This window comes from Pseudomonas sp. DCB_BI, assembly GCF_026240995.1.
GTDB lineage: Bacteria > Pseudomonadota > Gammaproteobacteria > Pseudomonadales > Pseudomonadaceae > Aquipseudomonas.
This window is the reverse complement of record NZ_JAPFCG010000024.1, coordinates 1-57,671: the sequence shown is the minus strand read 5'-3', so window position 1 is coordinate 57,671 and position 57,671 is coordinate 1. Positions and strand designations below refer to the sequence as shown.

Here is a 57,671-nt window from a genome sequence, read left to right as displayed (position 1 = left end):
GTCAGCGAGGCCGGCCTGCATGTGCGCAGCCATACCCGTCAGCCGCTGCGCCTGGAGTTCACCAGCTGGGTCGAGCGCATGCGCACCCCTGAACCGATGCGCGTGGCCATCCGCCAATTGCAGCAAGCCATGGGCGAAGAAGTGCGTCAGTATTACCAGATCGAGGCCGATGGTTCGTTCAGCACCGATGTGCTGGTGCTGTGGGCCGAGCGTTAAGAACTTTTCGGTGGGGCCCGCTTGGCCGCACCGCGTGAATGGATAGAGGAAAGCATGAGCAAGCAGATTCTGATTCTCCCAGGTGACGGTATCGGCCCGGAAATCATGGCCGAGGCGGTCAAGGTGCTGGAGCTGGCCAACGACAAGTTCCAGCTCGGCTTCAGCCTGGCACACGACGTGATCGGCGGCGCTGCCATCGACAAGCACGGCGTGCCGCTGGCCGACGAGACCCTGGAGCGGGCGCGCAAGGCCGATGCCGTGCTGCTGGGCGCCGTGGGCGGGCCGAAGTGGGACAAGATCGAGCGAGACATTCGCCCGGAGCGCGGCCTGCTGAAAATCCGTTCGCAACTGGGCCTGTTCGCCAACCTGCGCCCGGCCATCCTCTACCCGCAACTGGCGGACGCCTCGTCGCTCAAGCCAGAAATCGTTTCTGGCCTGGACATCCTCATCGTCCGTGAGCTGACCGGCGGTATCTACTTCGGTGCTCCGCGTGGCCAGCGTGAGCTGGAAGGCGGCGAGCGCCAGGCCTACGACACCTTGCCGTACAGCGAAAGCGAAGTGCGCCGCATTGCCCGGGTCGGCTTCGACATGGCCCGCGTGCGCGGCAAGAAGCTGTGCTCGGTGGACAAGGCCAACGTCCTCGCTTCCAGCCAGCTGTGGCGCGAAGTGGTCGAAGACGTGGCCAAGGACTACCCCGATGTGGAACTGAGCCACATGTACGTCGACAACGCCGCCATGCAGTTGGTGCGTGCACCCAAGCAGTTCGACGTGATGGTGACCGACAACATGTTCGGTGACATTCTGTCGGATGAAGCTTCCATGCTGACCGGTTCCATCGGCATGCTGCCTTCGGCGTCGCTGGATGCCGACAACAAGGGCATGTACGAGCCGTGCCACGGGTCGGCGCCGGACATCGCAGGCCAAGGCATCGCCAACCCGCTGGCGACCATCCTTTCGGTGTCGATGATGCTGCGTTACAGCTTCAATCAGTCGGCTGCCGCCGAAGCGATCGAGAAGGCCGTTAGCCTGGTTCTGGACCAGGGTTTGCGCACCGGCGACATCTACTCGGAAGGCTGCCGCAAAGTTGGTACGCAGGAAATGGGCGACGCAGTAGTCGCAGCGCTGCGGAATCTGTAATCTCTCTGGCCCGCTACCCCAAATTCCCGGTGGCGGCCCACTTTTAGCAAAGGTGTAGTTGCGATGAAACGTGTAGGTCTGATCGGTTGGCGCGGTATGGTCGGTTCCGTGCTCATGCAGCGGATGCTGGAGGAGCAGGATTTCGACCTTATCGAGCCGGTGTTCTTCACTACCTCCAATGTTGGCGGCCAGGGCCCGAACGTGGGCAAGGATACAGCTCCGCTCAAGGATGCTTATTCGATTGAAGAACTCAAGACCCTCGACGTGATCCTGACTTGTCAGGGCGGCGACTACACCAACGAGGTCTTCCCCAAGCTGCGTGAGGCTGGCTGGCAGGGTTACTGGATCGATGCCGCGTCGTCCCTGCGTATGCAGGATGATGCAGTGATCGTCCTCGACCCGGTGAACCGCAAGGTCATCGACCAGCAGCTGGACGCCGGTACCAAGAACTACATCGGCGGCAACTGCACCGTCAGCCTGATGCTGATGGGTCTGGGCGGCCTGTTCGAAGCCGGCCTGGTGGAGTGGATGAGCGCCATGACCTACCAGGCCGCCTCGGGTGCTGGCGCGCAGAACATGCGTGAGCTGATCCGGCAGATGGGGGCTACCCACGCTGCCGTTGCCGATGACCTGGCCAACCCGGCCAGTGCCATCCTCGACATCGACCGCAAGGTTGCCGAGACCATGCGCAGCGATGCCTTCCCGACCGAGAACTTCGGCGTACCGCTGGCTGGCAGCCTGATCCCGTGGATCGACAAGGAACTGCCGAACGGCCAGAGCCGTGAAGAGTGGAAGGCCCAGGCCGAGACCAACAAGATCCTCGGCCGCTTCAAGAGCCCGATCCCGGTCGACGGCATCTGCGTGCGCATCGGCGCCATGCGTTGCCACAGCCAGGCGCTGACCATCAAGCTGAACAAAGACGTGCCGATCGCCGACATCGAAGGGATGATCAGTCAGCACAACCCTTGGGTGAAGCTGGTGCCGAACCAGCGTGAAATCAGCATGCAGGAACTGACCCCGACCAAGGTCACCGGCACTCTGAACATCCCGGTTGGCCGCCTGCGCAAGCTGAATATGGGGTCGCAGTACCTGGGCGCGTTCACCGTGGGTGACCAGCTGCTGTGGGGCGCGGCCGAACCGCTGCGCCGCATGTTGCGGATTCTGCTGGAGCGTTGATCGTTCTGCTTTGACCAAAAACCCGCGCTGGCGACAGTGCGGGTTTTTTTGTGTCCGGGGGGAGGGTTTCAGCGCCTGTGAGATCGAGCGCCGCCCGCGCGGCGCTCGATCTCACAAACACCGCAAATCCCAAGCCATCCCCCGCTAGCCCTCACGCAATCCCACAGCGACGAAGGTACGGCCAGCACAGACAAAACCCTACAATCCGAGTAAAGTGCCGCCCCCGCCGTTTACAGCAAGAGGATCCCTTCCATGACACACCCTTTGGATATCGCCGTCGTCGGCGCCACCGGCAGCGTCGGTGAAACCTTGGTGCAGATCCTCGAAGAGTTGGCCTTCCCGGTTGCTACCCTGCACCTGCTGGCCAGCATGGAATCGGCGGGCAGCAGCGTGATGTTCGCTGGCAAGAAGCTGAAAGTGCGCGAAGTCGACAGCTTCGACTTTGCCCAGGTCAAGCTGGCCTTCTTCGCCACCGGCGCCGCCGTCAGTCGCAGCTTTGCCGGCAAGGCGCTGCAGGCAGGCTGCACGGTGATCGACCTGTCCGGTGGCCTGGATGACGCCCTGGCCTTGGTGCCGGAAGCCAACGCCGACCGCCTGGCCGGCCTGTCGTTGCCAGCGCGCATCGTCAGCCCATGCTCGGCCGCAGTAGCTCTGGCCGTCGCGCTGGCGCCGCTCAAAGGCTTGCTCGACATCGAGCGGGTGCAAGTGATGGCCGCGTTGGCGGTGTCTGCGCAAGGCCGTGAAGCGGTCAGCGAACTGGCCCGGCAAACCGCCGAACTGCTCAATGCCCGACCGCTGGAGCCGCGTTTCTTCGACCGCCAGGTGGCGTTCAACCTGCTGGCCCAGGTGGGTGCTGCCGACGAGCACGGCCATACCGCGCTGGAGCGCCGCCTGGTCAGTGAATTGCGCGTGCTGCTGGGCCTGCCTGAGCTGAAGATTTCGGTAAGTTGTGTTCAAGTCCCGGTGTTTTTCGGCGATAGCTTCAGTGTGGCCGTGCAAAGCCGTCGCCCGGTAGACCTGGCAGCGGTCAACCAGGCCCTGGAGGCAGCCGACAGCGTTGAGCGGGTGGAAAACGATGACTATCCGACCCCGGTCGGTGACGCAGTAGGCCAAGACGTGGTCTATGTTGGTCGTGTACGTCACGGTGTTGATGAAGACCAGCAGCTCAACCTCTGGCTGACCACCGACAACGTGCGCAAGGGCGCTGCGCTCAACGCCGTGCAAGTGGCGCAATTGTTGATTAAACACATGCCGTAAAAGATACTGGCGAGCACTTTTGTCCTGCTCCGCATGCAGGTTTCGGGACGATTCATACAAGGGAAGAGGTCATGCTTCGAATTCGCAAACTGGTTCTGGCCATGGCTGCAGCATCAGCGCTGTCGTCTGGCATGGCGAATGCGCTGGGCCTGGGGGAGCTGACCCTGAAGTCGGCACAGAATCAGCCGCTGGACGCCGAGATCGAATTGCTCGACGTGCGCGACCTCAAGGCCGCCGAAGTGGCGCCAAGCCTGGCGCCGCCAGAAGAGTTCAGCAAGGCCGGGGTGGCGTTTCCGACCTACCTTGAAGACCTGACCTTCACGCCGGTGATCAACCCCAACGGCAAGAGCGTGCTGCGGGTTACCTCCAGCCAGCCGCTGCCGGGGCCAGTGGTCAAGTTCCTGGTCCAGGTGATGTGGCCGCAGGGCCGCTTGCTGCGTGACTACAGCGTGCTGCTCGACCAGGCCAAGGCCCAAGGCGACAAGCCGGCGGCGGGCAATGTGACCCCGGCCACCACCGGAGCCAGCAGCTACACCACCCAACGCCGCGATACCCTGTGGCAGATTGCTGCGCGCAACACCCAGGGTGGCTCGATCCAGCAGACCATGATTGCCATTCAGGCGCTCAACCCGGATGCCTTTATCGGCAACAACATCAACCAGCTGAAGGTTGGCCAGGTGCTGCGCCTGCCCGACCAGCAGCAGATCCAGAACATCCCGCAGGGCGAGGCCAACAGCGAAGTGGCCGAGCAGTATGCCGCCTGGCGTGAAGGCCGCCGTCTGGGCCCGCGTGCCCGCCAGCTCGACGCCACCCGCCGTGGTGCCGCCGACGCTGCCCCGGCACGGATCGCCCAGGGCGACAACCTGCGGCTGGTCAGCCCGGGCAGCCAAGCCGGTGCCGACCAGGCCAAGGCCCTTAACGACAAGCTGGCAGTGGCCCAGGAAAGCCTGGACACCAGCCGTCGTGACAATGAAGAACTCAAGAGCCGCATGACCGACCTGCAGAGCCAGTTGGACAAGCTGCAGCGGTTGATCGAGCTGAAAAACGACCAGTTGGCCCGTCTTGAAGCCCAAGGCGCAGCCACACCAACCCCGGCTGCCGCCACGCCCGCACCTGCACCGACTGCACCGACTGCTCCGGCGGCAGGCGCGCAGCCAGCAGCCAAGCCAGCACCTGCCGAAGCCGCCCCCGCGGCCGAGCCTGCGCCGGCCGCCCAGCCGGGCAGCGTTGTCGATCAGGTCATGGGCAACCCGCTGCTGCTGGGGCTGATTGCCGGTAGCGCGTTCCTCGTGCTGTTGCTTCTGCTGTTGCTGCTGGCGCGCAAGCGCAAGGCCCAACAGGAAGCCGAGAAGCACCTGCGCATGGCGCGGGCGCTGGAAGAGGAGCAGGGCAGCGGGTTCGACAGCGATACCGAGAGCCTTGATGGCATTGAGGTCCCGGAGCCCAGCGTGACGCTGTCGCCTGCCGTGGTCGCCGCTTCGGCGGCGGCTGCAGTCGCTGCGGAAAAAGTGGCAGAGGCCGAGCCACAGCCGCAAGCTGACCCGCACGCCGCGCTGCTCGCGGAAGTTGATCAATGCCTGGCCGAAGGCCGCCTGAACCGTGCCGCCGACTTGCTGGAGCCCGCCGTGGCCGCAGCCCCGGCGCGTGACGACCTGCGCCTTAAACTGATGGATGTGTACGCCCGCCAGGGTGATCAGAGCGCGTTTGCCGAGCAGGAGCGCCTGCTATCGGCCAGCGAGCACAACGCGTCTGAAGTCGCCGGCCTCAAAGAGCGCTACCCGGCCATGCTCGGCCTGGCCGCCGCCGGCCTGGGGGCCGCGGCGCTGGCTGCCGAAATGGATGAGCAGTACGTGCAGGAACTGCTGCACGAAGACGCCGAGGCGCCGGTAGTTGCCGATGTGGTGCCTGAAGAGGTGCCTGAGTTCGAGCCGCAAGGCGAGGCGGAGCCGGAGGTTGTCGCGCAAGCGGAGCCTGAGACTGAATTCGATGCCCTCGACGAAGTACCCATCCTCGATGTTGCGGGCCTGGAAGACCAGGGTCTGGGCGAGCAGGACCTGGACAGTGCCTTTGACCTGAGCCTGGATGGTGACCTGCCCGAAGAAGATCCACTGGCAACGCCATTGCTGGACGAGTCGATAGCGCAGGAGCCTGTCCCCGACGAACTGGTCATTGCCGAACCCGTGCTGGACGAGCCGGAGCAGCCAGAGGTTCAGGCCGAAGAGCCACCGTTCGCCGTGGATGCCGAGCTGCAGGCCGACGCCGATGCCGATTTCGAGGCCATGCTGGCCCAGGCCGAGGCGCAGCCAGCCGTGGACCTGTCTGACTTCGATCTTGATGTCGGCGAGCCGGTCGCCCCAGCCGCACCGCAAGCAGAGGCAGGGGCCCCGGTAGATACCGTGGCTGAGCTGGCCGCCTTCGACAGCATGCCGGAGTTTGACCCGGCATCCGACTTCGACATGCCGTCGGACTTCGACCTGTCGCTGTCGCTGGACGACGATTCGCCGGCCGCCAAGAGCTTTGCCTCGGAGCTGGACGACGTCAACGCCGAACTGGACAAGCTGTCGCAGAGCCTCGAAACGCCGTCGCTGGAGCCGCACTTCACCAGCGAGGATGCGGCAGCCCAACCCGAGCCCGAGCCGCTGGACGACTTGGACTTCGACTTCTTCTCCGGCAGTGATGAAGTGGCCACCAAGCTCGACCTGGCCCGTGCCTATATCGACATGGGCGACAGCCAGGGTGCCCGCGACATCCTCGACGAAGTGGTCAAAGACGGTGACGACAGCCAACGCCAGGAAGCCGAGGACATGCTTTCCCGGCTGGTCTGATGCAAACAGGGCAGGCTTCGCGGCTTGCCCGCTTTCACAGGAATCCACCCATTTTCGAGCTTGTGGGTCACCTGTGGGAGTGGGTGCGGCCGCGAAGAGGCCTGCGCATGCAGTGTTCATCCACCGGCAGCCCTACGCGGCTGCCGTTGTCGTTATAATCCCCGCCATTCCGTACATCCCACAGGTTTCATGCTCTTGGACATCATCGACCCCGTCGCCACCGAATCCGCGGCCGAAGGCTACTCTCGCATCGCCCTGGGCGTGGAATACAAAGGCGCGCGCTACCGCGGCTGGCAGCGCCAGGCCAGTGGTGTGCCAAGTGTCCAGCAGGCCCTGGAAAAAGCCCTGTCCACGGTCGCCAACGAGCCGATCTCGGTCATCTGCGCCGGTCGCACCGATGCGGGTGTGCACGGCTGCGGGCAGGTCGTGCACTTCGACACCCGCGCCGTGCGTGACGAGCGCGCCTGGACCATGGGCACCAACTTCAACCTGCCGCACGATATCAGCGTGGTCTGGTCGCGGCCGATGCCGGCCGATTTCCACGCACGCTTCAAGGCCTGCGCCCGGCGCTACCGCTACGTCATCTACAACGACCCGATCCGCCCGGCCCACCTGGCCGAGGAAGTGACCTGGAACCACCGCCCGCTGGACGTTGAACGCATGGCCGAGGCAGCGCAGTTCCTGCTCGGTACCCACGACTTCAGCGCCTTCCGCGCCAGCCAGTGCCAGGCCAAGTCGCCGATCAAGCACATCTATCACCTGCGCGTTACCCGCCATGGCCAGATGATCGTGCTGGATGTGCGCGCCACCGCCTTCCTGCACCACATGGTGCGTAACATTGCCGGCGTGCTGATGGCCATCGGCGCCGGCGAGCGCCCGGTGACCTGGGCCCGCGAAGTGCTGGAAGGGCGCAACCGAAGCGAGGGGGGCGTTACCGCGCATCCCTATGGCCTGTACCTGGTGCAGGTGGAGTACCCCGAAGCGTTCGCCCTGCCCAAGCGTTACATCGGCCCACACTTTTTGAGCGGTTACGAAGCGTTGGCAGACTGACGGGCGAAAAGCCATTTGCTAACATCCGGCCTTTGACCGTAATAACCAGGGTTCGCGTGCCATGAGCAATGTTCGCAGCAAGATCTGCGGGATTACCCGCATCGAAGACGCACTGGCCGCTGCCGAAGCGGGTGCCGATGCCATCGGCTTCGTCTTCTATGCCAAGAGCCCGCGTGCCGTGGACGTGCGCCAGGCGCGGGCAATCATTGCCGAGCTGCCGCCGTTCGTGACCACGGTCGGCTTGTTCGTCAATGCCTCGCGCTGCGAGCTGACCGAGATCCTCGAAGCGGTTCCGCTGGACCTGCTACAGTTCCACGGCGACGAAACCCCGCAGGACTGCGAAGGTTACCATCGCCCCTGGATCAAGGCCCTGCGGGTACGCCCGGGCGACGACCTGGAGGCGGCCTGCAAGCTCTACGCCGGGGCTCGTGGCATTTTGCTGGACACCTATGTGGCAGGCGTGCCCGGGGGAACCGGCGAGGCGTTCGACTGGTCTCTGGTGCCGGCGCACCTGAGCAAGCCGATCATCCTTGCCGGTGGTCTGTCGGCCGATAACGTCGCCCAGGCCATTGCCCAGGTGCGGCCTTATGCAGTGGATGTCAGCGGTGGCGTCGAGCAAGCCAAGGGCATCAAGGACGCGGCGAAGATCGAGGCCTTCATGCGTGCGGTGAAACAGGCGTGATAGCGGATGTGACGGCTGGCTGCGCGCCATCGTCCATAGCTTTCGCAGCCCTGCGGGGCAGCTGCCTGTGCCTGTGGCAGCAATACAACACATTAACGGTGGAGTGGTGCGCGGGAAGCCCCGGCAGCCGGTCCATCATCGTTTCATAAGATTTTGAGCTCAAGGGCAGGGCAGGGTCGGCGCTAACGGCCCCCGCCTGCCAATACTGGAGAAAGAAAGCATGAGCAACTGGTTAGTCGACAAACTGATCCCTTCGATCATGCGTTCCGAGGTGAAGAAGAGCTCGGTGCCTGAGGGCTTGTGGCACAAGTGCCCGTCCTGCGAGGCCGTGCTGTATCGTCCGGAGCTGGAAAAAACCCTGGATGTCTGCCCCAAGTGCAACCACCACATGCGCATCGGCGCACGTGCGCGCATCGACATCTTCCTCGACGCCGAAGGCCGTGCCGAACTGGGCGCCGACCTCGAGCCGGTCGACCGCCTGAAATTCCGTGACGGCAAGAAGTACAAGGATCGCCTGGTTGGCGCGCAGAAGCAGACCGGCGAAAAAGACGCGCTGATTTCCATGAGCGGCACCCTGATGGGCATGCCAATCGTGGTCAGCGCCTTCGAATTCTCGTTCATGGGCGGTTCCATGGGTGCCATCGTCGGCGAGCGCTTCGTGCGCGCGGCCAACTACGCCCTGGAGCACCGTTGCCCGATGGTCTGCTTCTCCGCCTCGGGCGGTGCGCGCATGCAGGAAGCGCTGATCTCGCTGATGCAGATGGCCAAGACCTCGGCCGTACTGGCGCGCCTGCGCGAAGAAGGCATCCCGTTCATCTCGGTGCTGACCGACCCGGTGTATGGCGGTGTTTCCGCCAGCTTGGCCATGCTCGGCGACGTCATCGTCGGTGAGCCGAAAGCCCTGATCGGCTTCGCCGGCCCGCGGGTGATCGAGCAGACTGTCCGCGAGAAGTTGCCAGAAGGCTTCCAGCGCAGCGAATTCCTGCTGGAGCACGGCGCCATCGACTTGATCATCTCCCGCAGCGAACTGCGCCCGCGCCTGGCTCGCCTGCTGGCGCAGATGACCGGCCAGGACACCCCGGAGCAAGCGCGTGAGGCGGCTGCCGTCGCGTGATGAAACAACGATCCCTGGGCGAATGGCTCGCCTACCTCGAGCAGTTGCACCCCTCGGCTATCGACATGGGCCTGGAGCGGTCGCAGAAGGTGCTTGCCCGCCTGGCGCTGGGCAAGCTGGCGCCGCGCGTGGTAACCGTTACCGGCACCAATGGCAAGGGTTCGACCTGCGCCTTTGTGGCCTCGTTGCTGCGTGCCCAGGGGCTCAAGGTCGGCGTTTACAGCTCGCCGCACCTGTTACGTTACAACGAGCGGGTGCTGATCGATGGCCAGGAGGCCAGTGATGAGCGCCTTTGCGAAGCCTTCGCTGCCGTCGAGGCGGCGCGGGGCGATATTTCCCTGACCTACTTCGAGATGGGCACGCTGGCCGCGTTCTGGTTGTTCTATCAGTCACAGCTGGATGCCGTAGTGCTGGAAGTAGGCCTTGGTGGCCGCCTGGACACCGTGAACGTGGTGGATGCCGACCTGGCCCTGGTGACCAGCATCGGCGTCGACCATGTCGATTACCTGGGGGATACCCGCGAGCTGGTAGCCTTCGAGAAAGCCGGGATCTTCCGCCAGGGCAAGCCGGCGCTGTGCGGCGACCTCGATCCGCCACAACCGTTGCTGGACAAGGCCGCCGAGCTGGGCGCGCCGCTGTTCCTGCGTGGGCGTGACTTTGATCTGGTCAGCACCGAGGGCGGCTGGAGCTGGCGCGGTACGGCGGCGGATGGTGCGCCGGTAGCGCTTCATGGCCTGCCACTGCTCGACTTGCCCATGGAAAACGCCACGCTGGCCCTGCAGGCCTACCTGTTGATGGGCCTGCCGTGGGATGCCGCGCAGGTGCGCCAGGCGTTGCTGGATACCCGTATTACCGGGCGCCTCGACCGCCGCCAGTTGAGCTGGCATGGCAAGCCGGTAGAACTGCTGCTGGATGTCGGGCACAACCCGCATGCCGCCGAGTATCTGGCCCGGCGCCTGGCTGCCCGGCCGCCGAAGGGGCGCCGCCTGGCGGTATTCGGCCTGCTCGCCGACAAGGACCTCGACGGCGTTGTGGCGCCGCTGCAGGGGCTGGTCGACGACTGGGCGGTGGCGCCGCTGGATACCCCGCGTAGCCGCCCGGCTGCAGAACTGGCCGCAGCCTTGACGAACCTCGGTGCAGCGGTGAAGTCTTATGCCTGTGTCGGCGCCGCCCTTGAGGGCCAATGTGCGCAGGCGACGGCGGATGACCAGATCCTGCTGTTCGGTTCGTTTTTCTGTGTCGCCCAGGCGCTGGAATGGCTGGAGCGGCACGCCCAGGAGGGTGGAGTAGATGGCAGTGCTGGATAAAGGGATGAAACAGCGCATGGTGGGTGCGCTGGTGCTGGTGGCGCTGGCGGTGATTTTCCTGCCGATGCTGTTCACCCGCGAGGACGAGATGCGCCAGGTGCGCGTCGACGCCCCGCAGGCACCGGCCATGCCCAGCCTGCCGGAAGTGAAGGTGGAGCCGGTTGCTGTGCCGGAGCCGCAGGTCATTCCGGAAGAGCCCCAGCAGGCACCGGTTGTGGTCAACGAGTCGACTACCCCGGCCAGCGCGCCCAGCCAGCCGATCACCCCGTCGCCGCAGACCCAGGCGCAGGCCCAGCCGGCCAAGCCGCAGGCGCCTGCACCAGCGCCCAAGGTCGAGGCCAAGCCCGCTGCAACGCCAGCACCGGCCGCGCCATCGAAGATCGACGTCAATGGCTTGCCGGTCAGCTGGTCGATCCAGTTGGCCAGCCTGTCCAACCGCGCCGGTGCCGAAAAACTGCAGCAGACCCTGCGGACCCAGGGTTACAACGCCTATATCCGTTCGGCAGGTGGCATGAACCGGGTGTATGTGGGGCCGTTGATCGAGCGCGCCGAGGCCGAACGCGTGCGTGACGCGATCAACCGCCAGAACAGCCTCAAGGGCTTTGTGGTGCGCTTCCAGCCTGAGCGCAGCTGATCAAGCGGGGCGGCTTTGCCGCCCATCGCCGGCAAACCGGCTCCTGCATGGGGCGCATCGGCCTCAGGCCCTCTGCAATTCCCGAAAGAACAGCTGACATTCCGCTTACCCAAGCCCCCGCCGCTCTGGTAAAATGCGCCGCCTCAAACGTCTGCAGGCAGCGCCGTGGCATTTACCTTGGTTGATTGGGCGATCATCGCGATCATTGCCGTCTCCACACTGATCAGTCTCAAGCGCGGCTTCGTCAAGGAAGCCTTGTCCTTGCTCATCTGGATCATTGCCGGTGCGGTTGCCTGGATGTTCGGCGGTTCACTCTCGGTGTATCTTGAGAGCTATATCCAGACCCCATCGATGCGCATCATCGCGGGCTGCGCCATTCTATTCGTCGCCACCTTGCTGGTGGGGGCCATGGTCAACTTCCTTGTCGGCGAGCTGATCCGTGTGACCGGGCTGTCCGGCACCGATCGTTTCCTGGGCATGGCCTTCGGTGCCGCGCGCGGGGCCTTGCTGGTAGTGGTGGCCATAGGCCTGATCAGCCTGGGGCCGGTTCAACAAGACACCTGGTGGCAGGAATCTCGCCTGATACCACAGTTTCTCCTGGTCGCCGACTGGTCGAAAAACCTGATCCTGGGTTTCACCGGCCAGTGGTCGCCCGGTGGGCTGATCAGCGCTCCGGCTGATCTTCCGTTCAAGGAACAGTTGCTCGGGCCAGCAAAGCCCTGAGCGCTATTCACTCAAGTTTTGTCAAAGTAGGGGTTGCGTCGCATGTGTGGCATCGTCGGTATCGTCGGTAAGTCGAACGTCAATCAGGCGCTGTATGACGCGCTTACGGTCCTCCAGCACCGCGGCCAGGACGCTGCCGGTATCGTGACCAGCCATGACGGCCGGTTGTTCCTGCGCAAGGATAATGGCCTGGTGCGCGATGTCTTCCAGCAGCGCCACATGCAACGCCTGGTCGGCAGCATCGGCATCGGCCACGTGCGCTACCCGACTGCGGGCAGTTCCACATCGGCCGAGGCCCAGCCGTTCTACGTCAACTCGCCGTATGGCATCACCCTGGCGCACAACGGCAACCTGACCAACGTCGAGCAGTTGGCCAAGGAGATCTACGAGTCCGACCTGCGCCACGTCAACACCAACTCCGACTCGGAAGTGCTGCTGAACGTATTCGCCCATGAGCTGGCGGTACGCGGCAAGCTGCAGCCGACCGAAGAAGACGTGTTCGCTGCCGTTTCCCATGTGCACAGCCGCTGTGTGGGTGGTTACGCCGTGGTGGCGATGATCACCGGCTATGGCATTGTCGGCTTCCGTGACCCCCACGGTATCCGCCCGGTGGTGTTCGGCCAGCGTCACACCGACGAAGGCGTTGAATACATGATCGCCTCGGAAAGCGTGGCCCTGGACGTACTCGGCTTCACCCTGATCCGCGACCTGGCGCCGGGCGAAGCGGTGTACATCACCGAAGAAGGCCAGCTGTTCACCAAACAGTGTGCCGAAGCCCCGACGCTGCAGCCGTGCATCTTCGAACACGTCTACCTGGCCCGTCCGGACTCGATCATCGATGGTGTCTCGGTGTACAAGGCCCGTCTGCGCATGGGTGAAAAACTCGCCGACAAGATCATGCGCGAGCGCCCCGAGCACGATATCGACGTGGTCATCCCGATCCCGGATACCAGCCGCACCGCCGCGCTGGAACTGGCCAACCGCCTGGGCGTGAAGTTCCGCGAAGGCTTCGTCAAGAACCGCTACATCGGCCGGACCTTCATCATGCCTGGCCAGGCCGCGCGGAAGAAATCGGTACGCCAGAAGCTCAACGCCATCGAGCTGGAATTCCGCGGCAAGAACGTGATGCTGGTGGACGACTCGATCGTGCGCGGCACCACCTGCAAGCAGATCATCCAGATGGCCCGCGAAGCCGGCGCCAAGAACGTCTACTTCTGCTCCGCAGCCCCGGCAGTACGCTACCCCAACGTCTACGGCATCGACATGCCGAGTGTTCACGAACTGATCGCCCACAACCGTACCACCGAACAGGTGGCCGAGTTGATCGGCGCCGACTGGCTGGTCTATCAGGACCTGCCAGACCTGATCGACTCGGTCGGGGGCGGCAAAATCAAGATCGAGCACTTCGATTGCGCCGTGTTCAACGGTGAGTACGTCACCGGCGATATCGACGAAGCCTACCTCGACCGTATCGAGCAGGCCCGTAATGACCTGGCCAAGGTCAAGAACCAGGCCGTCAGCGCGATCATCGACCTCTACAACAACTGATTCAGGGAGCGACGGCATGACGGATCAATGGGATGCCGGTCGACTGGACAGCGACCTCGAGGGTGTCGGTTTCGACACCCTGGCGGTGCGCGCCGGTCAAAACCGTACACCAGAGGGTGAGCACAGCGAAGCGCTGTTCCTGACCTCGAGCTATGTGTTCCGCACGGCGGCCGATGCCGCTGCGCGCTTTGCCGGTGAAACGCCGGGCAACGTCTATTCGCGCTACACCAACCCCTCTGTGCGTGCCTTCGAGGAACGCCTGGCGGCCATGGAAGGTGCCGAACAGGCCGTGGGCACGTCCACCGGCATGGCGGCAATCCTCGCCGTGGTCATGTCGCTCTGCAGCGCGGGTGACCATGTGCTGGTATCGCAGAGCGTGTTCGGTTCGACCATCAGCCTGTTCGAGAAGTACTTCAAGCGTTTTGGGCTGCAGGTGGACTATGTGCCCCTGGTCGATCTGGCTGGCTGGGAACAGGCCATCAAGGCCAATACCAAGCTGCTGATCGTCGAGTCACCGTCCAACCCGCTGGCCGAGCTGGTCGATATCACCGCCCTCAGCGAGATCGCCCATGCCCATGGTGCCATGCTGGTGGTGGATAACTGCTTCAGCACCCCGGCACTGCAGCAGCCGCTGAAACTGGGGGCCGACATCGTGTTCCACTCGGCAACCAAGTTCATCGACGGCCAGGGCCGTTGCATGGGCGGCGTGGTTGCCGGCCGTGCCGAGCAGATGAAAGAAGTGGTGGGCTTCCTGCGTACCGCAGGCCCGACCCTCAGCCCGTTCAACGCCTGGATCTTCACCAAAGGCCTCGAAACCCTGCGCCTGCGCATGCGTGCGCATTGTGAAAGCGCCCAGGCCCTGGCTGAATGGCTGGAGCAGCAGGACGGCGTGGAGAAGGTGCATTACGCCGGCCTGCCAAGCCACCCGCAGCACGAACTGGCCAAACGCCAGATGAGTGGCTTTGGTGCGGTGGTCAGCTTTGAGGTGAAGGGCGGTAAAGAGGGCGCCTGGCGCTTCATCGATGCGACCCGGGTGATTTCCATCACTACCAACCTGGGTGACAGCAAGACGACCATCGCCCACCCGGCCACCACCTCCCACGGCCGTCTGTCGCCGCAGGAGCGTGCAGCCGCGGGTATCCGCGACAGCCTGATCCGTGTTGCCGTGGGCCTGGAAGACGTGGCCGACCTGCAGGCGGACCTGGCGCGCGGTCTGGCAGCACTGTGATCGAAATCAGCGGCAGCCCCCCGGGCCACAATGGCCGGGTAGCCCTGGTAACCGGTGCCGCGCGCGGCATCGGCCTGGGTATTGCCGCATGGTTGATCTGTGAAGGCTGGCAGGTGGTGCTCAGCGACCTTGATCGCCAGCGCGGCGCCAAGGTGGCCAAGGCACTCGGTGACAACGCCTGGTTCATCACCATGGACGTTGCCGATGAGGCTCAGGTCAGCGCCGGGGTGTCCGAAGTGCTCGGGCAGTTTGGCCGGCTGGATGCACTGGTGTGCAACGCGGCAATTGCCAACCCGCACAACCAGACGCTGGAAAGCCTGAGCCTGGCGCAGTGGAACCGGGTACTGGCGGTCAACCTCAGCGGCCCGATGTTGCTGGCCAAGCACTGTGCGCCTTACCTGCGGGCGCACAACGGGGCGATCGTCAACCTGACCTCTACCCGGGCGCGCCAGTCCGAGCCGGACACCGAGGCTTACGCGGCGAGCAAAGGCGGGCTGGTGGCCTTGACCCATGCCTTGGCCATGAGCCTCGGCCCGGAGATCCGCGTCAATGCGGTGAGCCCGGGCTGGATCGACGCACGCGACCCGTCGCAGCGCCGTGCCGAGCCACTGACCGAAGCCGAGCATGCCCAGCACCCGACGGGGAGGGTAGGCACGGTGGAGGATGTGGCTGCCATGGTGGCCTGGCTGCTGTCGCGCCAAGCGGCCTTCGTCACCGGCCAGGAGTTTGTGGTCGATGGCGGCATGACCCGCAAGATGATCTACACCTGAGCACCTTGTTTGATCTGCGCCGGCCTCTTCGCGGGTAAACCCGCTCCTACCACGGTAAATGTCCAACTGTGGGAGCGGGGTTACCCGCGAAGAGGCCGGCGCAGGCAATCACATCACGTTGTCTTTTTGAAAAAAATTCAATGGGGCTATTGACTTAGCTTCGCCACCTGCGTAAATTTCGCGGCCTCAGCGAAGCAAACGCAACAAGCAACATCGCGAGGGTGATTAGCTCAGCCGGGAGAGCATCTGCCTTACAAGCAGAGGGTCGGCGGTTCGATCCCGTCATCACCCACCACTTCCTGAGATGTTCCTGCCGCTTCAGGTTTTGCAAAAAGCCTCAAGCCAGAGAGGAACGCACTGCGCAGCGGTAGTTCAGTCGGTTAGAATACCGGCCTGTCACGCCGGGGGTCGCGGGTTCGAGTCCCGTCCGCTGCGCCATTTTTCAGTAACAGATGGGTGCCTGGCACCGGTCTGAAGCCACAAGGTTAACACCTTTGGCTGATCCCAGTTTCAATCGGGCGCAAGCCTGAACGATACGCAGCGGTAGTTCAGTCGGTTAGAATACCGGCCTGTCACGCCGGGGGTCGCGGGTTCGAGTCCCGTCCGCTGCGCCATCTTCGTTTCAAGGTCCCTAGAACACCTTGAAGCAAACACAAAAGAAGCGATCACGTCATCGCTTTTTTTGTGCCTGCCCTGAGGCCATCGCGCCGGAAGGGTAGACCCAGGTTTCAATCGGGCGCAAGCCTGAATGATACGCAGCGGTAGTTCAGTCGGTTAGAATACCGGCCTGTCACGCCGGGGGTCGCGGGTTCGAGTCCCGTCCGCTGCGCCATCTTCGCCTCAAGGCCCCATGAACGCCTTGGAGCAACGTCAAAGCGACCTTCGGGTCGCTTTTTTCGTTCTGGTGCCTGGCCATTGCCTGCCTTTACCCACATTTACACCAAGTTGACAGGTTCTTCACCGACCAGTGGTTCCAGTGCCTGCCTGCTGTGTTGCACAATAGGCACCTTCTCGACATACCCGGAATTCGCAATGACCAGATCTTCCGTCTTTGGTGCGCTCGGGCTGGCCCTGGTGCTGGCGGGCGTGACCGGTTGTTCCTCAAAAAAAGCTGCCGTCTACGAGCACGAGAATTTCGATGACTCGGGCACCTTCTCGCGCAGCTTCCCGGTGAGCGATGCCGGTTCGTGCGAGGCCGCACGGCGCGCTTTGCTCAGCCAGGGTTACATCATCACCAGCAGCGGCGCCAACCAGGTGGTGGGCAACAAGAGCTTCCAGCAGAACAGCGAGAACCACCTGCAGATCAGCTTCAACGTTACCTGTGCGCCCGATGTCAGCGACGACCAGCGTTCGACCATGTTCGCCAACGCCCTTCAGGACCGCTACGCGCTGAAGAAGTCCAACACCTCCGCCAGCCTCGGTGTGGGTGTGCTCGGTTCGGTGTCGATGCCGATTGGTTCCAGTGACGATTCGATGGTCAAGGTGGCCAGTGAGACGGTGACGGCGGCGCAGTTCTATGATCGCTATTTTGCCTTGGTCGAAAGCTACCTGCCCAAGCCGAAAAAAGTGAGCAAGGCCAAGGTCGAAGAGCCAGCGCCGAAGATTGAGAAACCGGCGGCTGCCCTTGGGCTTCCGGAGCAAGCTGCGGCGAACCCGGTGGCGCCGGCCCCGGCAGCTGCACCGTTGGTCGAGGCGACGCCTGCACCTGCGGGGGTAGCCCCGACCAGCGAGGCGGCAGCGGCGCCGGTGGTGGATGACAGCCAGGGTTCCCAGCCTGTGGCCCCGCCGGCGGAAGCTGCACCCATTCAGGTGCAGCAGGATGCCCAGCCGGCCGAGGCCGCCCCCTCCCTTTGATTGATCGACTGGACCGGCCCTTTAGCGGGGTAGCTCGCGAAAGGGCCGGTTCAGGCAGTAAACATCCCCTGTTACAGACGCCCCGCGATAACTTCTTGAACACCTGCTACGTTTTCCACTCATAAGCTTGTCATCATTCCTTCATGCCACCTGCTTAGCTTGAAGGCGACACCTACGAAGACAAAATGAGTAAAGAGGACGCAGGGCTATGGATGAATACCAGGAAGAACTACTCGAAACCCAGGCTTACGAACTGGACACCCCGGAACCGGCTGACGACGCCACCGAGCTTTAACCTGCGCGTCGCTGGCTGCGGCGGAACTCCCCCGGTGTAAGGCCCGTCCAGCGCTTGAATGCGCGCTGGAAGGCCTCTGCCGAAGCGAAACCCAACAGAAAGGCAATCTCGCCGAACGCCAGCTCCGTATCGCGGATATAGGTCTCGGCCAGGTCGCGCCGTGTTTCATTGAGCAAATCCCGAAAGCGCGTACCTTCCTCGGCCAGCTTACGGCGCAAGGTCCAGGTGGGTAGTTGCAGTTGCAGGGCCACTTCCTCCAGGTCCGGTTCGCGGCCGCCATTGAGCAGGGGGCCCAGCAGGTGGGTGATGCGCTCACCCAGGCTGCGGACCCTTGTGCGTTGCAGCATTTCTGCCTCGCACAGTTGCAGCAGGTGCTGCCAGGTACTTGGGCAATGCGCTGGGTTGGCCAGTTGCAAGGTGGCGTGGCTCAAGCGTAGCTGGTTGTTTTCGGCGGCGAACTGCACGGGTGTGCTGCACAGCGGCTGGTACTTCGCGGCATAGGCTGGCGCGGCAAATTCGATGTCCATGCGCTCGGCCTGCACAGGGGTGCCGGCAAGGTCCGTCAGTTGGGCCAGCCAGCCGGCCAGCAGTGAGTCGACCACAAAGCGGTTGTAGTCGTTATACGGGCTGATGGAGTAGAAGCGCAGCCAGGCGCCCTGGGCATCTTCCACAAAGCGGGAATGGCCACGGTAGTTGGCCGCGTAAAGCGGCTCGAAGCGAAGCAGGGTGCGCGCCGCCTCACCCAAGGTGGGGGCCTGGGCCGCGGTGACCCCGGCCAGGCCAGCATGCGCCAGACGGCTCAGGCGCCCCATACGCAAGCCTAGAGCAGCCTCGCCGCTCATTTCGATTGCCGCGTGGCCCAGATGCATGTAGCGGGGGATGGACAGGCGTGCGCCGGCTTCGCCCAGGCGTGTCGCGTCCAGGCCGTAGCGGCGCAGCAATGGTTCAGGGTCGTGGCCCAGCTCGCGTAGGGCTTCGCTCAAAGGCTGGACAAAACCCACCGACAGTTCGCCCAGGCGCACGCGGGGGCGGGCCATGGGCTTACAGCCACACATTCAGCAGGCGGGCACCTGGGCTGGGAGGGGCGGCAAGCAACGCTCCCGACTGGCGGGCAAAGCCCTGGCCATCGCTGCCCTGTTCCCAGAACTGCCCGCGCATGAACACGCTCATACTGCTGATGTCGGTTCCGGCCACTTCGGTCAGGCGTTGCCAAGCCGCCTGTTCACTGACTTCGCCGCGCTGCAAGGCCAGCCCGGCGCTGGCATCCTGGTGGCGATTTCCCCGCCAGGGTGCTTGCCAGCTGCCCTTGCCACTGAGAAACGCTGGGTTGGCGATCAGTTGTACGGCTTGTTCAGTCAGTTGCTGGTGGTTTTCCGGGTACCAGCTGTCACTGCCCACCAGTATCCCCAGGCGCCCGGCCGGGGTCTGCACGACCTGCAGCGGGTGCTGGCGGCCGTCGTGGACGTAGCGGCGCATTTCACTGTCGGGATATTGCTGGCGCTGGGGCTGCCCCAGTAGCGAGCCGTCACCGGCAAACACCACACTGCTGTTGAACAGCGGCCCACGGCCGGTATGCAGTACGCCTTGTTTCACATAAGGTTCGGGCAGCACGATCGAACCGGCCACCAAGGTGACGCCAAATTCCTTGGCCAGGCCGCCGAACAGCTGCTGGTAGTCTGCGGCCATCTGCTCGGCCTTCATGCGCAAGTGCGCATCGGCGCGCCAGTCGTCGCCGTCAGCGCCAAGAACTGCGAGGCCATAGCGAAGCGGGTTGCTCAGTTCCAGCCATTGTTGGGCTTCGCGGCTCTGGGTAACTTGATACAGCTCGCTCTTCTCTCCGCGCGCCCACAGCCAGGTACCGATGTGTTCCGGCAGCACGACCACCGTGCGCGGGTTCACCAGGCCTTGGGCGCGGGCTTGCTCCAGATAGGCTGCGAGCTTGCGGTGCAGGCGTTGCAAGTTCTGATAGTCGCCCGGGTACAGCAGTGGTTCGACACCGAGCAGGTTGCCGTGCTCGCCCGGGACGCCATGGTTAAGCGCCAGTTCGATGCGCAGGTCGGACAGGTAGTGGCCTTCCGGGCGCTGTTGGGTCCAGAAGCCATAGCCGCAGAGGGCGGCGATCATCACCAGCGCCAGGGCGCTTGCCAGGAGTTTTCGCATCAAGCGTGGGTATTCGCTAAAAATGGAGTGGCCATGCAGGGAATCAAGGACATGATGCGGCCTTATTCATCAGCATCGGAATCCTTGTTGCCCTGCCTTCTTGCAGAGTCGCGTTTGATCATACCAAAGCTACCGGGCGCTTATGAGCATTCTCTGCAGACAAGAGCGGGTGTCACGGCCGGCAAGCCAGGCGCTGACGTTCATAGTTAACTGCCTTGTCCCGTTCCGGAAGGTTGTAAGGTGCCGAACACTGGCGCTCACCCCACTTGATGGTCAGGCTGCCCTGGTCCTGTTCCAGGAGTAACAATGCCTTGCCGCTCGGGTCGGAAATTGCCAGTTGCTGGCCCGCAGCGTCCTCGACCGAGGCCCCGAACGGTATCAATTGACCGCGCTCGTCGAACAGCTCGAACTGCACCCGACGCCCGCTCTTGCCGGTATAGCGGGCAAGCACCACGGCACCGCGGCGAGGCACCAACTGCTGGGTGGCGTTGTCGATTTCGATGTCGCCCCCCAGGTCACTGGTGTCCAGGCTGATCCAGTTGACGCGATAGGGCTGGGCGCTAGGGATCACCGCATAGCCATTGCGCCCGGTCTCCACACCGCTATAGCTGCTGATCTTTGCGCCCTTCACACCTGGCACTTCGGCCAGGGCGAAGGTCTCACTGAGCGACTGGCCGAGGTTGATGCCGCCCTGGTGGGCAACTAAGGCGCCGGCAATGTTCAGGTTCTGCGAGTCGTAGCCGCGTCCCTGGCTATAGCCCAGGCTGATGTCGGCGACCGAAGTGCGGGTGTTCAGGTTGGCCGATGCCGAGCTGCCGCTGGTGCGGCTGTGCCCGCCCTGGATCGAGTAGAAGGTGTCGCTGGTCTCCGACAGGTAGCCGTTGATACCGGCCTGGGTGGTGTCGTTGCCCTTCTGTGTGCTGGTGGTGACGAACGCCCGCGGTGCGCGGGCGCGGCTGCCGAGTGGGAACGATACCGACAGGTTGAGCTGGGTATCTTGCCCCGAAGGGCCTGAGTTCCCCAGCTCCTTGGTGCGGCTGACGTCCAGGTTGTAGGAGATCTCGCCCCAGTTGTTGCTGTATCCGGCGGTCAGGCTCTGCGAACCGCCGCGGTTCCAGTAGCGCTGGTCGGTGGCCGTCAGGTACAGGCTGCCGAACGCGCGGTTGCGGCCCAGGCTCTGGTTGATGGTCAGGTCGGTGCGGGTCTTGGAGTTGCCACTGCGCTTGATCGCGTTGGCGCTCAGGTCCTCGACATGCTGGGTGAGGGTACGGAAGCCCTCGGTGGAGTAGCGGTAGGCCGCGAGGGTAAAGTTGGTGTCGGTGCCGGTGAACGTCTTGGCGTAAAGCGCCCGCAAGCTGTTGCCTTGGGTGGTCTGGCCCAGGGCCTTGCTCGAGGAGTGGGTGACATCGAGCGAAAAGGCGCCCAGCAGTGTGTTCAGGCCGCTGCCCACGGCCATTGCCTTATAGTCTTGGGTGGCTTGCAGGCCAACGACGCCCGTCACGGTGTTGGTCAGGCCGTAAGCCAGCGTCGTACTGAGCATCTGCGGCGTGGCCAGGCCCTCCGTGTTGCTGTTGTAGCGTCCAGCGGACAGGCTGTACTTGACCTGACCGCCACGGACCATGAGCGGCAGGCTGGAAAAGGCCTGCACGGTGACCCGCCGACGGCCGTCGGCCTCGATGATGGTGACTTCCAGGTCGCCATTGGAGCCGCTGGGGTAGATGTCGCTGATCTCGAACGGCCCGGGCGGCACGTTGGCGGTGTAGAGCACGTAGTTGTTCTGGCGAATCTCGACCCTGGCGCTGGTCTGCGCCACGCCACGCACCACAGGTGCGTAGCCGCGCTCGCTGTCGGCGCGCATGCCTTCGTCCGAAGCCAGCTTCAGGCCTCGATAGCGCACGCTGTCGAACAGGTCGGTGTCGCTGAAAATGTCACCGGCGCTGAACTGGCCTTTGAGCGCGGTCACGTCGTGCTGCACATAGCTGCGGTTGCTCTTGAAGGTGTCCGGCTGCCCTGTGCCGCTGCTGAAGTTCGACTCGTTGCGCAAGCGCCAGCTGCCCAGGTTGATGCCGTTGCGCAGGCTCAGGTTGTTGGCGATGCGGGTCTCGGCATCGCCGGCGCTGCGGCTGGTGTTGAACTGATAGTTCACGAACGCCGCAGACACCCCTGCGTCCCACAGTTGTGGGTCGACGTAGCCGCGCAGGCCGCGTTTCATGGCAACCTGCGGGATGCTGGCGGACAGGCGCAGGTGACCCGAGTCGTAGCTCAGGCTGGCCTGGTCGATCAGTGCGGCCAGGTCGTGGCAGGCCAGGGCGGTATCCAGGCGCCCCAGTGCCTTGAGCTTGTCCATGTCGATACCCAGCTGCTCGAGCAGTTCCTGGGTCAGGCAGGGTTCCACTCGCCCAGTCTGTGGGTGGCGGTTGAATTCGATGTCACGCCGGCCTACCAGCACTTCGTTGCTGTACAGGTCTACCCGGTAGTTGCCCGGTAGCACGCTGTTGGCCGACAGCAGCGTTTGCAGGTCGACCGCCGATTGCGCGCCCTGCAGAAAGGTGGTGTTGAAGCCCTGCAGGTGGGCGGCGTCCTGCGCCGTTGCAAGGCTGGGCAGCGCGGTGCAGATGACCAATGACAGGGCGTTGAGCTTCCAGGCCGGACGAAGCGTGCCGCCACTGAACGCGTGCGCGCCTGCATCGGCTCCCTCGACGGGGTGGGGGGCGATGGACAGAGACATACCAGAAACCTATTTCATATCCCGGCACGGGCTGGGCACGGGGCGGCCGCACGCGACCAGGGCACGAGGTGGGGGCTACGATTTCACAAGGTGATGGCGGGTTCGGCAGGCTTGGCGCTACCCGGCTGGGCAGTGTTCAAACGCAAGGAATATCCATGTTGGGCGCCATAGTCGTTGATGCTCTTGAACGTCAGCGTCAACGGGCCGTCCACCTGGGAAAATACCGAGGTGAATGTCTTTTGTTCGCCAGGGGCGATCATGGTCGACTCGGCGTTGAGCACGGTTTGTTTCCCGCTTTTAAGTTCGATATCGGCCATCGACACGTGATACAGGCTGGGGTTGTTCACGGTCAGTTGTGGCTTCCCGGCGCGTTGGGTCAATTGCCAGACCAGTTGTTCGGGGGCCAGCAGGGCATTGCCGGGCAAGTTGGCCGGGCGGAAGAAAATCTTGATACGTTGGCGCACCGCCAACTGCAAGGTATTGGCCTGGGTACTGGCTTGCGGAATTTCCTGGACATTGAGCCAGACCACCGACTCGCGATCGGTCGGCAGGCCCTGGCCTTCATAGAGAATGCGTAACAGTTGTTCCTGCTTGGGCAATACTCTGGCCAACGGTGGAGTAATCGCGAACGGTGCCTGTGCGCGGTCGCCGGCATCCACCCAGGATTGCACCAGGACTTCCTGGTTGCCATTGCGCACGATGACATTGGCTTCTTTGTGCGCACCGTCGAACACGACGCGCGTAGCGCTCAGGGAGATGCTGGCAGTTGCCTGGGCGGCGACGAGCATGCCCAGCAACCCGAGAACGGGATACAGAGAACGACGCAACATGGTTGTGTACCTTGCGGGGCGAAGAAGTGGCGAGGCTGGTCAGCCTCGCGCAGGGAGCAGCGGCGAAGTGATTACTCGTACTGCAGGATGAACGGCAGGGTGGCGTCACCGCGACCGGCGGTGGCAGTGCCGGCGGCGCCCGTGGTGACATACGCCGCAGAGAAGCTCAGGGTGGCGTCGCCGCCCTCGGCGCCAGTGCCGTGCACGTCGCTCTGGATCTTGGCAGTGGCGGCCGAGCTCAGGTCGATCAGGTTGCCATTAGCGTCGAGCAGGGCAATGCCAACGTTGGCGGCAGTGCCGGTGCCTTTGGTCAGCGCCAGGACCTTCTTGCCAGTCACCAGGCCCGAACCGCCGCTGTTGGCATCGAAGATCATCGCCACCTTGGTGCCGAGGTTGCAGTTGACGTTGAGGTTGAAGTCCTTGCCGGTCACGCGGCCAGCGGTCGGGTTTTCGGCGGTGCCCATGTCCTTGATCGCGACGCTGCCCATGTCCACGGCGATCACGCGGTCGGCGTTGGCGCCATCGACCGAGCAGGCATCATTGTTGATCACGCCGGTGAAGGAGATCTTGCCGCTGCCACCGGTGATTGGCCCGGTGGCCTCGACGGCCAGTGCACCGGCCGAAGCGGTCAGGAGCGAGAGGGTCAGGGCGGCCAGGGAAACTTTATTCATATTGATGTCCACATGAGAGTGAGTAAGTGCTGCAACTTAGTGCACGCTCACCATAAGTCAGGTGGTTTCTCTGGCCCATCAGACGAATCTTAATAGCGGGGCAATGACGCTCGTTAGTTAATTAAAGATATGACTCGCCAGGCAATACGCCAACAATTCCTGATCGCTGTTCACTTCAAGTTTGCGCATCGCGGAAACTTTCTGCGCACTAATGGTCTTGGTACTTCGATGTTGGCTGCGGGCGATCTCACTGACACTTTGTCCGGCAACAAACAGGCGCAGTATTTCGAATTCCTTGGGTGACAGGTTTTTCACCCGTTGATCGATGGCGGTGTTACAGGCGACCACGGACTGCCGTGCCGGTGCCGGCGCCCGGTAAGTGCGGTTGCGGGCGACGGCATTGAGGGCCTTTTCGATTTCGCCATGCAACTGGCTCTTCTGGATCACGCCGTCCACGCCCAGTTCCTGCAGCCGTGTCAGGATCAGCGGGTTGGAGATCATCGTCAGCACGAGGATGCGGACGGCGGGATAGTGACGTTTGAGGTAGTCGATCAGTTTCAGGCCGTCACCGTAGGGTGAGTCTGCCGGCATGTTGTAGTCGGAGATGACCATGTCCACGGGTTGGCGTTCGAGCAGTTCGATCAGCCCTTGTGAACAGACGGCTTCGCCGACCACGCTAAAGCGTGGGTCGCGTTCGACCAGTTCCCGGACGCCGAGCAGCACGATGGGGTGATCGTCGGCGATGATGACCTTGAGTTTTTCCATAAAAGACGACCCGTTAGCCGGTGCGGATGGGAGGGTTGTTTCCATGCGCTATCAGCGCTGAAGTTGATTCTATGCGAGGGCATCGAGCATTGCTGACAGCCTGTTCAACACCCCTTCCAGCTTATCGGCCAGGGCCGCGTCGAGCGGCGACTCGGCCAGCGCGGACTCCAGCGCACAGCACTGCTCGGCCAGGGGCCGGGCCTGTACCGCGCCCAGGGCGCCGGCGATGCTGTGCAGGCGCTCGCCAAGACGCCGCTGGTCGCCTTGCTCAAGGGCCAGGCGCAATTGCTGCATATCCTCACGCAGGGTGGTGATGAACAGCGCGCGCATGGCGTCGGACACTTGCACGGTATCGGTGGCTGCAGGGGAGGGTGAGGCGCTGAGGCTGTCCGCTTGCGCACGGCTGGGGGCTTCGGCCAGTGCTGGCCGACACAGGCGGGCCAGATGGCTGCGCAACGCCTGCAGGCTCAACGGTTTGACCATCCAGGCATTCATGCCCGCCTCGAGACAGCGCTGGCCTTCTTCTCGCAGTGCATTGGCGGTGACGCCGATGATCGGCAACCGGGCGTCGTGCTGGCGCAGGGTCCTGGCCAGTTCGTAGCCATTCATCAACGGCATGTTTACGTCGGTCAGGACCAGGTCGAACTGGCCTGGCTGCCAGCGTTGCATGGCCTGTTCGCCGTTGGCCGCGACTACCGTGGTGCAGCCCAGCGCCTCGAGTTGCTCCTGCAGGATCGCCTGGTTGATCGGATTGTCCTCGGCCACCAGGATATGCAGACGCAGAGCGGCGCCTTGCTGTTGCGCGGTGCTCTGGTCATCGGGCGACCCGCCCTGGCGCACGACCGCGATGAGCTGGGCGATGGCCCGCACGTCATGCAGGTCTACCCGCCAGCAGCCGTCGACGAACGCGCCGGGGGTAGGGCCGTCGCTGCTGGCGCAGATCCGTTGGCCATGCCAGGTGGCAGCGTCGGGGCAGTCGAGCAGGTCTACCAGCAGGGCCTGGTGGTTGTCCTTCTCCAGGGGTGGAATCGTCAGGGTCGCGGCGATACCCAGGCGCTGCAGCCAGTCGACGCCATGCTGGGCAAGCTCCGGTATCGGCGCACGCACATACACCGGGGTCGGGTCGGGCACTGCGCTTGGGCTGTCGCTCAGCGCCCCCTGGGCCAGTGGCAGGCTGATGTTGAGGGAAAAGCTGCTGCCCAGCCCCGGCTCACTGACCACCTTGATCTGGCCACCCATCATGTCAGCCAGCCAGCCGCAGATCGGCAGGCCCAGGCCCGCACCGCCCTCGCTGGAGGCATCGGCGACCTGGTAGAACAGCTCGAAGAGCCTGGCCTGCTGCGCCTGGGAAATGCCAATGCCGCTATCGGCAACCTGCCATTGCAGCCGCACGTGGGTATCGTCGAGCGCCAGCACGCGGGTGCGCAGCACCACCCGACCGGTGTCGGTGAACTTGATGGCGTTGCTCAGCAGGTTGTTGAGGATCTGGCGGATGCGTATCGGATCGCCCACCACCTGCGCCGGCAGGCGGGCGTCATGGCAGGCATAGAGCAACAAACCCTTGCGCTCGGCGAAGGCGCGATAGGTGCGCACGGTGTCCTCGAGCATGTCCAGCGGGCAGAACGGCACGGGTTCGAGCGCCATCTGCCCGGATTCGATCTTGGTCACGTCGAGCACGTCACTGATCAGCTGGAACAGGGTTGCCGAGGAGCGCTGGATAGTGTGCAGATAGCCCTGCTGGCGTGCATCCAGGTGTGTCAGGCCGAGCAGCTCGAGGGTGCCCAGCACGCCGTACAGCGGGGTGCGGATCTCGTGGCTCATGGTGGCCAGGAACAGGGTCTTGGCGGTGTTGGCGGCGTCGGCGGCGCGCCGGGCTTCGTCGAGCGCCTGGGCGTCCTCGACATGGCGGGTGACGTCGTTGAATGCGTAAAGGCGCACGTCTTCGCCGTGGTAGCGGGTCGACACGAAACCGACCTGCAGGTGGCGACCTTCGACCTGCAGGTGGTGCTCGCCATTGCGGGTGTTGCCCACTGCCGAGGCGAGGGTACTGACCAGCTCGCGGGTGCCCTGCCATTGCTGCGCCCGCTGGTTCTCCAGCAGCACCTCGTTGTCGGCGCTGCGGATTACGCACAGGCCAGTCGGGGCGGTGTCGATGACCACCCGGCTGAAGGCCTCGCTCTCGGTGATGATTTCGTGGGCCGCGCGCGCAGGCAGGATGACCTCGCGCTGATACCAACGGATGGCCACCCGGCCCAGCCCGATGAGGACCAGGAACGTGGCGGCGATGCTGGCCAGCGACCAGAACGCGTAACGGAAGAAGTGCCGGTAGGTCACGGTGTAGATCGCACTCCAGCCACCGTTGGCCTGTTCGTGGAGACAGAACACCAGGCCTTCGGGCTTGATGTTGAGACCTTCATGCACCCCCTCCAGGGGCGTGGGCGCGCCGATCAGCACCTCACCGGCTGGGGTGATGAGGTTAAAGTGGTCATACACGGTCCAGTCCATGATGCGTTCGAAATCATCGATCTGGGCCAGGTCCACCAGCGACGCCACTTGCGTGGCTTGGCCCTCTGCCTTGTCCGAGCGCAGAGGGACGTTGGCGTAGGCCAGCACGCGTGGCGGGGAGGCCTGGTCCGGCTGCTCGACATAGCTGCGCCAGACGATCCTGCTGCCTGGGCCCCAGTCCTTGTCCTGAGGCTGGCGCACAATGACCTGCCTGATCACATCGATGAACGGTTCATTCTCCAGCTTGCCCCGCCCGCGTCCTGCGGCGGGAACCGTGATGTCGTAACGGGCATCCGGCGAGAACAGGAACACCTGTGGTGAACGGTACGGAGACGCCGACCAGAACATGCTATAGAAGCTGGCCAGGTTCGCCCCCAGGGTGAAGATGTCCGATACTTCGCGGTCAGCCAGGTTGTGTGGGTCGAATTTGAGGCTGAACGGCATGGAAAATGGAAAGATCTGGCCCTTGTAGATGTCCGGCCCTTCCTCGGGCATTGGCGCCAGCGCCGGCTCAAGCGCACGTGGGTAGTCGAGCAGCTCCCCCTTGGCGCTGCGTTGCACGAGGGCCTCGAGGAAGGTTTCCTGCTCCTGGACATTCTCCATCAGCCGGGCGAAATGGATGCTGACCGTGTCGCTGTGTTCGTCGATCAGGCGCTCGAGCGACCAGAGACTGAAGCCGGCCAGCAGCAGCGCCAGGCCCAGCAGGACGGTCATGCCTTTGTTCAGGCGCAGAGAGCTGCGGGCCAGGTTTTCCAGCAGGGCGTTGTACTGTTTCATGCAAGGGTCCGCAAGGGCGTGGGGGCATCGATACCCAACGAATATTACCTTTGATGCCCGGCCGGCGCTGTGAGTTACAGCCGGTCAGTAGGCTGACGGGGGACCGTCGTTGTGCAGCAGGCGCTGGAACTGTTCCGCCGACACGGCATGGGAGATCAAAAAGCCCTGCACCTGGTTGCAGTCGACCTTGCGCAGCATTTCGAGCTCCTGAGGCGTCTCGACCCCTTCGGCGACCACGGTGAGCCCGAGCTTGCGCCCCAGGGCAACGATGCTGGCCAAGGCCGAGGCCAGGCTCTCGCTTTCATCGCAACGCTGCACCAGCGCCCGGTCTATCTTCAGTTCGGTGAAGGGCGTCGAGACCAGGCTCATGTACGAGCTGTAGCCTTTGCCGAAGTCGTCCTGGGACAGGCCGAAACCTTTCATGCGCAAGCGGCAGGCGCCTGCATAGAAGTTGCTCAGCTCTTCGGGAATGGAGCATTCCATCAGCTCGAAGCACAGCTTGCCGGGCACCCCTTGGTGGTGCAGGACGAATTCCAGCAGCCGGTCGGCCAGGTCATGGCTGTTCAGCAGGTGGGTCGGCAGGTTGATCGAGACCGGGATGTCATAGCCCCGTTCGCGCCAGCGCGCCTGGGCATCCATGGCTTGCTTGAGCATCACCCACAGCAGCCTTTCCTCCAGGCCAAAGGCATTGATCGTTGGCAGGAAGGTGCCTGGCAGCAACACCCCTTGCTCCGGGTGCATCCAGCGCACCAAGGCTTCTGCCGCGACGATGCGACCATTGTGCAAGGACTTCTTGGGTTGGAACCAGGCCTGAAAAGCTCGGTTGTTCAAGGCATCGACCAAGGTCTGGCGATCGAACTCGGGCGTGGCCGGTACCGCCTGGGCCGGTGCCTGATGGTGCAACTGCAATTGGTCGATCAGGCTGCGCAGCGCGGCGGGTTCGACCGGCTTGGATATCAACCCGAGCACGTCCACACCGAGGTTCTTGGCCACCAGGCTCGCCGCCATGAGCATGCGCCGCGAGGCCACGCTCATGATCGCCAGGCCTGGCTTGTGGCGCAGGCCGGCAAGGTGCTGGATGAACTGCACACCGTCCATGCCGGGCATCAGCAGGTCGGTCAGCACCAGGTCAAAGTCACGCTGGCGCAGGCGCTCCAGCGCTTCCTGGCCATCCCGGGCCGCTTCCAGGTTGAAGCTGCCAAGCTCGCTGAACAAGTGTTGCAGGTACATATGCTGGAAGGGGTGGTCTTCGACGATCAGGATGTTAAAGGTCTTCAAGGGCTACCTCGATACGGGGCCAGGCAGTTGAACAGGACTTGCAGGTTGAAGGGCTTGATCAGGCAGCGATCCATGCCGGCGGCCAGGCACAGTTCTTCCTCGCCGCGCAGGGCGTTGGCAGTGGCGCCGACGATGGGACGGGTGCAGCCCAACCGGCGCAGGGCCCGGGTCAGTTCGTAGCCGTTCGTGCCGGGCATGTTGACGTCGGTCAGCAGCAGGTCGAAATGCTCGCGCTGCCAGGTTTGCAAGGCCTGCTCGCCATCGCTGACCAAGGTCACGCTGCAGCCGAGCTCCTCGAGCTGGTCGCGCAGGATCAACTGGTTGATGACATTGTCCTCGGCAACCAGCACGTGCAGCCCGAGCGGCTCGGTCAAGGGGGCCGGCGCGGCGGGGTCCCTGGGACGGCGCAGGCCCTGGGCCTGGCCGACAGCATGGTGCAGGGCGCCCAGGTCGTTGAGGTTGACCTGCCAGTGACCGGCCTCGTGCCGCGCCTCCCAGCAGTCCTGGGCGCTGGCCAGGATTCGCGGGCCGGGCCATTCGGCGACCAGCCAGCGTTCGACAGTGCCGGGATGCAGCTCGACCAGCAGTTCGCCGGGCAGGGCGGTGCCTGGGGCCGGCGCGCCGACCTGTGCACGCGCACCCCAGCGGCAGAGCCAACCACTGATGGCTTCAGCCAGTTCGTGTACGGGCGATACCACGTGAATGCGTTCGCCCAACAAGTTGAACGGGGCGCTGGTGCGGCCGGACGCCACTTCCAGGGGTAGGGTCAGGCTGAAGCTGCTGCCCAGGCCCAGCTCGCTGACCAGGCGCAGCTGGCCGTTCATCAATTGCGTCAGGCGCTGGCAGATCGGCAGGCCGAGCCCGGTGCCGGGGATGACCTGGCTATGGCCTTCGGTCTGGTAGAAAGGGTCGAAGATGAACGGCTGGTCCTGTTCGGCGATGCCCTTGCCCGTGTCCGAAACCTGCCACAACAGGCAGGAGCGTTCGCCGTCGCGGTTGAGCAGCCTGGCCCGCAGCACCACGCGGCCGCAATCGGTGAACTTGACCGCATTGCTCAGCAGGTTGTTGAGGATCTGGCGGATCCGGTTGACGTCGCCGATCAGGTGTTCCGGCAGGCGTGGGTCCAGGCAGCTGTAGAGCTGCAGCCCCTTGCTCCTGGCTGCCGCGCTGTAGCCCTGGACCACCTCGCGGACCAGGTCCGGGGCACTGAACTCGCTGAGTTCGAGGGCCAGCTGACCGGCCTCGATCTTGGACACGTCCAGCACGTCGCAGATCAACTGCAGCAAGGTTGACGAGGAGCCTTCGATTGCCCGCAGGTAATCGCGCTGCTGGGCGTCGAGCACGGTGCGCGACAGCAGCTCCAGGGTCCCCAGCACGCCGTACAGCGGTGTGCGGATTTCGTGGCTCATGGTCGCCAGGAACTGGGTCTTTGCTTCGTTGGCGGTGTCGGCCGCGCGCCGGGCGTCGTCCAGTGCGGCCTCGATCTGCTTGCGTGCGCTGATGTCGCTGAACGCGCAAAGCAGCACCGGCTCGCCCTTGTAGCGGGTTGGCGAGCAGCTCAGGTACAGGTGGCGCCCTTCGGCGCTCTCGAAATAGTCGCTGCACTGGCCTTCTTGTCGCTCGAAAGCCTGCTCGATCCATTGCGCGCTACGCGCGCCGCGTGCCGGGTCCTGGCCCAGCCACTGCTGGGCCAGGTGGTTCTCCAGCACCACCTGGCCATCGCTACGGCGCAGCACGCACAGGGCGACAGGTGCGGTTTCGATGACGTCGCGGCTGAACATCTCGCTTTCCACCAGCGCACGGATGCGTTCAACCGTGGGGGTGAACAAGCGCTGGTCGAACCGCTGGATCAACACCCGTATCAAGGTGATGCTGAGCACGCAGAACAGCAAGGCACCCAGCAGTTGCTGCCACAGACCGGCGAGGATCGCGGACAGGTCGATCGCGTAAACCAGTTGCCAGTCCGAAGACATCAACGGCTTGCTGATGACCAGGTACTCTGGCAAGAGCCCCTGGCCGGCGAAGCCGAAGAAGTTGTTACCCACGGGATGGTGCAGCGAACGGTCCAGCGCCGGGCCTGGGGTGTTGGTGAACACCAGCATGCCGTCGGCATTGAACATCATGAACTTACCCGCGCTGGCATCCTCGAGCGACGGCGACACTGCATGGCTGTCGATTTCCAGGCCCAGCCAGCCAGAGCCCGGGTCGCGTGCGTCCAGGCGCAGGAAGATGAACAGGCGCGAACCTTGGGCGCCCTGGTCAGCCAGCCACAGTTCCCGAGGGGCCGTGGCCCGCTGCCCAGCAGCGAGCAGCTGCTCCAGCAGGGCAGATGAAGGCAGCGAGGCCTGGGCGTCAGCGTTGTACAGCCAGCGCATGGGGGCCTGCGCCGCTGTGTCGACATACAGCAGGTTGACCTGCCGGGCCTTGAGGTAGGCACACATACGCTGGGTCAGCCACAGGCTCCAGCGCTTGCCCGGCTGGCTGCCCAGTTGCAGGTGCACTTCTTCGCCCGGTGCCAGGGGCAGCCAGTCGACACCCGGCGCCGTTTGACGCACGGCTGCCAGGCTCAGGCTCTCCAGCAGCGCCTCGCGGTTGGTGAAGAAGGTATGGGCCTCGGCGATCGCGCTGCTCATGGCACCATGGCGCCGAGCGATATCGGTGTTGAAGGTAAAGGACAGGAAATTGTAGGCCGCGCCGAGAATGCCGGCCGATAGCACGATTGCCAGCAGCCGAAGCAGGCGGCGTGCTGCCTCGGGGTTGGAGAGAAGGGGGTTGATCTGTTGCAGGTAGGCTTTGAGTCGCATCCCGCAAATGTAGGCAGGCCGCTGGCAACTGGACATCAGACGATCCTTAAAGACCGCCTGGCCGAAGGTTTTACTGGTAGTACAGGTCGACCAGCGCCGTGGCTTCGAACGGACCGGAAATGGGCGCCGAGCGCCAGATCAGGTCGGCGCGGAACGGATTGTGGATCACGCCCGGCGCGGCCAGGTCGGCCAGCTTGAACCAGGTGGCGAAAGGCACCGGCTGGTTGCTGTCTTGCTGGGTCAGGGCGATGCCGACGGAGGTGTTGTTGGCGGGCACCAGCAGCTTGTCGATGATGCTGGCGCTGCCAGCGACCGGGGTGAAGCGGGCGCTGACGGTGTAGGGCGTGTCGCAGGATCTGGTCAGGTCGAGGCTGAAGCTGGCCGAGCTGGCGACCTGGCCGACCTGTGCCGAGCTGGCCAGGGCACGGCGGAAATTGACCACCGAAGGCAAGATGGTCAACTCGGGAGAGCAAGGCACGAAGCGGATGTTGTTCATGCCGGTGACGACATAGTTGAGGTTGCTGTCGGGTTTTGGGTTAAGGCCGCCCTTGCCGTCCAACTGGAACACCCGGTACTCGCTGAGCGTGCTGGCTTGTCCGTCGGTTGGCGTTGCGCCGTTCTTTTCGATGAACACCGTGAAGTTCAGGGTGAAGCGGGCCTTGTCCCAGCCCGCACAGTTCGCCCAGTTGCAACCATAAAGCGAGTTGTAGCCAGTGGTGACGGCGCCCGACGTCTGGGTGATGTTCTGCGAGCCGTAGCGAATCCCGACCCGTATGCCCTTGCCTACACTGGCTTTGGCCGGGTTGACATAGAAATAGACATCTTCCCTGATGCCGGTTTCATAGTCGTCGGCGCAGATGACCGGAACCGAGTGTGGTGCCGATTCCCAGATGATCGTGCCGTCGGGCGCGTCGGCCGGTACCGCCAGTGCGGTGCCCAGTGCCTCCTTGAATACCGCTGCCATGGACGGGTCCAGCTTGCAGGACAGTGCGTAGCTGGTGGCGGGGCAACTGGCGGTGACGAAAAGCAGGCCAAGCAAGTGTTTCCGGATCAGGTTCATGAGTGAGTATCCTGTGGCGGTGTGTTCACGGCAGCGCGATGTGGTGGCGCTTCTGCAGGCCGATATCGGTGAGTTCGCTGAACGCCACGCGACTTTGCGCGGGCAGGGGCGAGGGCGCCTCGAGGGTGAGCGATGTCCCCGGGCGCAGGAGGGCGTAGTCCGCAAGCTGGCGCGACTGCCCGGGGCTGTCGAGCTGGAGGTTGACCAGCGAAACATGAAAGGCACTTGGGTTGCTGACTTCGATCAGGCCAGGCTGACGTGCGTGCCATGCCAGGCCCTCGACCGCCTCGCTGGCCGAGCCGGGCAGGCCGGCGGGGCGGTAGAACAGCTTCAGGCGCTGGCGAACGGCGAATTGCAGGGTATTGGCCTGTTCGGGTTTGCGCGGGATCTCGAGGATGTTCAGCCAGAACAGTGACTCCCTGTCCTCGGGCAGGCCCTTGCCGGCGTACAGCACCCGCAGCATGTGCCGGCCGTTGGGCGGTATCAATGCCAACGGTTGGACGATGGCGAAGGGGGCATCGTCGCGTTTGTCGGTACTGCTGACCCAGCTTTGCATGACCGTGTCGAGGTCGCTGCGATTGACCACGCTGATGCTTGCTTCCTTGTTCGAGCCTGGGTAAATGAGGCGTGTGCCCTCGACTTTGAGCTGGCCCCAGGCACTGGACGCCAGGCCCATCAGGACCAGCGCCGCCATGGCTGGGCGCGAGAGGGTATGAAGCAAGCGCGACATGGTCAGGGCAGGGCTCCGGTGAGGGTGACTGGGAAGGACCTGGGCATCCTAGATAGCTGGGCCGCCCCCGGCTTTGAGACGTTTCTTAAATTGCCGTGTGGTTTAAATGCCTGCTTTGTGAACTGCCTCACGCGCGCAGACGGCCCGGTCGCTGCTCATCCGATAGGCTCAAACGTGGGTATCGGGGAGTGGAAACCATGAGCGGCAAGCGATTCGCATTGAGTGTTGCAATGAGTCTGGCCCTGGTCGGTCAGGCCCAGGCAGGCGCCGTCGTCGCCTCGGGTATGCTGCAGTTCACTGGCAGCATCGTCGAGCCGTCCTGCACGACCACCGTGGGCAGTGCCGGTTGGCGCATGGATGACTGTCCGGCGCTGGCGCGTGACAGCGTCATCGGCATTGAGGGCGTGGACGGCCAGGCACTGCCGGCGCAGGCGGTACGCGTCGATCAGGGGGCCACGGTCGACCAGGCCTACAGGCTGGTCGACGGGCGGGGCGAGCCGCTGACCCAAGGCCATTACGTGGTGATCCTGACCTCACCTTGAGGGCGGGCAGCCGCTCGCTCGCGCTTTGGAGAACATCTTCAGCTTCAGCTCTCAACACAACATGAATTGCCGTACAGGCAATCCGCCGGTTCGTTTGGATGGCGGCTCGGGAAGCGAGCCGCTGGTTCTCAAACCTGGGACGCTGGAAAATCGACGCCGCGAGCGGTGGCTTCCCAGACGCTGAACTCCGTACGCATGGCGGACAGCTTGGCCATCGCCACATCGAATGCTCTGTTGCCCAGCAGCAGGCGGTGTGGTGGCTGAGGCGAAGTAACCGCAGTATGAATCGCCGCAGCTGCACGGGCCGGGTCCCCCTCCTGCTTGCCGACCGAAGCGTGGTAGGCACGGCGCGCCTTACCTGCGGTAACCTCGTAGTCCGCTATCGGTTCCGGCACTTCACCCGATGAGCCTGCCCATTCGGTGCGAAATGCGCTGGGCTCGACCGTCATGACACCGATCCCCAGGGGCTCAAGCTCAGCACGCAAGGTTTCCGATAACCCCTCGACAGCGAACTTGCTCGCGCAGTAGTAGCCCACTGCGGGGAAGCCCGCGAGCCCACCTATGGAGGTCAGGTTCACGATCATGCCCTGACGCCGCTGGCGCATGCCGGGCAGCACTGCTTGGATCATATGGGAGGTGCCGAAGAAGTTAACGTCGAACAGGCGGCGCGCCGCCTGCGGGTCTGTTTCCTCGACAGCGGCGAAGTAACCGATACCGGCGTTGTTGACCAGTACATCCACCCTGCCGAATACGCGTTCAGCTTCAGCCACCACGGCCTTGGCCTGTTCGGCATCGGTTACATCCAGTGGCAGTACCAGCGATTGGCCGAGGCTGGCGAGATCCTGCACCTGTTCGGTCTTGCGTGCGGTGACAACCACGCGCTCGCCTTGCTTGAGCAAATGGGCTGCAATGTGGCGGCCAAAACCGGTGGAACAGCCGGTTACCAGCCAGGTGTTCTGTGTACTCATGGGAGGGTTCTCCTGCAAGTGGTCGGGTTCAGTGCTTGATCGTCTAGGCGCGCCGCTCGAACGTATGGACCTTGGGGACCTCGCTGCAGAACGTGTCGAGTTCGGTCATGAAGGCCTGCACATAAGGTGTCTGCAGATGTCCGTCAAAGGCCTCGGACGAGTGCCAGTCCTCGTAAACAAGCCAACCCTCGACCGAGTCGCCCGATTGGTAGATGTCGTAACGGACGCAGCCAGGCTCCTGCCGTGTGGGGCCGACCAGCGCCAACAGGCGCTGGCCGAGGGCACCGCTTTGCCCGGGGCGTGCGGTAAAGAACGCAAGCTTTGTGAGCATGCTATGGGCTCCTTTATGGGGGGTAGACCGATCAACCGGCGGTCACGGTCATGCCGCCGTCGGCCATGACAACTGAGCCGACCATGAAGCTGGCCCGTTCGGACGCGAGAAACGCGACGAGCTCGGCAATTTCTTCCGGCTGTGCGGCACGGCCGATGGGGGCCGCTTCGCCGTGCTTGGCAAGAAAGCCCGGACCGTCTTCGACCACGTCATTGAGGATGTTGGTGACTACGTCGCCGACGCCGATGGCGTTGACACGGATACCGTACTCGATGGCTTCGAGTGCCAGCGTACGGGTCAGCTGTGCCAGCGCACCCTTGGAGGCGGTGTACGCCGCGATGGTTGGAAAGGCGAAGTAGGCTGCATAGGAGGCGATATTGACGATTGCGCCGGCCTTGTTAGGCATCATTGCCTTGACTGCCTCGCGGCAATGCAGAAAGGCCGCGGTGGTATTGACTGCCTGGATGCGCTCCCAGTCTTCGCGGGTCATGTCGATGACCAGTTTGTTGATGATGATCCCGGCGTTATTCACCAGGATGTCCAGACGGCCGAACCGCTCGACGGCAAGGCCTACGGCACGTTCGGCAGCGCCATCTTCGCTGATGTCCGCCACCAGTGGGACCAGCCCTGGACGTGCGAGGTCTTCTACGGCAGGGTCGATATCTTCGGCAACGACCTTGGCGCCACGTGCATGCAGCAAAAGCGCAATTGCCTTGCCGATGCCACTGGCGGCGCCGGTGACCAGCGCGACTTTGCCTTCGACTTCATGGGGAATGTTGGGCGTGATAGTAGTCATGATGCTCTCCTGCGTTGTGAGCCGAGGAGACATTCGCCGGCTCTAGCCTGTAAGGGACGGCTTTACTGTCGCGCAACGCGCAGAGAGAGGCTTTCGTAAGCTTGCCGAGGCTGTCGGGATTTTGCGCCGATATGCAGTCACTCGGTCCGTAAGCGCGAATCATGCTTTGAATCGCCAGCCAACCCCGCCATCCAGGAGCGGAGTAAACACACGTGCACCTGGCTCATCGGGGCTTTGACCCGCTGGCTTACCTGCAAACCTCAGATAATATGAGCCGGAACGTTCGAGAGAAGAGCAATGATTTCAGACCCGGGTACCCCAACGCTCGATCAACTGCGGGTATTTCTTGCAGTAGTCGATGTCGGCAGTTTTGCTGGAGCAGCGCGCAAGTTGCATCCGGTCCGGGCTGCCGTTGCCCTGAATGCGCCGATTCCTGCGTTGGTCAGTTAAGGTGTCGCTCGCGCTTACGCAACGCCGCTGCACGGTTGCCGGCTCGCTGAGCCCCTGGCTGTTCGGCTGGAGGGATCTTGAAGGCACACTGGGCGGTCGGTAACAAAAACCGATGCGTTCGCCGAGCTTCTATACGGCATCGTGTTCCCCTATTGGCGGTATTGCGTGGGCGTTACGCCCACCTCGCGTTTGAACACCTGTGAGAAATGGCTGTGACTGCTATACCCAACCTCCAGGCCTACATCGATGATGCTCTGATCGGTCTCGAGGAGAAGCTGCCGGGCCCGAGCCATCCTCAACCTGATGAAGAACTGCAAGGGTGAATATCCGGCGGCTTTTTTGAACATTCGGCTGAAGTGGCATTCACTCATCCCGGCAACCTCGGCCAATTGTCTTAAATTGAAGTCCTTAGCCAGATCGGCTTCCATGGCCGCCAGCACGCGCCGAAACTTGTACGCAGGGAGAGCGTTGCGGCGTGGGCGATCGACCGCTGAGCTATCCAGGTAATTGCGGGCAAGGTAGACGGCGATGCATTGGGCGAGACCTTGCAAATACAGCGGGCTCGCGCCACGTCCCATGAGTTCCAGCCGAACATGCTCCAGCAGTACCGACAGTCCTTCGTCACGCCCGCCTGACACTTCCCGCAGGCGAACGGCCTCGACAGGCCCGCCCAGTACTTCATGGAGGGCTTTTTCCAGGAGCGGGACACCGAGATAGATGTGCATGACTTCAAAGTCGTCTGCGCTGGAGACGTTCCAACGCATCTCATACGGTTGCGCCGAAGTGGTCAAAAAGAAATCGCCTTTAGCAACTTCGCTGGTTTCCCATTCCCCCCCAAGCTCACGTTCCTGTACGGCAGCGTTTCCCGAAATGATCCAGACCAGCAAGGGTTCGGCCACCGCTGGGACGATGAAGTTACCTTCCTCACGTTCCCGGTTGAAAATCTGCACCAAGATGTCCCGGTCGGCCAGCACGTCCGAAGCGGCAATTCGCTTGCCCCGGATGTGTGCCTCCAAACCATGGGCAGAAGTCCGCTCTGTCACATCCATGGTCATAGTGTCCTCCCTCTTTCTTGGCGAGTACGCCGGATAAAAGCTGTCTCGCTTCCTGGGTGCCGTACGGTCAGGTACAGGTTCAAGGCGGACAGCGCGGTGTATTTCACCTGATCTGGTCACGGCAGTGACAACACACTCTGGACGCAACGGCAGGGCTTTCAGGGTTCAGAGTCACGACAAAGCCGGAATGTCTCCATTCCGGCTTGCGCTTCAACGTTCGGGGTATAAAACCATCCCGGCGTGGTACAACACATTGTCGCGAAACTCACCATCAGCGGTAAATCCAGTGTCATCGACATACTCGATGTGATCACCCTCCAACCAATAGCGGCCTTGGTAAGCACTTGCTTGCCGACCGCGTGCTTCGTCGTAGCGGCCCCCGGGCAAGAGTTCATGGCGAATCCGACCGTCAGCCGTCACCCACATGCCAACGTATGTGTTCTGGTTTCCATATGGCTTGCCCATCTCTGTTCCTCGCTATCGTCAATAAAGCATCAGAATGGACTCGCGGTTGGACGCACGATCAGCTCGCTGACGTCGACATCCGCTGGCTGCTCGACCGCGTAGGCAATCGCACGGGCAATGGCCGCAGCGGGAATCGCGATCTTGCGGAACTCCCTCATCTCCGTGCGTCCGCCTTCATCCGAAATGCTGTCGGCCAGCTCCGATTCGGTAACGCCTGGTGCAATCACCGTGACTCGAATATCACCCCCGACCTCTTGACGCAGACCTTCGGAAATTGCCCGGACGGCATATTTGGTGGCGCAGTACACCGCAGCGGTAGGGCTCACGGCGTAGGCACCAATTGAGGCGATATTGATGATCTGGCCAGCACGCTGCTGTTGCATGAGCGGCAGCGTTGCAGCAATACCGTGTAGTACGCCGCGAATGTTCACGTCGATCATCCGGTTCCACTCATTGACCTTCAACGCTTCCAGTTTCGAGAGTGGCATTACGCCGGCATTGTTGATGAGTACATCGACGCGACCATGCAATTCGACAGCGAAGTCGATGAAGGACTGCATGTCGTCCAGGCTGGTGACGTCCAGTGCCAGCACATCAGCGGTACCGCCTGCTGAACGAATGTCATCGGCCAGGGCTTCAAGGCGGTCGGTACGGCGGGCCCCCAGAACGACGCGAGCGCCTTTGCTGGCGAGCAGGCGGGCTGTGGCTTCGCCGATACCACTGCTGGCGCCTGTAATCACGATGACTTTGTGTTCGATGCCGTGCATTTTTCTCACTCCTGTTCCTGGTTTCAGAGGCACCTGCTGAACGGCAGGTGTTAAGGCAAGAGTAAGAATCCTGGGGGGAACAGCGTTATGTGATTCCTGCGACGGTCATGCACGATCCTGCATGATTGATCTGCGACTTATGTCAGCCCTTTGCCCGATCCTGGACTGTCTGAGGGCTGCACGACCCGGATACGGTGTGGACCGAGTCATCAATGCCTGATGTGCCTGGGCTGCGCCAAAAGCCCGGAAAAACCGGGCTTTTGGCAGATCAAATGATCGATTCGGCATCTACCCAAATGGATGCGAACCCACCTATCCTCTGCAATCGGGACAGCCGAACGGGGAGGTAACGGTAGTGAGTGATCTGGACGATGAGCTGACACGCCTCAGGGCCGAACTGGCATCAGCGATGCAACGTTTTGCTCCGACATACGGCGTCTATCAAACGGCGATTGATCCGTTGCATTTCATACGCAGCGACACGCCAACAGACGTCATCCATACGGTTCATAAACCGGGACTGTGCATAATTGTACAGGGCCGGAAACAGATCCAGTTGTGGGATGAAAGCTATACCTACGATCAACTGAACTATCTGGTTGTCTCTGTGACACTGCCTCTGGCTGGGCAAGTGACCGAGGCCTCTCCAGAGAGGCCCTACTTCTGCATTCGCCTGGATATCGACCCGGCAGAAATCGCTCAGCTGATTGCCGACGTCAGCCCAATCGGCGTACCCAGCCAGCCATCTCGCCGCGGCCTCTATCTGGACAGGATTGATACCCCATTGCTTGATGCCATGTTGCGACTGGTACGTCTGTTGGATGTGCCCTCCGATATCCCGGCATTGGCTCCGCTGGCCCTCAGGGAAATCTTCTACCGGTTGCTCAAAGGCCAGCAGGGCCAGCGATTACATGAGATAGCCATCAACGACAGTCAGACCCACCGGGTGACAAGAGCTATCGAATGGTTGAACAACAACTATGCGCAGCCGCTGCACATCGATGAGTTGGCGAGCTATGTCAATTTGAGTAATTCCACGCTTCATCACCGATTCAAGGCAATCACCGCGATGAGCCCGTTGCAGTACCAGAAACAACTGCGCCTGCAGCACGCACGAAGGTTGATGATTTCAGAAGGGCTGGATGTTTCCACGGCCGGGTTCACGGTGGGCTATGAGAGCCCGTCACAGTTCAGCAGAGAATACAGCCGGATGTTCGGAGCCCCTCCAAGCAAGGACATCGCAAAGATTCGATCGATGGGATGAGTTGCAAGGTGGAAAGGGCATGCAAAGAGGCCCCCCTATGCCCCGCAAGCAAGTAAAGGGGGCAGCGTAGGGTATTGATATCGGTCGGGCTGATGCGTCAGCCCTCAGCAGTCTCGCTGTGCGCCAGGATCAATAACTTGTCAGTTTCGATCATTGAGCCCTTTCAAACGGCTGTTTAATGTCGCTGACAGACAAACGACGGGGCCCGCCACCCAGTGAGGTGCCCGCAATCCGTGATCACGCCATCAGGGGACCTTTCCATGGCCGCCGACCGCTACCCGCACCTGCTTGCCCCGCTGGACCTGGGCTTCACCACCTTGCGCAATCGCACCCTGATGGGCTCGATGCACACCGGCCTCGAAGAGCGCCCCGGCGGTTTCGAGCGCATGGCTGCATACTTTGCCGAGCGCGCCCGCGGCGGCGTTGGCCTGATGGTCACGGGCGGCATTGCGCCCAACGATGAAGGCGGGGTGTATTCCGGTGCAGCCAAGCTCAGTACCGAGGAAGAGGCCGAAAAGCATCGTATCGTCACCGAAGCGGTGCACGCCGCCGGTGGCAAGATCTGCCTGCAGATCCTGCATGCCGGGCGCTATGCCTACAGCCCGCGCCAGGTGGCACCCAGCGCGATCCAGGCGCCGATCAACCCGTTCAAGCCCAGGGAGCTGGACGAGGAGGGCATCGAAAAGCAGATCGCCGATTTCGTCAATTGCGCAGTGCTGGCCCAGCGCGCCGGGTATGACGGTGTCGAGGTCATGGGTTCGGAAGGTTACTTCATCAACCAGTTCCTGGCCGCTCACACCAACCACCGCACCGACCGCTGGGGCGGCAGTTATGAGAACCGCATGCGCCTGGCGGTGGAAATCGTCAGCCGGGTACGTGGCGCGGTCGGCCCGAATTTCATCATCATCTTCCGGCTGTCGATGCTCGACCTGGTCGAGGGTGGCAGCACCTGGGACGAGATCGAGCTGCTGGCCAAGGCTATCGAGCAGGCCGGCGCTACCTTGATCAATACCGGGATCGGTTGGCACGAGGCGCGTATTCCGACCATCGCCACCAAAGTGCCGCGTGCGGCCTTCAGCAAAGTCACTGCCAAGTTGCGGGGCGTGGTGAGTATTCCGCTGATCACCACCAACCGCATCAACACCCCGGAAGTGGCCGAGGCGGTGCTGGCGGAGGGCGACGCGGACATGGTCTCGATGGCCCGCCCGTTTCTCGCCGACCCGGACTTCGTCAACAAGGCCGCTGCCGGTCGCGCGGATGAAATCAACACCTGCATCGGCTGCAACCAGGCCTGCCTGGACCATACCTTCGGCGGCAAGCTGACCAGTTGCCTGGTCAACCCCCGTGCCTGTCATGAGACTGAGCTCAATTATCTGCCCGTGCGCGAGGTGAAACGCATTGCCGTTGTGGGCGCCGGCCCTGCCGGCCTGGCCGCTGCCACCGTTGCCGCAGAACGTGGCCACACAGTGACCTTGTTCGACAGTGCCAGTGAGATCGGGGGGCAGTTCAATGTCGCCAAGCGGGTACCGGGCAAGGAAGAGTTCTTCGAAACCCTGCGCTACTTCCGCAAGAAGGTGGAAAGCACAGGCGTCGACCTGCGCCTGAATACCCGCGTAGACGTGCAGGCGCTGGTGGCAGGCGGCTACGACGAAATCATCCTGGCCACCGGCATCGCCCCGCGTACCCCGGCCATTGCGGGTATCGAGCATGCCAAGGTGCTCAGCTACCTGGATGTGCTGCTGCAACGCAAACCGGTAGGCAAGGCGGTAGCGGTGATTGGTGCGGGTGGCATTGGCTTCGACGTGTCGGAGTACCTGGTGCATGAAGGTGTAGCCACCAGCCAGGACCGCGACGCCTTCTGGAGAGAGTGGGGCATCGATACCGGGCTCGAGGCGCGCGGTGGCGTAGCCGGAATCAAGGCCGAGCCGCACGCCCCGGCGCGCCAGGTGTTCCTGTTGCAGCGCAAGAAGTCCAAGGTAGGTGACGGGTTGGGCAAGACCACCGGCTGGATTCACCGCACCGGGTTGAAGAACAAGCGGGTGCAGATGCTCAACAGTGTCGAGTACCTGGGCATCGACGATGCCGGGCTGCACATTCGCGTTGGTGAGGGTGAGCCGCAGGTCCTGGCGGTGGACAACGTGGTCATCTGTGCAGGGCAAGAGCCGCTGCGCGAGCTGCAGGATGGGTTGGTGGCGCAGGGGCAGTCGGTGCACTTGATTGGTGGCGCCGATATTGCGGCCGAGCTGGATGCCAAGCGTGCGATCAACCAAGGGTCGAGATTGGCGGCTGAGCTTTGAGACTGCCGGGGCCGCTGCGCGGCCCATCACCGGCAAACCAGCGCTTACAAGTAGTGCACTGGGCCCTCGGGGTTTCCTTGTAAACTGCGGTCCATGCACGCATTCGACCTCCCCCAAGCCCCCCTGCAACCCCTCAGCTTGCCCTGGCTGCAACACGCCCAGGTGCAGGCTGCCATCCTGCGTCTGGACCTGATCGACCCGCTGATCAGTGGCAACAAGTGGTTCAAGCTACGCCACCACTTACAGCAGGCCAGCGCCAGCAACGCCCCAGGCTTGATCAGCCTGGGTGGCAACCACTCAAACCACCTGCATGCCCTGGCCGCCGCCGGCAAGCGCTTCGGTTTCGCCACCGCCGGGCTGCTGCGCGGCCATGCCCAAGACACGCCCACCGTGCGTGATCTGCAGGCGCTGGGTATGGAGTTGCACTGGCTGGGCTATAACGGCTACCGCGCCCGCAATGAGGTGGGTTTCTGGGAACCATGGCAGGCGCGCTACCCTGGTTGGCATTGTATTCCCGAGGGCGGTGGCGGGTTGGTCGGTGCACAGGGCTGCACGCTGATCATGCAGCAGGCCCGCGCCCAAATCGCGGCACTGGGCTGGGCGGACTACGACGCCTGGTGGCTGGCCGCCGGAACCGGGACTAGCCTGGCCGGCCTGGTATTGGCCGAAGCAGGTGCACATGCTGTGCATGGCGCATTGGCGGTACCCAGGGATCACGGTGTGCCAGAGACGGTAACGGCACTGGCTGGCGCCCATGGCTACCAGCTACACGACGCTTGCCGTGGTGGTTTTGGCAAGTTCGACGATGACCTGCTGGCGTTCATTGCCGACTGCGAGCGGCACACTGGCGTGCCGCTCGAAGCCCTCTACACCGGCAAGGCCCTGCTGGCCCTGCGTGACCAGGTGGCGGCGGGGCTGTTCACGCCCGGGAGCCGCCTGATCTTCGTGCATACCGGGGGGCTGCAGGGCCGGCGCGGTTACTTGTAGGGGAGCATGCGCAGCAGCGTGTTGTCGCGCTGCACGTAGTGGTGGTACAGCCCAGCCAGCGCATGCAGGCCGATCAGCCAGTAGCCCCAGCTGCCGATGCGTTCATGCCAGCCCTTGATGAATTTAGCCTGGTCCGGGTTCGGGCCGATCAGGTGCGGCAGCTCCAGGCCGAAGAACGGCACCGGTTTATCGGCAGCGCTGAGGATCAGCCAACCGGCCAGCGGCATGCCGATCATCAGCAGGTACAGCGCCAGGTGCATCAGGTGCGCCAAGCCGGTCTGCCAGGCTGGGGGCTTGGGCACGATGGGCGGGGTCGGGCGGCTCAGGCGCACGGCCAGGCGCAGCCACACCAGCACGAATACGCTCAGCCCGAGCATGAAGTGCAGGTCCTTCATCAGGTTGCGTTCGACGCTGTCCTTGGGGAACAGGCCGCGCAGTTCGATAAGGGCGTAGACAGCGGCCAGCAGCACCAGCATCAGCCAATGCAGGGCGATGGACAGGCGTGCGTAGTGGTTCGCGGGGGTGGATGAAACCATGATCGGTCCTCGTCATCAGGTCGGAATGGCGCTCTTGCTGGCGCTCAGGTGTCATTTTACTGGCTACCGGGAACAGATCTTTGCGCTGGGTCTGTGAAAATTGTGTTGTCTGCCCCAGCCCCTTCGCGGGCGTGCCCGCCAAGGGGCCGGAACAGGCGACATCAGTGACCGGGCAGATACGGCCAGTCATCAGCCACCAGAAACACCCGCTCTGCTTCCTGCCAGGCACCATCGGCATCAGGTTCCAGTCGCACCAGCAACTGTGCGGGTGCCTGCTGCTCCAGCACATGTAGCCAAGCCGCGAAGTGCTCCGCCTGCCAGCATTCAGCCGACTCGACCCGCGCCGACGCCAGCCAGGCATGCCGCGGCAGCGGCTGCCAACGCTCGCCTTCCCCCATCACCCAGTCCCGCCGCCGTAGCCAGCGCCCACGCAGATGCTGCGGGTTGGCGCGCTCGGGCGCCTCGGCATGCTCAGGCCATGGATAGAACAGGTAGCCACCCAGCCACATATGCGCCTGGACCTGCTCCACGCCTAGCTGAACCAGCGCTTGACGACTGTGCACCCCCTTCGACATGGGCAACTGGTGCCCCGCCAGGTGCGCCAGCTTGGTCCCCAGCCGGTCATGGCAACCTGGCCCCAGCCAGGCATGGGGATCGTGCCCGGCACCTTCCGGGCCCAGGTACAGCTTGATCGCCAGTTCCAGATGGTGCACGCCGTCACCGTCGCGCAGCAGCACGTCCAGCTCACCCAAGGTATGCCCGCCATCGCGGATGGCCAGGTTGGCCGCCAGCAGCTCGACGCCCGGCGCCTGGCTCAGGGCGAATTGCCACAGGCGTTCGTAGTAGTGCCCCAGACGCCGGCTGCCGAGCTTGGCCAGCCACTCGCGCAACGGCCGATCCTCCTCCTCCAGCCCCCGCAACCACTGCTCCAGACGCTGCGGTTGCTGCGCCCACAGGCTGCCGGCCAGCGGGTGGCGCTGGGGGCAGGGCGGGGCGCTGAGCAGGGGCGGCGACAGCAGGGCCCAGGCCAGGTCACGCACGGCCGGGCGCTGAAGTTGCCGGGGCAGGTCTTGGAGTTGGGCGAATGGCGTCATCCTGCGAGCATAGCCGGTTTGCCGCTGCCCGGTGGTTTCGCCCATAATCGGCGCATCGTCACCCGCCGCAGAGCCTCGCAGGAGCCCCATGGAGCAATTTCGCAATATCGGTATCATCGGTCGCCTTGGCAGCTCGCAGGTGCTCGACACCATTCGCCGACTGAAAAAATTCCTCCTCGACCGCCACCTGCACGTGATCCTCGAGGACACCATCGCCGAAGTACTGCCCGGCCATGGCCTGCAAACCTCCACCCGCAAGCTACTGGGCGAGGTCTGCGACCTGGTTATCGTGGTTGGCGGCGACGGCAGCCTGCTGGGCGCCGCCCGCGCCCTGGCCCGGCACAACATTCCGGTGCTGGGCATCAACCGTGGCAACCTGGGCTTTCTTACCGACATTCGCCCCGACGAGCTGGAAGAAAAGGTCGCCGAGGTGCTCGACGGCCACTACCTGGTGGAAAACCGCTTCCTGCTGCAGGCCGAGGTGCGCCGCCACCATGAAGCCATTGGCCAGGGCGATGCGCTGAACGACGTGGTACTGCACCCGGGCAAGTCCACGCGCATGATCGAGTTCGAAATCTACATCGACGGCCAGTTCGTCTGCAGCCAGAAGGCCGACGGCCTGATCGTCGCGACCCCCACCGGCTCCACCGCCTATGCGCTGTCGGCCGGTGGCCCGATCATGCACCCCAAGCTCGATGCCATCGTCATCGTGCCGATGTACCCGCATACCCTGTCGGGCCGGCCGATCGTGGTCGACGGCAACAGCGAGCTCAAGATCGTGGTGTCCAAGGACCTGCAGATCTACCCGCAGGTGTCCTGTGACGGCCAGAACCACTTCACCTGCGCCCCCGGCGATACCATCACGGTCAGCAAGAAACCGCAGAAGCTGCGCCTGATCCACCCGCTGGACCACAATTACTACGAGGTCTGCCGTACCAAACTGGGGTGGGGCAGCCGCTTGGGGAGCAGTGACGACTGATGCTCGATCCGGCGCGAAGTTTTGACATCATCGGCGATGTGCACGGCTGTGCACTGACCCTTGAACGCCTGCTCGACGCCCTCGGATACAAGCGCGTGGCCGGCGTGTGGCGCCACCCGCGACGTCAGGCGCTGTTCCTGGGCGATATTGTCGACCGTGGGCCACGCATCCGCGAGGCGCTGCACATCGTCCACGACATGGTCGAAGCCGGCCAGGCGTTCTGCATCATGGGCAACCACGAGTACAACGCCCTTGGCTGGGTCACCCCGGCGCTGCCCGGCAGCGGCAAGGCCTACGTGCGCGAACACACGCCACGGCATGCCCGGCTGATCGACGAAACCCTGACCCAGTTCGCCCACCACCCCGGTGACTGGCACGACTTCGTCAATTGGTTCTATGAGCTGCCGCTGTTCATGGACGCCGGGCGCTTCCGCCTGGTGCACGCTTGCTGGGATCCGCAGCTGATCGAGCACCTGCGCCAGCAGTACCCCGACGGGCGCGTCGACGAGCACTTCATCCAGGCTTCGGCCGTGAGCAACAGCTTCGCCGCCACCGTGTGCAACCGCTTGCTGCGCGGCACCGACATGCGCTTGCCGGACGGCCTGACCCTGACCGGTGGTGACGGCCTGACGCGGGCATTCTTCCGCACCAAGTTCTGGGAAGAAGACCCGCAAACCTACGGCGACATCGTGTTCCAGCCCGATGCCCTGCCCGAGGAGGTGGCCAGCGCACCGCTCAGCCACAGCCAGAAGAACGCCTTGCTGCGCTACGCCGAGGACGAGCCGCTGTTGTTTGTCGGGCATTACTGGCGCAGCGGTCACCCGGCGCCGATTCGCCCCAACCTGGCCTGCCTGGACTACAGCGCGGTGCTCTACGGAAAGCTGGCCGCCTACCGGCTGGATGATGAAACCCGCATCGACCCGCACAAGTTCGTCTGGGTCGACGTCGACCGCCCACAGGCCAACCAATGAACATTATCGAAGTGATGCGCCTGCCGCTGTCGGTCGACCTCAGCGGTTTCATCCACCTGCTACAACGCCTGCAGGTGCCGCACCGAGTCAGCGAGGAGGGCGACGCCCAGGTCCTCTGGGCCCCCGACACCCTCGCCGAAGATGTGCTGCAACTCTACCAGCGTTACCCCGACGGCAACGCCGACCTGGCCGCCAGCGCCGACCCTGTAGCAGCGGATTCACCCGCGAATGCCCCCGCCCAGCCTTCCCTGGTAGCGCAGGCCAAAGCCTGCAAGATCACCACTCTGACCCTGCTGCTGTGCTTCATCGTCGCCGGCCTGACCAACCTGGGCGACAACTTCACCACCATCAGCTGGTTCACCTTCCTCGACTTCCGCGTGCAGGGTGACTACCTGTACTTCACCCCGCTGGCGCAAACCCTCGACCAAGGCCAGTGGTGGCGGCTGGTATCGCCCATGCTGCTGCACTTCGGCGTGCTGCACCTGGCCATGAACAGCCTGTGGTACTGGGAGCTGGGCAAGCGCATCGAACTGCGCCAAGGCCCGTGGCTTTTGCTGGGCCTGACCGTGCTGTTCAGCCTGGTGTCCAACCTGGCCCAGCACTACACCAGTGGGCCGAGCCTGTTTGGTGGCCTGTCTGGGGTTTTGTACGGCTTGCTGGGGCACATCTGGTTGTACCAGTGGCTGGCGCCCAATCGCTTCTTCAACCTGCCCAAAGGCGTGCTGGTCATGATGCTGATCTGGCTGGTGGTGTGCCTGACCGGTGTGGTCGGTACCCTCGGCCTTGGCCAGATTGCCAACGCCGCCCACGTCGGCGGGCTGCTCATCGGATGCCTGACCGGGCTCTTGGGTGGGGCGCTGGCCCGGCGTAAACTGTCGGCTTGAATCAGGAGACACTATGTCCACTTTCGCGCAAATGATTGAAAACATCACCCCGGAAATCTACGAGAGCCTGAAACTGGCCGTGGAAATCGGCAAATGGTCTGATGGCCGCAAGCTCACTGCCGAGCAGAAAGAGCTGTCGCTGCAGGCGGTCATCGCCTGGGAGATGAAAAACCTGCCTGAAGACCAACGCACCGGTTACATGGGCCCGCAGGAGTGCGCGTCGAAGTCCGCACCCATCGCCAACATTCTGTTCAAGTCGGACTCGGTACATTGATCGAACTCGCTCGTGGCTCGTTGAGCAAGATGGCGGTAAGCCTGCAGGCACCCGTAGTGCAATACAGCTTCCGCCTGGATGACACGCAGGTGGCGGTCAACCCCCTGATCGGCCAGCGCCTGCGCCTGGAATACCTTGGCGCCATTCACTGCAGCCATTGCGGCAAGCGCACCAAGACCAGCTTCAGCCAGGGTTACTGCTACCCGTGCATGACCAAGCTGGCGCAGTGCGACGTGTGCATCATGGCCCCGGAAAAGTGCCACTACGACGCTGGCACCTGCCGCGAACCGTCGTGGGGCGAACAGTTCTGCATGACCGACCACGTGGTCTACCTGGCCAACTCGTCGGGGATCAAGGTCGGCATCACCCGTGCGACCCAATTGCCTACCCGCTGGCTCGACCAGGGCGCCAGCCAGGCGCTGCCGATCATGCGCGTGGCCACCCGCCAGCAATCCGGCCTGGTCGAAGACGTGCTGCGTAGCCAGGTGCCTGACCGCACCAACTGGCGTGCGCTGCTCAAGGGCGATGCCGAGGTGCTCGACCTGCCGGCCATCCGCGAGCAGGTCTTCGAGGCCTGCGCCGATGGCCTGCGCGAGCTGCAGGGGCGCTTTGGCCTGCAGGCGATCCAGCCGCTGCCGGATGCCGAAGTGGTGCAGATGAACTACCCGGTCGAGGCCTACCCGACAAAGATCGTCAGCTTCAACCTCGACAAGGACCCGGTAGCCGAAGGTACGCTGCTGGGCATCAAGGGCCAGTACCTGATCTTCGACACCGGTGTGATCAATATTCGCAAGTACACGGCCTACCAGTTGGCCGTGCTCCAGTAAAAAGGACCTGCACATGCGTACCGAACAACCGCAAGTGATCTACCTGAAGGATTACCAGGCGCCCGAGTACCTGATAGACGAAACGCACCTGACCTTCGAGCTGTTCGAGGACCACACCCTGGTCCACGCGCAGCTGGTGATGCGCCGCAACCCGGCTCGCGGTGCAGGCTTGCCGCCGCTGGTACTGGATGGCCAGCAGCTGGAGCTGGTCCGTGCCTCGCTGGACGACCAGGAACTGCAGCCCGCTGACTACCAGCTCGACATCGACAGCCTGACGGTTCAGCCGAAAACCGAACGCTTCACCCTCGACACCAGCGTCAAGATCCACCCCGAGAGCAACACCGCGCTGGAAGGCCTGTACAAGTCGGGCAAGATGTTCTGCACCCAGTGCGAGGCCGAAGGCTTCCGCAAGATCACCTACTACCTCGACCGCCCGGACGTGATGAGCACCTTCACCACCACGGTGATCGCCGAGCAGCACCGCTACCCGGTGCTGTTGAGCAACGGCAACCCGATCGGCAGCGGGCCGGCAGAAGACGGCCGCCACTGGGCAACCTGGGAAGACCCGTTCATGAAGCCGGCGTACCTGTTCGCGCTGGTGGCCGGAGACCTGTGGTGCGTCGAAGACACGTTCGTGCGCCAGTCAGGCCGCGACGTGACCCTGCGTATCTACGTGGAACCCGAGAACATCGACAAGTGCGACCACGCCATGGTCAGCCTGAAGAAGTCCATGCGCTGGGACGAAGAAGTCTATGGCCGTGAATACGACCTGGACATCTTCATGATCGTGGCGGTCAACGACTTCAACATGGGCGCCATGGAAAACAAGGGCCTGAACATCTTCAACTCCAGCTGTGTGCTGGCCCGTGCCGAAACCGCCACCGATGCCGCCCACCAGCGTGTCGAAGGGGTGGTCGCCCACGAATACTTCCACAATTGGTCGGGTGACCGTGTCACCTGCCGTGACTGGTTCCAGCTGTCGCTCAAGGAAGGCTTCACGGTGTTCCGCGATGCCGAGTTCAGTGCCGACATGAACTCGCGTACGGTCAAACGCATCGAAGACGTCGCCTACCTGCGCACCCACCAGTTCGCCGAAGACGCCGGCCCAATGGCCCACCCGGTGCGCCCGGACAGCTTCATCGAAATCTCCAACTTCTATACCCTGACCGTGTACGAGAAGGGCGCCGAAGTGGTGCGCATGGTCCGTACCCTGCTGGGCGCCGAGGGCTTCCGCAAGGGCAGCGACCTGTACTTCGAGCGCCATGATGGCCAGGCAGTGACCACCGACGACTTCATCAAGGCCATGGAAGACGCCAACGGCGTCGACTTTACCCAGTTCAAGCGCTGGTACAGCCAGGCCGGCACCCCGCGCCTGGAAGTCAGCGAGGCGTACGACCCCGCCGCGCAGACCTACAGCCTGACGTTCCGCCAGAGCTGCCCGCAGACCCCGGACAAGGCCGCCAAGCTGCCGTTCGTGATCCCCGTGGAGCTGGGCCTGCTGGATGCTGCCGGCAACGACCTGCCGCTGCAGCTAGTCGGTGAAGCGGCTGGGCAAGGGACCAGCCGCGTGCTGTCGGTGACCGAGGCCGAGCAAACGTTCACCTTCCAGGGCATCCAGGCCAAGCCGCTGCCGTCGCTGCTGCGTGGTTTCAGTGCCCCGGTGAAACTGAGCTTCCCCTACGACCGCGACCAGCTGATGTTCCTGATGCAGCACGACAGCGATGGCTTCAACCGCTGGGAAGCGGGCCAGCAGCTGTCGGTGCAGGTGCTGCAGGAACTGATCGGCCAGCATCAGCGCGGCGAAGCGCTGAAACTCGACCAGCGCCTGATTACCGCCCTGGGCACAGTGCTCGGCAACGAAGCGCTGGACCCGGCCATGGTTGCCGAGATGCTGTCGCTGCCAGGTGAGGCTTACCTCACCGAGATCAGTCAGGTGGCCGACGTGGATGCCATCCACGCCGCCCGCGAGTTCGCCCGCCAGCAAATCGCCGCGCAGTTGTTCGATGCCTTGTGGGCGCGCTACCAGGCCAACCGCGAGGTGTCGCGCAGCACCGCCTATGTGGCCTCTGCCGAGCACTTCGCCCGCCGCAGCCTGCAGAATATCGCCCTGTCTTACCTGATGCAGAGCGGCAAACCGCAGGTGCTGGCAGCGACGCTTGAGCAGTTCGAGCAGTGCGACAACATGACCGAACGCCTGACTGCGCTGGCGGTACTGGTCAACTCGCCGTTCGAGACCGAGCGTGCGAAGGCGCTGGAAGCCTTTGCCGAGCACTTCAAGGACAACCCGCTGGTCATGGACCAGTGGTTCAGCGTGCAGGCGGCCAGCGCGCTGCCGGGCGGGCTGGCCCGGGTCAAGGCGCTGATGCAGCACCCGGCGTTCACCCTGAAGAACCCGAACAAGGTGCGTGCGCTGATTGGTGCGTTTGCCGGGCAGAACCTGGTCAACTTCCATGCGGCGGATGGTTCGGGGTATCGCTTCCTGGCAGACCTGGTGATCGAGCTGAACGCGTTGAACCCGCAGATTGCCTCGCGTCAACTGGCACCGCTGACCCGCTGGCGCAAGTATGACGACGCGCGCCAAGCGCTCATGAAGGGCGAGCTGGAGCGCATTCTGGCGTCTGGCGAGCTGTCCAGTGATGTGTATGAAGTGGTGAGCAAGAGCCTGGCTTGAGTTTTCTGTAGTCAGTGCCGGCCTCTTCGCGGGTAAACCCGCTCCCACAGGTACTTCACCGTTTTCATGGATGGTGTAGCACCTGTGGGAGCGGGTTTACCCGCGAAGCTTTTTGGGCCGACAACAAAACATAACACCCCGCCCGTTGTACTCCCGCCAACATCCCCGCTACGATCCCTCAAGCTATTGCAGGCCTCTAGACCAGGCTTTTCGCAGTACCTGCAATGCATTGACCCGCCAAATAAAAACACAAAGGGGACAGTCATGAGGGAACAGAACAGGCAACTCGCCTGGCCATTGGCAGCCGCAGCGGTACTGGCGCTGGCACTTGGCACGTGGGCCGACAGCGTGCAGGCCGCTGCTGCTGACGAATACTCCACCGAATCGGCCAAGGCCAGCCAAAGCCTGCTGATCGGCGCCACTCATGCCGGCAAGCGCCTGGTGGTGGTGGGCGATCGCGGCCACATTCTGTTCTCCGACGACCAGGGCACCACCTGGACCCAAGCCCGCGTGCCTACCCGGCAACTGCTCACCGCCGTGTTCTTCCTCGACGACAAGCGCGGTTGGGCCGTCGGCCATGACGCGCAGATCCTCACCAGCAACGACGGCGGTGCCACCTGGAGCAAGCAGTTCGAGGACCTGGCCCGTGAAGCGCCCTTGCTCGATGTCACCTTCCTCGATGCCCAGCATGGTTTTGCCGTGGGGGCCTACGGCGCCTTGCTGGAAACCACCGACGGGGGGCAGCACTGGCAGGACGTGGCGGCGCGCCTGGACAACCCCGACCAGCTGCACCTGAACGGCATCGCCCGGGTCCGTGATGCCGGCCTGTTCATCGTTGGCGAGCAGGGCGGCATGTTCCGCTCTGCCGATAACGGGCAGACCTGGGCCAGGGTACAGGGCCCCTACGAGGGCTCGCTGTTCGGCGTGATCGGCACCAGTACCCCCCACACCCTGCTGGCCTACGGCCTGCGCGGCAACCTGTTCCGCTCGGCCGATTTCGGTGACAGCTGGCGGCCGATCGAGCTCAAGACGGCGCGCGCCACCCTCGAATTCGGCCTGGCAGGCGCTACGCTTGTCGAAGATGGCAGCCTGGTGCTGGTCGGCAACGGTGGCAGTGTGCTGCGCAGCACCGACGACGGCCAGACCTTCAGCGTCTACAACCGTGCAGACCGCATCGCCCTGGCCGGCGTCAGTGGCCTGGCCAATGGCGGCCTGCTGCTTGTGGGGCAGGGCGGGGTGCACCTGGCTACCGCGCAAGGTGCCGATGAGGTGCGTCCATGACCAGCAGGGAGAGCATCACCATGCACCCGCACCATCAGGACAAGGCCACGCTGCTTGAACGCCTGATCTTCAACAACCGCCCGGTGGTCATCGCCCTGTGTGTGCTGATCAGCATTTTCCTGTTCTGGCAGGCCACGCAAATCCGCCCTTCCACCAGCTTCGAGAAGATGATCCCGCTGCAGCACCCGTTCATCGAACAGATGATGGAGCACCGCAACGACCTGGCCAACCTCGGCAACACCGTGCGCATTTCGGTGGAGGCGGTCAACGGTGACATCTTCGACAAGGACTACATGGAAACCTTGCGCCAGATCCACGACGAGGTGTTCTACATCCCCGGTGTCGACCGTGCCGGGTTGAAGTCGCTGTGGAGCCCCAGCGTGCGCTGGAGCGAGGTCACCGAAGAGGGCTTTTCCGGTGGCGAGGTGATACCCAATACCTACAACGGCTCGCAGGACAGTCTCGATACCCTGCGCGATAACGTGCTCAAGTCGGGCCAGGTAGGCCGGCTGGTGGGCAACAACTTCAAGTCCAGTATCGTCGACGTGCCGCTGCTGGAAAGCTACCCCGACCCGCAGGACCCGGGCAGGCAGGTGAAGCTGGATTACCAGCAGTTCTCGCACCTGCTGGAAGAGAAGATCCGCGACAAGTTCCAGGCGCAGAACCCCAATGTGAAGGTGCACATCGTCGGCTTTGCCAAGAAGGTGGGTGACCTGATCGACGGCCTGGTCATGGTGGCGATGTTCTTCGGCGTCGCCCTGGCGATCACCTGGGTGCTGTTGTACTGGTTCACCTGGTGCATCCGCAGCACCATCGCCGTGCTCATCACCACCCTGGTCGCAGTGGTCTGGCAGCTGGGGCTGATGCATGCAGTGGGTTTTGGCCTCGACCCATACTCGATGCTGGTACCGTTCCTGATCTTCGCCATCGGCATTTCCCATGGGGTGCAGAAGATCAACGGTATCGCCTTGCAATCGAGTGATGCCGATAACGCACTCACGGCTGCCCGGCGTACCTTCCGTCAGCTGTTCCTGCCGGGGATGATCGCCATCCTCGCCGACGCGGTGGGCTTCATCACCCTGCTGATCATCGACATTGGTGTGATTCGCGAATTGGCCATTGGCGCTTCCATCGGCGTGGCTGTGATCGTGTTCACCAACCTGATCCTGCTGCCGGTGGCCATCTCCTACGTGGGCATCAGCAAGAAGGCCATCGAGCGCAGCAAGAAGGACGCAACCCGCGAGCACCCGTTCTGGCGCCTGCTGTCGAACTTCGCCAGTGCCAAGGTAGCGCCGGTGTCGGTAGGGCTGGCGCTGCTCGCCTTTGCCGGGGGGCTGTGGTACAGCCAGAACCTGAAGATCGGTGACCTTGACCAGGGCGCGCCGGAGCTACGCCCCGACTCGCGCTACAACCAGGACAACAATTTCATCATCAGCAACTACTCGACCAGCTCCGACGTGCTGGTGATCATGGTCAAGACGCCTTCGGAGCAGTGCTCGATCCACTCGACCATGGCGCCGATCGACGAGCTGATGTGGACCATGCAGAACACCCCGGGCGTGCAGTCAGCGGTTTCCCTGGTGACCGTGTCCAAGCAGGTGATCAAGGGCATGAACGAGGGCAGCCTGAAATGGGAAACCCTGTCGCGCAACCCGGACATCCTCAACAACTCCATCGCCCGTGCCGACGGCCTCTACAACGGCGACTGCTCGTTGGCGCCGGTGCTGGTGTTCCTCAATGACCACAAGGCCGAAACCCTGGAGCGGGTCACTGCCGTGGCCAAGGCATTTGCCGACAGCCACAACAAGGAAGGCCTGCAGTTCCTGCTGGCGGCGGGTAACGCCGGGATCGAGGCGGCGACCAACGAAGTGATCAAGTCGGCCGAGCTGACCATTCTGGTTCTGGTGTACATCTGCGTGGCAGTGATGTGCCTGATTACCTTCCGTTCGTTCGCTGCAACCTTGTGCATCGTGCTGCCGCTGGTGCTGACCTCGGTGCTGGGCAACGCGCTGATGGCCTACATGGGCATCGGCGTGAAGGTGGCGACCTTGCCGGTGGTGGCGCTGGGTGTGGGCATTGGCGTGGACTATGGCATCTACATCTACAGCCGGCTGGAGAGCTTCCTGCGGGCCGGGCTGCCGTTGCAGGAAGCGTATTACCAGACCCTGCGCTCGACCGGCAAGGCGGTGCTGTTCACCGGGCTGTGCCTGGCCATCGGCGTGTGTACCTGGATCTTCTCGGCGATCAAGTTCCAGGCCGACATGGGGCTGATGCTGACCTTCATGCTGCTGTGGAACATGTTTGGCGCGCTGTGGCTGCTGCCGGCGCTGGCGCGGTTCCTGATCAAGCCGGAGAAGATGGCGGGCAAGGAAGGTGGGTCCATTTTCGCCCATTGAGTCGCAGATGGCCGCTTTGCGGCCCGATTGCCGGCAAACCAGCTCCGACAGGTACAGCGCAAGCCCCCAGGTTTGTGTGGCCCCTGTGTCAGCTGGCTTGCCGGTGATTGGGCTGCAAAGCAGCCCCAAGGTTATAATGCCGACTTCTTTCAGATTGGTACCGCCATGTCTCCCCTCGCTACCGCCCTGCAATCCTGCGACATGCTCCTGATCGACGGTCTGCACGCCTTCGACTTCACTGCCGACGCGTCCGGCCTCACCGTCGAATGCATGGACGGCCGCCAGCTCCGCCGTTGGTCCTTCACCCCTGAACAAGTCGCCGCCGCTATCGCCTCAGGTGATGAGTGGCAACTCAACGATGCCAACGGCGAGCATCGGCTAGTCTGTATGAGTGCCTTTCGCGCCCCGGATGAAGACCACGATGAACCGGATCTGGACGAGCCTGCTGACCGCTAGCCTGATGAGCCTGACTATCCACGCCCATGCCGCGACATTGCTGGTGGGCAGTTATACCGATGGCGCCAGCCAGGGTATCTACCGTTATCAGTTCGACGAAAAGCGCGGCCAAATCGACCCGACCCCGCAGCAAGTGGTGAAAAGCGTCAGCCCGTCGTGGCTGGTGCTGTCAGCGGACCAGCGCCTTTTGTTCGCGGTCAATGAAACCCCGGGCGGCCACGCCAGCAGTTTCAGCATCAGCGCCAAGGGCGAGATCAAGCCGCTCAGCCAGGTGCCCACCCAAGGCGATGAGCCGACGCATGCCAGCCTTAGCCGCGACCAGCGCTACCTGTTCGTGGCCAACTACGCGGTCAAGCCTGACCCTGGTGGCAGCCTGGTGGTGATCCCGGTGGCCAGGGACGGCAAGCTCAAGCCCGTGTCGCAACAGGCCCGGCACAAGGCAAGTGGGGTGAACCCCGAGCGCCAGGCCGGTGCCCACGTGCATTCGCTGGTGCTGTCGCCGGATGGCCAGCACCTGTATGCCAGCGACCTGGGTGCCGACAAGGTGTTCATCTACCGCTACGACGGTGCCAGCCAGGAGCAGCCATTGAGCCCGGCCATCCCGGCCTCGGTGGACTTGCCAGCCGGCAGCGGGCCACGTCACCTGCTGTTCGACGCCAAGGGCCGGCATGCCTACCTGACGCTGGAAATGAGCGGTGAAGTGGTGATGTTCGACGTCCAGGACGATGCCCTGGTCGAGCGCCAGCGCCTGCCGTTGACCGAACGCAGCGAGGCGGCAGCCAAGGCAGCGGGAGGCCTGCACCTGTCGGCGGACGGGCGCTTCCTGTATGTGAGCAACCGCGGCACGGCCAACGAGATCGTGGTGTTCAGCGTTGGCAAGGACGATGGCCAACTGGCGTTGCTGCAGCGCCGCTCGGTGGAGGGTGACCACCCACGGGAATTTGCCCTCGACCCGAGTGACAACTTCCTGCTGGTGGCCAACCAGAAGAGCAACCAGATCGTGGTGATACGCCGTGATCCCCGTAGCGGCAAGCTGCTGGAGACGGTGCAGACACTGCAGCAGGATGCGCCATCGGACCTCAAGTTCATCGAGTGATGATGTGTGAGGGTTTGCTGTTGGATGTTTAGCGCCTGTGAGATCGAGCGCCGCCCGCGCGGCGCATCGCGAGCTGCGCTCGCTCCTTGTATGTTGTGTCTGACCTGGCCAGAGAGGTTATTCTCGTCAGGTTCAAGAAGCACTTCCGGGGAGACCGATC

48 protein-coding genes, 4 tRNA genes and 1 pseudogene (1 of these 53 running past the window's edge) are annotated in these 57,671 nt (G+C 63.3%); 34 read left to right on the top strand and 19 right to left on the bottom strand.

Annotated elements, in window-relative coordinates; all coding sequences use genetic code 11:
- From OO258_RS23010 to OO258_RS22920, 19 genes are all read left to right on the top strand, one after another.
- Positions 1–216, top strand: partial view of a class I SAM-dependent methyltransferase gene (locus OO258_RS23010; RefSeq protein ID WP_110744513.1) — the 3' end only. Its footprint begins 549 nt before the window's first position; only the last 216 of its 765 coding nucleotides appear in the window; the start codon falls outside the window, past its left edge; the stop codon is at positions 214–216.
- A 54-nt stretch (positions 217–270) separates the two neighbouring features.
- On the top strand, positions 271–1,353 hold the full coding sequence (gene leuB, locus OO258_RS23005) for a 3-isopropylmalate dehydrogenase (RefSeq protein ID WP_110744512.1): 1,083 nt from the start codon (positions 271–273) through the stop codon (positions 1,351–1,353).
- Between the two features lie 63 nt (positions 1,354–1,416).
- Positions 1,417–2,529 (top strand): aspartate-semialdehyde dehydrogenase, encoded by a 1,113-nt coding sequence (gene asd, locus OO258_RS23000; protein WP_110744511.1) that lies wholly within the window; start codon positions 1,417–1,419, stop codon positions 2,527–2,529.
- 252 nt (positions 2,530–2,781) lie between these two features.
- The gene (locus OO258_RS22995) at positions 2,782–3,786 is read left to right on the top strand and encodes an aspartate-semialdehyde dehydrogenase (RefSeq protein WP_266032989.1); all 1,005 of its coding nucleotides are present in this window, start codon (positions 2,782–2,784) and stop codon (positions 3,784–3,786) included.
- A 71-nt stretch (positions 3,787–3,857) separates the two neighbouring features.
- Positions 3,858–6,611, top strand: coding sequence for a FimV/HubP family polar landmark protein (locus OO258_RS22990; RefSeq protein ID WP_266032985.1), 2,754 nt, complete (start codon positions 3,858–3,860; stop codon positions 6,609–6,611).
- A gap of 189 nt (positions 6,612–6,800) precedes the next feature.
- A complete protein-coding gene (gene truA, locus OO258_RS22985; protein WP_110744508.1) occupies positions 6,801–7,661 on the top strand; it encodes a tRNA pseudouridine(38-40) synthase TruA in 861 nt (286 codons plus the stop codon).
- Positions 7,662–7,722: 61 nt separating this feature from the next.
- Positions 7,723–8,343, top strand: a complete 621-nt coding sequence (locus OO258_RS22980; RefSeq protein ID WP_266032981.1) for a phosphoribosylanthranilate isomerase — start codon at positions 7,723–7,725, stop codon at positions 8,341–8,343.
- A gap of 220 nt (positions 8,344–8,563) precedes the next feature.
- Entirely contained in the window at positions 8,564–9,457 is an 894-nt protein-coding gene (accD, locus tag OO258_RS22975; protein ID WP_266032978.1) for an acetyl-CoA carboxylase, carboxyltransferase subunit beta, read from the top strand.
- The gene (gene folC / locus OO258_RS22970; RefSeq protein ID WP_266032975.1) at positions 9,457–10,764 is read left to right on the top strand and encodes a bifunctional tetrahydrofolate synthase/dihydrofolate synthase; all 1,308 of its coding nucleotides are present in this window, start codon (positions 9,457–9,459) and stop codon (positions 10,762–10,764) included. The genes accD and folC overlap by 1 nt, the downstream gene beginning before the upstream one ends.
- Positions 10,748–11,398: an SPOR domain-containing protein gene (locus OO258_RS22965; protein WP_266032972.1), complete on the top strand. Its 651-nt coding sequence runs from the start codon at positions 10,748–10,750 to the stop codon at positions 11,396–11,398. The genes folC and OO258_RS22965 overlap by 17 nt, the downstream gene beginning before the upstream one ends.
- A gap of 165 nt (positions 11,399–11,563) precedes the next feature.
- Positions 11,564–12,121, top strand: coding sequence for a CvpA family protein (locus tag OO258_RS22960; protein ID WP_110744503.1), 558 nt, complete (start codon positions 11,564–11,566; stop codon positions 12,119–12,121).
- A gap of 42 nt (positions 12,122–12,163) precedes the next feature.
- The gene (gene purF, locus OO258_RS22955; RefSeq protein ID WP_266032966.1) at positions 12,164–13,669 is read left to right on the top strand and encodes an amidophosphoribosyltransferase; all 1,506 of its coding nucleotides are present in this window, start codon (positions 12,164–12,166) and stop codon (positions 13,667–13,669) included.
- A gap of 16 nt (positions 13,670–13,685) precedes the next feature.
- Complete coding sequence (locus tag OO258_RS22950) at positions 13,686–14,897, top strand: O-succinylhomoserine sulfhydrylase (RefSeq protein WP_266032963.1); 1,212 nt, start codon at positions 13,686–13,688, stop codon at positions 14,895–14,897.
- The gene (locus OO258_RS22945; protein WP_266032959.1) at positions 14,894–15,667 is read left to right on the top strand and encodes an SDR family oxidoreductase; all 774 of its coding nucleotides are present in this window, start codon (positions 14,894–14,896) and stop codon (positions 15,665–15,667) included. The genes OO258_RS22950 and OO258_RS22945 overlap by 4 nt, the downstream gene beginning before the upstream one ends.
- Before the next feature lie 219 nt (positions 15,668–15,886).
- A tRNA-Val gene (locus OO258_RS22940) sits at positions 15,887–15,962 on the top strand.
- Positions 15,963–16,028: 66 nt separating this feature from the next.
- A tRNA-Asp gene (locus tag OO258_RS22935) sits at positions 16,029–16,105 on the top strand.
- 99 nt (positions 16,106–16,204) lie between these two features.
- Positions 16,205–16,281: transfer RNA gene (locus tag OO258_RS22930), tRNA-Asp, on the top strand.
- A 141-nt stretch (positions 16,282–16,422) separates the two neighbouring features.
- Positions 16,423–16,499 (top strand) — tRNA-Asp (locus OO258_RS22925).
- A gap of 200 nt (positions 16,500–16,699) precedes the next feature.
- Positions 16,700–17,521, top strand: coding sequence for a DUF2242 domain-containing protein (locus tag OO258_RS22920; protein WP_266032956.1), 822 nt, complete (start codon positions 16,700–16,702; stop codon positions 17,519–17,521).
- A gap of 291 nt (positions 17,522–17,812) precedes the next feature.
- Here the strand turns inward: OO258_RS22920 and OO258_RS22915 are convergent, their stop codons facing one another.
- The 11 genes from OO258_RS22915 to OO258_RS22865 form a co-directional block, all read right to left on the bottom strand.
- The gene (locus tag OO258_RS22915) at positions 17,813–18,853 is read right to left on the bottom strand and encodes an AraC family transcriptional regulator (RefSeq protein WP_266032953.1); all 1,041 of its coding nucleotides are present in this window, start codon (positions 18,851–18,853) and stop codon (positions 17,813–17,815) included.
- 4 nt (positions 18,854–18,857) lie between these two features.
- The gene (locus tag OO258_RS22910; RefSeq protein ID WP_003247213.1) at positions 18,858–19,976 is read right to left on the bottom strand and encodes a nitrilase-related carbon-nitrogen hydrolase; all 1,119 of its coding nucleotides are present in this window, start codon (positions 19,974–19,976) and stop codon (positions 18,858–18,860) included.
- A gap of 172 nt (positions 19,977–20,148) precedes the next feature.
- On the bottom strand, positions 20,149–22,704 hold the full coding sequence (locus OO258_RS22905) for a fimbria/pilus outer membrane usher protein (RefSeq protein WP_266032950.1): 2,556 nt from the start codon (positions 22,702–22,704) through the stop codon (positions 20,149–20,151).
- Between the two features lie 83 nt (positions 22,705–22,787).
- On the bottom strand, positions 22,788–23,534 hold the full coding sequence (locus OO258_RS22900) for a molecular chaperone (protein WP_266032947.1): 747 nt from the start codon (positions 23,532–23,534) through the stop codon (positions 22,788–22,790).
- 71 nt (positions 23,535–23,605) lie between these two features.
- The gene (locus tag OO258_RS22895) at positions 23,606–24,205 is read right to left on the bottom strand and encodes a fimbrial protein (protein WP_266032945.1); all 600 of its coding nucleotides are present in this window, start codon (positions 24,203–24,205) and stop codon (positions 23,606–23,608) included.
- 117 nt (positions 24,206–24,322) lie between these two features.
- Complete coding sequence (locus tag OO258_RS22890) at positions 24,323–24,970, bottom strand: response regulator (RefSeq protein ID WP_266032943.1); 648 nt, start codon at positions 24,968–24,970, stop codon at positions 24,323–24,325.
- A 69-nt stretch (positions 24,971–25,039) separates the two neighbouring features.
- Complete coding sequence (locus tag OO258_RS22885; protein ID WP_266032940.1) at positions 25,040–28,252, bottom strand: hybrid sensor histidine kinase/response regulator; 3,213 nt, start codon at positions 28,250–28,252, stop codon at positions 25,040–25,042.
- An 84-nt stretch (positions 28,253–28,336) separates the two neighbouring features.
- Complete coding sequence (locus OO258_RS22880) at positions 28,337–29,530, bottom strand: EAL domain-containing protein (protein ID WP_019752197.1); 1,194 nt, start codon at positions 29,528–29,530, stop codon at positions 28,337–28,339.
- A complete protein-coding gene (locus OO258_RS22875; protein WP_266033079.1) occupies positions 29,527–32,334 on the bottom strand; it encodes an ATP-binding protein in 2,808 nt (935 codons plus the stop codon). The genes OO258_RS22880 and OO258_RS22875 overlap by 4 nt, the downstream gene beginning before the upstream one ends.
- A 70-nt stretch (positions 32,335–32,404) precedes the next feature.
- The gene (locus OO258_RS22870; protein WP_266032937.1) at positions 32,405–33,394 is read right to left on the bottom strand and encodes a fimbrial protein; all 990 of its coding nucleotides are present in this window, start codon (positions 33,392–33,394) and stop codon (positions 32,405–32,407) included.
- A gap of 25 nt (positions 33,395–33,419) precedes the next feature.
- The gene (locus OO258_RS22865; RefSeq protein WP_266032933.1) at positions 33,420–34,124 is read right to left on the bottom strand and encodes a molecular chaperone; all 705 of its coding nucleotides are present in this window, start codon (positions 34,122–34,124) and stop codon (positions 33,420–33,422) included.
- A gap of 197 nt (positions 34,125–34,321) precedes the next feature.
- On the opposite strand from OO258_RS22865, the gene OO258_RS22860 reads away from it, so the two are divergent.
- On the top strand, positions 34,322–34,666 hold the full coding sequence (locus tag OO258_RS22860) for a hypothetical protein (protein ID WP_012053256.1): 345 nt from the start codon (positions 34,322–34,324) through the stop codon (positions 34,664–34,666).
- Positions 34,667–34,794: 128 nt separating this feature from the next.
- On the opposite strand, the gene OO258_RS22855 is transcribed toward OO258_RS22860, so the two are convergent.
- From OO258_RS22855 to OO258_RS22845, 3 genes are read right to left on the bottom strand one after another with little or no spacing between them, the layout of a single operon-like run.
- Complete coding sequence (locus OO258_RS22855; RefSeq protein ID WP_180689480.1) at positions 34,795–35,634, bottom strand: oxidoreductase; 840 nt, start codon at positions 35,632–35,634, stop codon at positions 34,795–34,797.
- A 43-nt stretch (positions 35,635–35,677) separates the two neighbouring features.
- Positions 35,678–35,965 carry a putative quinol monooxygenase gene (locus OO258_RS22850; RefSeq protein ID WP_012053254.1) on the bottom strand — a complete coding sequence of 96 codons (288 nt, stop codon included), beginning with the start codon at positions 35,963–35,965 and terminating at the stop codon, positions 35,678–35,680.
- Positions 35,966–35,996: 31 nt separating this feature from the next.
- The gene (locus OO258_RS22845) at positions 35,997–36,761 is read right to left on the bottom strand and encodes an SDR family NAD(P)-dependent oxidoreductase (RefSeq protein ID WP_266032923.1); all 765 of its coding nucleotides are present in this window, start codon (positions 36,759–36,761) and stop codon (positions 35,997–35,999) included.
- Positions 36,762–37,058: 297 nt separating this feature from the next.
- Between OO258_RS22845 and OO258_RS22840 the strand changes: the two are divergent.
- Positions 37,059–37,178 (top strand): annotated as a pseudogene (locus OO258_RS22840) (helix-turn-helix domain-containing protein); the annotation flags it as partial.
- Positions 37,179–37,360: 182 nt separating this feature from the next.
- Here OO258_RS22840 and OO258_RS22835 read toward each other — a convergent pair.
- From OO258_RS22835 to OO258_RS22825, 3 genes are all read right to left on the bottom strand, one after another.
- The gene (locus OO258_RS22835; RefSeq protein ID WP_266032918.1) at positions 37,361–38,266 is read right to left on the bottom strand and encodes a helix-turn-helix domain-containing protein; all 906 of its coding nucleotides are present in this window, start codon (positions 38,264–38,266) and stop codon (positions 37,361–37,363) included.
- Positions 38,267–38,476: 210 nt separating this feature from the next.
- Positions 38,477–38,731: an Atu4866 domain-containing protein gene (locus OO258_RS22830; RefSeq protein WP_012053249.1), complete on the bottom strand. Its 255-nt coding sequence runs from the start codon at positions 38,729–38,731 to the stop codon at positions 38,477–38,479.
- A 29-nt stretch (positions 38,732–38,760) separates the two neighbouring features.
- On the bottom strand, positions 38,761–39,498 hold the full coding sequence (locus OO258_RS22825) for an SDR family oxidoreductase (RefSeq protein ID WP_012053248.1): 738 nt from the start codon (positions 39,496–39,498) through the stop codon (positions 38,761–38,763).
- Between the two features lie 355 nt (positions 39,499–39,853).
- Between OO258_RS22825 and OO258_RS22820 the strand changes: the two genes are divergently transcribed.
- The 3 genes from OO258_RS22820 (at position 39,854) to OO258_RS22810 (ending at position 44,046) form a co-directional block, all read left to right on the top strand.
- Positions 39,854–40,762 carry an AraC family transcriptional regulator gene (locus OO258_RS22820; protein WP_014754024.1) on the top strand — a complete coding sequence of 303 codons (909 nt, stop codon included), beginning with the start codon at positions 39,854–39,856 and terminating at the stop codon, positions 40,760–40,762.
- Between the two features lie 260 nt (positions 40,763–41,022).
- Positions 41,023–43,059 carry an NADPH-dependent 2,4-dienoyl-CoA reductase gene (locus OO258_RS22815; RefSeq protein ID WP_266032914.1) on the top strand — a complete coding sequence of 679 codons (2,037 nt, stop codon included), beginning with the start codon at positions 41,023–41,025 and terminating at the stop codon, positions 43,057–43,059.
- A gap of 93 nt (positions 43,060–43,152) precedes the next feature.
- Positions 43,153–44,046: a 1-aminocyclopropane-1-carboxylate deaminase/D-cysteine desulfhydrase gene (locus OO258_RS22810; protein ID WP_266032912.1), complete on the top strand. Its 894-nt coding sequence runs from the start codon at positions 43,153–43,155 to the stop codon at positions 44,044–44,046.
- On the opposite strand, the gene OO258_RS22805 is transcribed toward OO258_RS22810, so the two are convergent.
- The gene (locus tag OO258_RS22805) at positions 44,037–44,582 is read right to left on the bottom strand and encodes a cytochrome b (RefSeq protein WP_110744458.1); all 546 of its coding nucleotides are present in this window, start codon (positions 44,580–44,582) and stop codon (positions 44,037–44,039) included. The two genes, OO258_RS22810 and OO258_RS22805, sit on opposite strands and share 10 nt — an antisense overlap.
- Positions 44,583–44,743: 161 nt before the next feature.
- Positions 44,744–45,721, bottom strand: coding sequence for a DUF1853 family protein (locus OO258_RS22800; RefSeq protein WP_266032907.1), 978 nt, complete (start codon positions 45,719–45,721; stop codon positions 44,744–44,746).
- 43 nt (positions 45,722–45,764) lie between these two features.
- On the opposite strand from OO258_RS22800, the gene OO258_RS22795 reads away from it, so the two are divergent.
- The 10 genes from OO258_RS22795 to OO258_RS22750 all read left to right on the top strand — a co-directional run bounded on the left by OO258_RS22795 (position 45,765) and on the right by OO258_RS22750 (position 57,511).
- Positions 45,765–46,655 (top strand): NAD(+) kinase, encoded by an 891-nt coding sequence (locus OO258_RS22795; RefSeq protein ID WP_009683749.1) that lies wholly within the window; start codon positions 45,765–45,767, stop codon positions 46,653–46,655.
- Positions 46,655–47,626: a metallophosphoesterase gene (locus OO258_RS22790; RefSeq protein ID WP_266032903.1), complete on the top strand. Its 972-nt coding sequence runs from the start codon at positions 46,655–46,657 to the stop codon at positions 47,624–47,626. Before OO258_RS22795 ends, OO258_RS22790 begins: the two co-directional genes overlap by 1 nt.
- Positions 47,623–48,510 carry a rhomboid family intramembrane serine protease gene (locus OO258_RS22785; RefSeq protein WP_110748235.1) on the top strand — a complete coding sequence of 296 codons (888 nt, stop codon included), beginning with the start codon at positions 47,623–47,625 and terminating at the stop codon, positions 48,508–48,510. The genes OO258_RS22790 and OO258_RS22785 overlap by 4 nt, the downstream gene beginning before the upstream one ends.
- 13 nt (positions 48,511–48,523) lie before the next feature.
- Positions 48,524–48,784, top strand: a complete 261-nt coding sequence (locus OO258_RS22780; RefSeq protein WP_003260154.1) for a YeaC family protein — start codon at positions 48,524–48,526, stop codon at positions 48,782–48,784.
- Positions 48,781–49,611 (top strand): DUF2797 domain-containing protein, encoded by an 831-nt coding sequence (locus OO258_RS22775; protein WP_110748231.1) that lies wholly within the window; start codon positions 48,781–48,783, stop codon positions 49,609–49,611. The genes OO258_RS22780 and OO258_RS22775 overlap by 4 nt, the downstream gene beginning before the upstream one ends.
- Before the next feature lie 13 nt (positions 49,612–49,624).
- On the top strand, positions 49,625–52,282 hold the full coding sequence (gene pepN / locus OO258_RS22770) for an aminopeptidase N (RefSeq protein ID WP_266032894.1): 2,658 nt from the start codon (positions 49,625–49,627) through the stop codon (positions 52,280–52,282).
- Positions 52,283–52,546: 264 nt separating this feature from the next.
- On the top strand, positions 52,547–53,563 hold the full coding sequence (locus tag OO258_RS22765) for a WD40/YVTN/BNR-like repeat-containing protein (RefSeq protein WP_266032891.1): 1,017 nt from the start codon (positions 52,547–52,549) through the stop codon (positions 53,561–53,563).
- Between the two features lie 20 nt (positions 53,564–53,583).
- Entirely contained in the window at positions 53,584–55,959 is a 2,376-nt protein-coding gene (locus OO258_RS22760) for an efflux RND transporter permease subunit (protein WP_266033077.1), read from the top strand.
- 165 nt (positions 55,960–56,124) lie between these two features.
- Positions 56,125–56,415: a DUF5629 family protein gene (locus OO258_RS22755; protein ID WP_266032889.1), complete on the top strand. Its 291-nt coding sequence runs from the start codon at positions 56,125–56,127 to the stop codon at positions 56,413–56,415.
- The gene (locus OO258_RS22750; protein WP_266032886.1) at positions 56,381–57,511 is read left to right on the top strand and encodes a lactonase family protein; all 1,131 of its coding nucleotides are present in this window, start codon (positions 56,381–56,383) and stop codon (positions 57,509–57,511) included. The genes OO258_RS22755 and OO258_RS22750 overlap by 35 nt, the downstream gene beginning before the upstream one ends.
- The last annotated feature ends 160 nt before the right edge of the window (positions 57,512–57,671 follow it).

Coding starts and splice junctions, on each gene's coding strand:
- leuB (WP_110744512.1), top strand. CDS start 271: ATGAGCAAGCAGATTCTGATTCTCCCAGGTGACGGTATCGGCCCGGAA.
- asd (WP_110744511.1), top strand. CDS start 1,417: ATGAAACGTGTAGGTCTGATCGGTTGGCGCGGTATGGTCGGTTCCGTG.
- OO258_RS22995 (WP_266032989.1), top strand. CDS start 2,782: ATGACACACCCTTTGGATATCGCCGTCGTCGGCGCCACCGGCAGCGTC.
- OO258_RS22990 (WP_266032985.1), top strand. CDS start 3,858: ATGCTTCGAATTCGCAAACTGGTTCTGGCCATGGCTGCAGCATCAGCG.
- truA (WP_110744508.1), top strand. CDS start 6,801: ATGCTCTTGGACATCATCGACCCCGTCGCCACCGAATCCGCGGCCGAA.
- OO258_RS22980 (WP_266032981.1), top strand. CDS start 7,723: ATGAGCAATGTTCGCAGCAAGATCTGCGGGATTACCCGCATCGAAGAC.
- accD (WP_266032978.1), top strand. CDS start 8,564: ATGAGCAACTGGTTAGTCGACAAACTGATCCCTTCGATCATGCGTTCC.
- folC (WP_266032975.1), top strand. CDS start 9,457: ATGAAACAACGATCCCTGGGCGAATGGCTCGCCTACCTCGAGCAGTTG.
- OO258_RS22965 (WP_266032972.1), top strand. CDS start 10,748: ATGGCAGTGCTGGATAAAGGGATGAAACAGCGCATGGTGGGTGCGCTG.
- purF (WP_266032966.1), top strand. CDS start 12,164: ATGTGTGGCATCGTCGGTATCGTCGGTAAGTCGAACGTCAATCAGGCG.
- OO258_RS22950 (WP_266032963.1), top strand. CDS start 13,686: ATGACGGATCAATGGGATGCCGGTCGACTGGACAGCGACCTCGAGGGT.
- OO258_RS22920 (WP_266032956.1), top strand. CDS start 16,700: ATGACCAGATCTTCCGTCTTTGGTGCGCTCGGGCTGGCCCTGGTGCTG.
- OO258_RS22915 (WP_266032953.1), bottom strand. CDS start 18,853: ATGGCCCGCCCCCGCGTGCGCCTGGGCGAACTGTCGGTGGGTTTTGTC.
- OO258_RS22910 (WP_003247213.1), bottom strand. CDS start 19,976: ATGCGAAAACTCCTGGCAAGCGCCCTGGCGCTGGTGATGATCGCCGCC.
- OO258_RS22905 (WP_266032950.1), bottom strand. CDS start 22,704: ATGTCTCTGTCCATCGCCCCCCACCCCGTCGAGGGAGCCGATGCAGGC.
- OO258_RS22900 (WP_266032947.1), bottom strand. CDS start 23,534: ATGTTGCGTCGTTCTCTGTATCCCGTTCTCGGGTTGCTGGGCATGCTC.
- OO258_RS22895 (WP_266032945.1), bottom strand. CDS start 24,205: ATGAATAAAGTTTCCCTGGCCGCCCTGACCCTCTCGCTCCTGACCGCT.
- OO258_RS22890 (WP_266032943.1), bottom strand. CDS start 24,970: ATGGAAAAACTCAAGGTCATCATCGCCGACGATCACCCCATCGTGCTG.
- OO258_RS22885 (WP_266032940.1), bottom strand. CDS start 28,252: ATGAAACAGTACAACGCCCTGCTGGAAAACCTGGCCCGCAGCTCTCTG.
- OO258_RS22875 (WP_266033079.1), bottom strand. CDS start 32,334: ATGCGACTCAAAGCCTACCTGCAACAGATCAACCCCCTTCTCTCCAAC.
- OO258_RS22870 (WP_266032937.1), bottom strand. CDS start 33,394: ATGAACCTGATCCGGAAACACTTGCTTGGCCTGCTTTTCGTCACCGCC.
- OO258_RS22865 (WP_266032933.1), bottom strand. CDS start 34,124: ATGTCGCGCTTGCTTCATACCCTCTCGCGCCCAGCCATGGCGGCGCTG.
- OO258_RS22860 (WP_012053256.1), top strand. CDS start 34,322: ATGAGCGGCAAGCGATTCGCATTGAGTGTTGCAATGAGTCTGGCCCTG.
- OO258_RS22855 (WP_180689480.1), bottom strand. CDS start 35,634: ATGAGTACACAGAACACCTGGCTGGTAACCGGCTGTTCCACCGGTTTT.
- OO258_RS22850 (WP_012053254.1), bottom strand. CDS start 35,965: ATGCTCACAAAGCTTGCGTTCTTTACCGCACGCCCCGGGCAAAGCGGT.
- OO258_RS22845 (WP_266032923.1), bottom strand. CDS start 36,761: ATGACTACTATCACGCCCAACATTCCCCATGAAGTCGAAGGCAAAGTC.
- OO258_RS22835 (WP_266032918.1), bottom strand. CDS start 38,266: ATGACCATGGATGTGACAGAGCGGACTTCTGCCCATGGTTTGGAGGCA.
- OO258_RS22830 (WP_012053249.1), bottom strand. CDS start 38,731: ATGGGCAAGCCATATGGAAACCAGAACACATACGTTGGCATGTGGGTG.
- OO258_RS22825 (WP_012053248.1), bottom strand. CDS start 39,498: ATGCACGGCATCGAACACAAAGTCATCGTGATTACAGGCGCCAGCAGT.
- OO258_RS22815 (WP_266032914.1), top strand. CDS start 41,023: ATGGCCGCCGACCGCTACCCGCACCTGCTTGCCCCGCTGGACCTGGGC.
- OO258_RS22810 (WP_266032912.1), top strand. CDS start 43,153: ATGCACGCATTCGACCTCCCCCAAGCCCCCCTGCAACCCCTCAGCTTG.
- OO258_RS22805 (WP_110744458.1), bottom strand. CDS start 44,582: ATGGTTTCATCCACCCCCGCGAACCACTACGCACGCCTGTCCATCGCC.
- OO258_RS22800 (WP_266032907.1), bottom strand. CDS start 45,721: ATGGGCGAAACCACCGGGCAGCGGCAAACCGGCTATGCTCGCAGGATG.
- OO258_RS22795 (WP_009683749.1), top strand. CDS start 45,765: ATGGAGCAATTTCGCAATATCGGTATCATCGGTCGCCTTGGCAGCTCG.
- OO258_RS22790 (WP_266032903.1), top strand. CDS start 46,655: ATGCTCGATCCGGCGCGAAGTTTTGACATCATCGGCGATGTGCACGGC.
- OO258_RS22785 (WP_110748235.1), top strand. CDS start 47,623: ATGAACATTATCGAAGTGATGCGCCTGCCGCTGTCGGTCGACCTCAGC.
- OO258_RS22780 (WP_003260154.1), top strand. CDS start 48,524: ATGTCCACTTTCGCGCAAATGATTGAAAACATCACCCCGGAAATCTAC.
- pepN (WP_266032894.1), top strand. CDS start 49,625: ATGCGTACCGAACAACCGCAAGTGATCTACCTGAAGGATTACCAGGCG.
- OO258_RS22765 (WP_266032891.1), top strand. CDS start 52,547: ATGAGGGAACAGAACAGGCAACTCGCCTGGCCATTGGCAGCCGCAGCG.
- OO258_RS22760 (WP_266033077.1), top strand. CDS start 53,584: ATGCACCCGCACCATCAGGACAAGGCCACGCTGCTTGAACGCCTGATC.
- OO258_RS22755 (WP_266032889.1), top strand. CDS start 56,125: ATGTCTCCCCTCGCTACCGCCCTGCAATCCTGCGACATGCTCCTGATC.
- OO258_RS22750 (WP_266032886.1), top strand. CDS start 56,381: ATGAACCGGATCTGGACGAGCCTGCTGACCGCTAGCCTGATGAGCCTG.